50 protein-coding genes and 2 tRNA genes (1 of these 52 cut by a window edge) are annotated in these 56,320 nt (G+C 62.5%); 28 read left to right on the forward strand and 24 right to left on the reverse strand.

Features of this window, described 5'->3' with window-relative positions:
- The 3 genes from ACN0YJ_RS05930 to ACN0YJ_RS05940 all read right to left on the reverse strand — a co-directional run.
- Positions 1-400: serine hydrolase (locus ACN0YJ_RS05930; RefSeq protein ID WP_417495624.1), on the reverse strand; the 400-nt coding region annotated here is incomplete at its 3' end.
- Between the two features lie 80 nt (positions 401-480).
- On the reverse strand, positions 481-921 hold the full coding sequence (locus tag ACN0YJ_RS05935; RefSeq protein ID WP_417495625.1) for a helix-turn-helix domain-containing protein: 441 nt from the start codon (positions 919-921) through the stop codon (positions 481-483).
- Between the two features lie 863 nt (positions 922-1,784).
- Positions 1,785-3,521 (reverse strand): gamma-glutamyltransferase family protein, encoded by a 1,737-nt coding sequence (locus ACN0YJ_RS05940; RefSeq protein WP_417495626.1) that lies wholly within the window; start codon positions 3,519-3,521, stop codon positions 1,785-1,787.
- A 65-nt stretch (positions 3,522-3,586) separates the two neighbouring features.
- On the opposite strand from ACN0YJ_RS05940, the gene ACN0YJ_RS05945 reads away from it, so the two are divergent.
- Together ACN0YJ_RS05945 and ACN0YJ_RS05950 are read left to right on the forward strand one after the other, a co-directional pair.
- Positions 3,587-4,564, forward strand: coding sequence for a P1 family peptidase (locus ACN0YJ_RS05945; RefSeq protein WP_417495627.1), 978 nt, complete (start codon positions 3,587-3,589; stop codon positions 4,562-4,564).
- Positions 4,565-4,697: 133 nt separating this feature from the next.
- A tRNA-Arg gene (locus ACN0YJ_RS05950) sits at positions 4,698-4,774 on the forward strand.
- A gap of 32 nt (positions 4,775-4,806) precedes the next feature.
- Here ACN0YJ_RS05950 and ACN0YJ_RS05955 read toward each other — a convergent pair.
- Positions 4,807-5,259, reverse strand: coding sequence for an Lrp/AsnC family transcriptional regulator (locus ACN0YJ_RS05955; RefSeq protein WP_417478660.1), 453 nt, complete (start codon positions 5,257-5,259; stop codon positions 4,807-4,809).
- Positions 5,260-5,379: 120 nt separating this feature from the next.
- On the opposite strand from ACN0YJ_RS05955, the gene ACN0YJ_RS05960 reads away from it, so the two are divergent.
- Positions 5,380-7,059: an aminotransferase class V-fold PLP-dependent enzyme gene (locus ACN0YJ_RS05960; protein WP_417495628.1), complete on the forward strand. Its 1,680-nt coding sequence runs from the start codon at positions 5,380-5,382 to the stop codon at positions 7,057-7,059.
- Between the two features lie 12 nt (positions 7,060-7,071).
- Here ACN0YJ_RS05960 and ACN0YJ_RS05965 read toward each other — a convergent pair whose 3' ends face one another.
- From ACN0YJ_RS05965 to ACN0YJ_RS06005, 9 genes are all read right to left on the reverse strand, one after another.
- Positions 7,072-7,662 carry a gamma-glutamylcyclotransferase gene (locus ACN0YJ_RS05965; protein ID WP_417495629.1) on the reverse strand — a complete coding sequence of 197 codons (591 nt, stop codon included), beginning with the start codon at positions 7,660-7,662 and terminating at the stop codon, positions 7,072-7,074.
- Positions 7,663-7,745: 83 nt separating this feature from the next.
- On the reverse strand, positions 7,746-8,717 hold the full coding sequence (locus ACN0YJ_RS05970; protein ID WP_417478663.1) for a hypothetical protein: 972 nt from the start codon (positions 8,715-8,717) through the stop codon (positions 7,746-7,748).
- A 171-nt stretch (positions 8,718-8,888) separates the two neighbouring features.
- On the reverse strand, positions 8,889-10,145 hold the full coding sequence (locus ACN0YJ_RS05975; RefSeq protein WP_417478664.1) for a DUF819 domain-containing protein: 1,257 nt from the start codon (positions 10,143-10,145) through the stop codon (positions 8,889-8,891).
- 111 nt (positions 10,146-10,256) lie between these two features.
- Positions 10,257-12,332, reverse strand: coding sequence for a M13 family metallopeptidase (locus ACN0YJ_RS05980; RefSeq protein WP_417495630.1), 2,076 nt, complete (start codon positions 12,330-12,332; stop codon positions 10,257-10,259).
- A gap of 169 nt (positions 12,333-12,501) precedes the next feature.
- Positions 12,502-14,589 (reverse strand): M13 family metallopeptidase, encoded by a 2,088-nt coding sequence (locus tag ACN0YJ_RS05985; protein WP_417495631.1) that lies wholly within the window; start codon positions 14,587-14,589, stop codon positions 12,502-12,504.
- 160 nt (positions 14,590-14,749) lie between these two features.
- Positions 14,750-16,825, reverse strand: a complete 2,076-nt coding sequence (locus tag ACN0YJ_RS05990) for a M13 family metallopeptidase (protein ID WP_417495632.1) — start codon at positions 16,823-16,825, stop codon at positions 14,750-14,752.
- A gap of 69 nt (positions 16,826-16,894) precedes the next feature.
- Positions 16,895-20,110: an efflux RND transporter permease subunit gene (locus ACN0YJ_RS05995; RefSeq protein ID WP_417478668.1), complete on the reverse strand. Its 3,216-nt coding sequence runs from the start codon at positions 20,108-20,110 to the stop codon at positions 16,895-16,897.
- Between the two features lie 26 nt (positions 20,111-20,136).
- A complete protein-coding gene (locus ACN0YJ_RS06000; protein WP_417489964.1) occupies positions 20,137-21,411 on the reverse strand; it encodes an efflux RND transporter periplasmic adaptor subunit in 1,275 nt (424 codons plus the stop codon).
- A gap of 2 nt (positions 21,412-21,413) precedes the next feature.
- Positions 21,414-22,814: an efflux transporter outer membrane subunit gene (locus ACN0YJ_RS06005; protein ID WP_417495633.1), complete on the reverse strand. Its 1,401-nt coding sequence runs from the start codon at positions 22,812-22,814 to the stop codon at positions 21,414-21,416.
- A 275-nt stretch (positions 22,815-23,089) separates the two neighbouring features.
- Between ACN0YJ_RS06005 and ACN0YJ_RS06010 the strand changes: the two genes are divergently transcribed.
- The 6 genes from ACN0YJ_RS06010 (at position 23,090) to phoB (ending at position 30,309) form a co-directional block, all read left to right on the forward strand.
- Positions 23,090-24,478: an ATP-binding protein gene (locus ACN0YJ_RS06010; RefSeq protein WP_417478671.1), complete on the forward strand. Its 1,389-nt coding sequence runs from the start codon at positions 23,090-23,092 to the stop codon at positions 24,476-24,478.
- Positions 24,479-24,626: 148 nt separating this feature from the next.
- Entirely contained in the window at positions 24,627-26,327 is a 1,701-nt protein-coding gene (gene pstC / locus ACN0YJ_RS06015) for a phosphate ABC transporter permease subunit PstC (RefSeq protein ID WP_417478672.1), read from the forward strand.
- The gene (gene pstA, locus ACN0YJ_RS06020; RefSeq protein ID WP_417478673.1) at positions 26,320-28,062 is read left to right on the forward strand and encodes a phosphate ABC transporter permease PstA; all 1,743 of its coding nucleotides are present in this window, start codon (positions 26,320-26,322) and stop codon (positions 28,060-28,062) included. Before pstC ends, pstA begins: the two co-directional genes overlap by 8 nt.
- Before the next feature lie 4 nt (positions 28,063-28,066).
- Positions 28,067-28,879, forward strand: coding sequence for a phosphate ABC transporter ATP-binding protein PstB (pstB, locus tag ACN0YJ_RS06025; RefSeq protein WP_417495634.1), 813 nt, complete (start codon positions 28,067-28,069; stop codon positions 28,877-28,879).
- A 26-nt stretch (positions 28,880-28,905) separates the two neighbouring features.
- The gene (gene phoU, locus ACN0YJ_RS06030) at positions 28,906-29,595 is read left to right on the forward strand and encodes a phosphate signaling complex protein PhoU (protein ID WP_417478675.1); all 690 of its coding nucleotides are present in this window, start codon (positions 28,906-28,908) and stop codon (positions 29,593-29,595) included.
- Between the two features lie 21 nt (positions 29,596-29,616).
- On the forward strand, positions 29,617-30,309 hold the full coding sequence (gene phoB / locus ACN0YJ_RS06035) for a phosphate regulon transcriptional regulator PhoB (protein ID WP_417495635.1): 693 nt from the start codon (positions 29,617-29,619) through the stop codon (positions 30,307-30,309).
- A gap of 99 nt (positions 30,310-30,408) precedes the next feature.
- On the opposite strand, the gene ACN0YJ_RS06040 is transcribed toward phoB, so the two are convergent.
- Positions 30,409-30,933, reverse strand: a complete 525-nt coding sequence (locus ACN0YJ_RS06040) for a GcrA family cell cycle regulator (RefSeq protein WP_417478677.1) — start codon at positions 30,931-30,933, stop codon at positions 30,409-30,411.
- A 204-nt stretch (positions 30,934-31,137) separates the two neighbouring features.
- Between ACN0YJ_RS06040 and ACN0YJ_RS06045 the strand changes: the two genes are divergently transcribed.
- The 3 genes from ACN0YJ_RS06045 to ACN0YJ_RS06055 all read left to right on the forward strand — a co-directional run bounded on the left by ACN0YJ_RS06045 (position 31,138) and on the right by ACN0YJ_RS06055 (position 34,132).
- A complete protein-coding gene (locus tag ACN0YJ_RS06045; RefSeq protein WP_417478678.1) occupies positions 31,138-31,950 on the forward strand; it encodes an ABC transporter permease in 813 nt (270 codons plus the stop codon).
- A 64-nt stretch (positions 31,951-32,014) separates the two neighbouring features.
- Entirely contained in the window at positions 32,015-33,190 is a 1,176-nt protein-coding gene (locus tag ACN0YJ_RS06050; protein ID WP_417495636.1) for an aspartate aminotransferase family protein, read from the forward strand.
- Positions 33,191-33,199: 9 nt separating this feature from the next.
- Complete coding sequence (locus ACN0YJ_RS06055) at positions 33,200-34,132, forward strand: Hsp33 family molecular chaperone (protein ID WP_417478680.1); 933 nt, start codon at positions 33,200-33,202, stop codon at positions 34,130-34,132.
- Positions 34,133-34,142: 10 nt separating this feature from the next.
- Here ACN0YJ_RS06055 and ACN0YJ_RS06060 read toward each other — a convergent pair whose 3' ends face one another.
- A complete protein-coding gene (locus ACN0YJ_RS06060) occupies positions 34,143-35,591 on the reverse strand; it encodes a TrkH family potassium uptake protein (RefSeq protein ID WP_417478681.1) in 1,449 nt (482 codons plus the stop codon).
- Between the two features lie 57 nt (positions 35,592-35,648).
- The gene (gene apaG / locus ACN0YJ_RS06065) at positions 35,649-36,041 is read right to left on the reverse strand and encodes a Co2+/Mg2+ efflux protein ApaG (protein WP_417478682.1); all 393 of its coding nucleotides are present in this window, start codon (positions 36,039-36,041) and stop codon (positions 35,649-35,651) included.
- A gap of 169 nt (positions 36,042-36,210) precedes the next feature.
- On the opposite strand from apaG, the gene ACN0YJ_RS06070 reads away from it, so the two are divergent.
- The 3 genes from ACN0YJ_RS06070 (at position 36,211) to ACN0YJ_RS06080 (ending at position 39,530) form a co-directional block, all read left to right on the forward strand.
- Positions 36,211-37,227, forward strand: coding sequence for a 2'-deoxycytidine 5'-triphosphate deaminase (locus ACN0YJ_RS06070; RefSeq protein WP_417478683.1), 1,017 nt, complete (start codon positions 36,211-36,213; stop codon positions 37,225-37,227).
- 146 nt (positions 37,228-37,373) lie between these two features.
- A tRNA-Gly gene (locus tag ACN0YJ_RS06075) sits at positions 37,374-37,447 on the forward strand.
- 166 nt (positions 37,448-37,613) lie between these two features.
- Positions 37,614-39,530 (forward strand): alpha/beta hydrolase family protein, encoded by a 1,917-nt coding sequence (locus tag ACN0YJ_RS06080; protein WP_417495637.1) that lies wholly within the window; start codon positions 37,614-37,616, stop codon positions 39,528-39,530.
- Positions 39,531-39,629: 99 nt separating this feature from the next.
- Here the strand turns inward: ACN0YJ_RS06080 and ACN0YJ_RS06085 are convergent, their stop codons facing one another.
- Positions 39,630-41,234, reverse strand: coding sequence for a glycosyltransferase (locus tag ACN0YJ_RS06085; RefSeq protein ID WP_417495638.1), 1,605 nt, complete (start codon positions 41,232-41,234; stop codon positions 39,630-39,632).
- Between the two features lie 71 nt (positions 41,235-41,305).
- Positions 41,306-41,794 carry a SixA phosphatase family protein gene (locus ACN0YJ_RS06090; protein ID WP_417495639.1) on the reverse strand — a complete coding sequence of 163 codons (489 nt, stop codon included), beginning with the start codon at positions 41,792-41,794 and terminating at the stop codon, positions 41,306-41,308.
- Positions 41,795-42,006: 212 nt separating this feature from the next.
- Here ACN0YJ_RS06090 and ACN0YJ_RS06095 point away from each other — a divergent pair, with 212 nt between their 5' ends.
- From ACN0YJ_RS06095 to ACN0YJ_RS06115, 5 genes are all read left to right on the forward strand, one after another.
- Positions 42,007-42,465: a hypothetical protein gene (locus tag ACN0YJ_RS06095; RefSeq protein ID WP_417495640.1), complete on the forward strand. Its 459-nt coding sequence runs from the start codon at positions 42,007-42,009 to the stop codon at positions 42,463-42,465.
- 94 nt (positions 42,466-42,559) lie between these two features.
- Complete coding sequence (locus tag ACN0YJ_RS06100; protein WP_417495641.1) at positions 42,560-42,823, forward strand: hypothetical protein; 264 nt, start codon at positions 42,560-42,562, stop codon at positions 42,821-42,823.
- A 1-nt stretch (position 42,824) separates the two neighbouring features.
- Positions 42,825-43,073 (forward strand): hypothetical protein, encoded by a 249-nt coding sequence (locus tag ACN0YJ_RS06105; protein ID WP_417495642.1) that lies wholly within the window; start codon positions 42,825-42,827, stop codon positions 43,071-43,073.
- Positions 43,067-43,678 (forward strand): hypothetical protein, encoded by a 612-nt coding sequence (locus tag ACN0YJ_RS06110; RefSeq protein ID WP_417495643.1) that lies wholly within the window; start codon positions 43,067-43,069, stop codon positions 43,676-43,678. The genes ACN0YJ_RS06105 and ACN0YJ_RS06110 overlap by 7 nt, the downstream gene beginning before the upstream one ends.
- Positions 43,675-43,875 (forward strand): helix-turn-helix transcriptional regulator, encoded by a 201-nt coding sequence (locus ACN0YJ_RS06115; protein WP_417495644.1) that lies wholly within the window; start codon positions 43,675-43,677, stop codon positions 43,873-43,875. The genes ACN0YJ_RS06110 and ACN0YJ_RS06115 overlap by 4 nt, the downstream gene beginning before the upstream one ends.
- Here the strand turns inward: ACN0YJ_RS06115 and ACN0YJ_RS06120 are convergent.
- From ACN0YJ_RS06120 to ACN0YJ_RS06135, 4 genes are read right to left on the reverse strand one after another with little or no spacing between them, the layout of a single operon-like run.
- Positions 43,872-44,987 carry an ABC transporter permease gene (locus tag ACN0YJ_RS06120; RefSeq protein WP_417495645.1) on the reverse strand — a complete coding sequence of 372 codons (1,116 nt, stop codon included), beginning with the start codon at positions 44,985-44,987 and terminating at the stop codon, positions 43,872-43,874. The two genes, ACN0YJ_RS06115 and ACN0YJ_RS06120, sit on opposite strands and share 4 nt — an antisense overlap.
- Positions 44,984-45,910 (reverse strand): ABC transporter ATP-binding protein, encoded by a 927-nt coding sequence (locus tag ACN0YJ_RS06125; RefSeq protein WP_417495646.1) that lies wholly within the window; start codon positions 45,908-45,910, stop codon positions 44,984-44,986. Before ACN0YJ_RS06125 ends, ACN0YJ_RS06120 begins: the two co-directional genes overlap by 4 nt.
- 1 nt (position 45,911) lies before the next feature.
- The gene (locus ACN0YJ_RS06130) at positions 45,912-46,853 is read right to left on the reverse strand and encodes an HlyD family secretion protein (protein ID WP_417489920.1); all 942 of its coding nucleotides are present in this window, start codon (positions 46,851-46,853) and stop codon (positions 45,912-45,914) included.
- Positions 46,850-47,494, reverse strand: coding sequence for a TetR/AcrR family transcriptional regulator (locus tag ACN0YJ_RS06135; RefSeq protein WP_417495647.1), 645 nt, complete (start codon positions 47,492-47,494; stop codon positions 46,850-46,852). The genes ACN0YJ_RS06130 and ACN0YJ_RS06135 overlap by 4 nt, the downstream gene beginning before the upstream one ends.
- Positions 47,495-48,313: 819 nt before the next feature.
- Here ACN0YJ_RS06135 and ACN0YJ_RS06140 point away from each other — a divergent pair.
- The 5 genes from ACN0YJ_RS06140 to ACN0YJ_RS06160 all read left to right on the forward strand — a co-directional run bounded on the left by ACN0YJ_RS06140 (position 48,314) and on the right by ACN0YJ_RS06160 (position 51,891).
- On the forward strand, positions 48,314-48,760 hold the full coding sequence (locus ACN0YJ_RS06140; protein WP_417495648.1) for an ABA4-like family protein: 447 nt from the start codon (positions 48,314-48,316) through the stop codon (positions 48,758-48,760).
- Between the two features lie 81 nt (positions 48,761-48,841).
- Positions 48,842-50,431 (forward strand): lysine--tRNA ligase, encoded by a 1,590-nt coding sequence (locus ACN0YJ_RS06145; RefSeq protein ID WP_417495649.1) that lies wholly within the window; start codon positions 48,842-48,844, stop codon positions 50,429-50,431.
- A gap of 363 nt (positions 50,432-50,794) precedes the next feature.
- Positions 50,795-51,229 (forward strand): hypothetical protein, encoded by a 435-nt coding sequence (locus tag ACN0YJ_RS06150; protein WP_417477757.1) that lies wholly within the window; start codon positions 50,795-50,797, stop codon positions 51,227-51,229.
- Positions 51,229-51,663, forward strand: coding sequence for a hypothetical protein (locus tag ACN0YJ_RS06155; protein WP_417477756.1), 435 nt, complete (start codon positions 51,229-51,231; stop codon positions 51,661-51,663). Before ACN0YJ_RS06150 ends, ACN0YJ_RS06155 begins: the two co-directional genes overlap by 1 nt.
- Before the next feature lie 3 nt (positions 51,664-51,666).
- Entirely contained in the window at positions 51,667-51,891 is a 225-nt protein-coding gene (locus ACN0YJ_RS06160) for a helix-turn-helix transcriptional regulator (RefSeq protein WP_417477755.1), read from the forward strand.
- 100 nt (positions 51,892-51,991) lie between these two features.
- Here ACN0YJ_RS06160 and ACN0YJ_RS06165 read toward each other — a convergent pair whose 3' ends face one another.
- Positions 51,992-53,371, reverse strand: a complete 1,380-nt coding sequence (locus tag ACN0YJ_RS06165; protein WP_417495650.1) for a cytochrome P450 — start codon at positions 53,369-53,371, stop codon at positions 51,992-51,994.
- A 159-nt stretch (positions 53,372-53,530) separates the two neighbouring features.
- On the opposite strand from ACN0YJ_RS06165, the gene ACN0YJ_RS06170 reads away from it, so the two are divergent.
- Positions 53,531-54,295 carry a hypothetical protein gene (locus ACN0YJ_RS06170; RefSeq protein ID WP_417495651.1) on the forward strand — a complete coding sequence of 255 codons (765 nt, stop codon included), beginning with the start codon at positions 53,531-53,533 and terminating at the stop codon, positions 54,293-54,295.
- 15 nt (positions 54,296-54,310) lie between these two features.
- Here ACN0YJ_RS06170 and ACN0YJ_RS06175 read toward each other — a convergent pair whose 3' ends face one another.
- The gene (locus tag ACN0YJ_RS06175; protein ID WP_417489992.1) at positions 54,311-54,937 is read right to left on the reverse strand and encodes a S24 family peptidase; all 627 of its coding nucleotides are present in this window, start codon (positions 54,935-54,937) and stop codon (positions 54,311-54,313) included.
- Positions 54,938-55,033: 96 nt separating this feature from the next.
- Here ACN0YJ_RS06175 and ACN0YJ_RS06180 point away from each other — a divergent pair, with 96 nt between their 5' ends.
- Positions 55,034-55,393 (forward strand): DUF952 domain-containing protein, encoded by a 360-nt coding sequence (locus ACN0YJ_RS06180; RefSeq protein WP_417477751.1) that lies wholly within the window; start codon positions 55,034-55,036, stop codon positions 55,391-55,393.
- A protein-coding gene (locus tag ACN0YJ_RS06185) for a quinone-dependent dihydroorotate dehydrogenase (protein ID WP_417477750.1) crosses the window boundary here: on the forward strand, positions 55,387-56,320 show its 5' portion. 125 nt of this gene lie beyond the right edge of the window; 934 of the gene's 1,059 nt are visible here — the first part of the coding sequence; it begins with the start codon at positions 55,387-55,389; its stop codon lies beyond the right edge, outside the window. The genes ACN0YJ_RS06180 and ACN0YJ_RS06185 overlap by 7 nt, the downstream gene beginning before the upstream one ends.

Below are 56,320 nucleotides of genomic sequence, written 5' to 3' on the forward strand. Positions count from 1 at the left end.
CATTTGCTACCTTGCCCACCAGTTCGGGGAAGAAATCCGCAACGGTGGCGTCCAGGTCCAGCGCGCCATCGGCGACCAGCATGGCCGTGGCCGCCGCGATATAGAGTTTGGAGATGCTGGCGATCTTGAACAGGGCGTGCGGATCGGCGGGGATGCGGGCCTCGCGGTCATGCCAGCCGGCGGCATGAAATTCCGGCTCATGACCGGCGCGGTCGACATAGACGATGATCCCGTCCAGCCCGTAATCGAGGACCTGGTCGACCTCGCCCTGGACGCTTGCGGGCAGGGGACGCAGGTAGGAAACGGCTGCGCGCCAGGGGGCGAAGAAATACAGGCTGCCGACTGTGACGATGGCCGCGGCCAGCCGCAAGACCCAGATCGTTGCGCGTGCTTTTGTCATGTCTCAAACTTTCGATCAGTTCGGGTGGCCCGGTTGAGGGACGAGCCGTCCCTTGTCAAAACTGTAGAGCGACGCCGCCCTCACTCGTCCATATATCGGGTGATAAGCTCGATGGTCACGACAATCGCGGCATGGGCCGAAAGGCCGACCGTCCACCAGATCAAGGCCCATTTCATCACGAAACTGCCAGCGGCCAGGCAGATGGCGGTAAACAGGACAAGCCCGAGACCATAGGCGGCGAGGTGGATCCACAGGACCAGTCTCGCCCCGGCCCTGACCTTCACATTGCGTCGCTGGACAATGCCGGTCGCCTCGATTTCCGGGTCGATCACCAGCGCGATCGCCTCGACATTGAAGGCGGCGGCGAGGGCTGTCAGTGAGTCGCGCGAGGCCTGCTCGCCATTTTCGATCCGCTGGACGGTGCGAAGCCCGATCCCGGCCAGTTCGGCGAGGTGTTCCTGCGACCAGTGACGCTCTTCGCGCCAGCGTTTGATCTTGTCTGCGTCTGTCTTGTAGGCCATGATTTACTCCTGCTTGGCGTGGGGATGAGAGGGCTTTCCAAGACCACAAATACCGCTTGCCAATCCACGCCATCCTGGCGCCAGACCCACGTCAGTCACGCGCCACAACCCCGCCACGTACCCGCCATTGCGGCTCTTCTGCCCCGATTAGACGGTGCCCGGCGTGTGCGTTCAAACGAAAAATCGGCTTGCTCCGCTCCGCGCCATCAACAGCTCCGCCCCGGACTGATGTCCGGCGCGCCGCTCCCAACACGGAAGAAGAGGGTGTTTGATCTGACCGGCCTCGATTATCGCCCTCCTCTTCCTTGATGGAAGAGGTGGCCGCGAAGCGGTCGGAGCTGGTGAGGATGACGGGCGCGCCGGTGACCGGTTTGGCGACTTATCCCCCAACGCCCGACAACTATCCCACGTCATCCTGACGAAAGTCAGGACCTCGACGTGACAGGGTCGGAGTCTATGATATCGAGGTCCCGGCGTACGCCGGGATGACGAATTTTGAGTGATGTTATCCCCGCCCCCTCTCGCTGCGCGCATACTTCAGATGTTCCGGTCGCACGGGAGGCGTGAGCTCAGTCATTCGCGGCGGTCGGGAGCGTGGAGCTCGTCCGAGAGCTGGCGTGACACCCAGTAATCCGGCGTGGCCACCGGAGCGGAAGGCGGCATAAAGCTCGACCGCATGATCCATTCCGGTTTCGAGGCGGGGGCCGCAAGGCGTCCGAGTAAATCTCCACGTGTGGGACGTCCCGGATGCCCCCAAAACTTATAACAGCTCCGGCATTCGCCGGCGTCCCACACACCTCCCACTACGAGGTGACCTGCTCAAACCTCCAGCCGCTCGCGGCGTGGAGATTTTCGTGCGGGCGTCAGGGCTGTAGTGCCACACCCTCGCGGCGTGGATCGGCACCGCCGATCAAGCTCCCGTCTTCCAGCCGCCGCACGATATGGATGCCGGAAATCTCGCCGCGATTGGCGTCGAGCGTGAAGCCGAGGCCTTGCAGTCCGGCCAGGATCGCGGGGTCCATGCCGTCCTCGACACGCACGACATCGCCATTGGCGACGACATTGGGAAGATTGATCGCCTGCTGCGGGGTCAAACCCCAATCGAGCATGCCCACGAGGGTCTTGGCGGTATAGGCGATGATGGAGGAACCGCCGGGCGAGCCGGTCGCCAGCACAAAATTGCCCTCTGCATCGAACACGATGGTCGGTGACATCGAGGAGCGTGGCCGTTTGCCGGCTTCTGGCGCATTGGGGATGGCCGCGCCTTCGGCATCGAGCGGGATGCGTGAGAAATCGGTCAGCTGGTTATTGAGGAAGAATCCGCCAGCCATGCGGTGGCTGCCGAACACGCTCTCCACCGTTGTCGTCATGGAGACGACATCGCCATCATTGTCGACGATGACAAAATGGCTGGTGCCGGGCGAGTCGGGCGTCGCATCGAGGCCGGGCGCAGCAATGTCCGCGGGCGTGCCGGCTGTGACGTGCGGGGTTGCGAGATTGCCGCCGACCAGCGCCGAGCGGGCAGTGATGTAATCATCGGCCAGCAGGCCCGCGGCCGGCACGGTGACGAAATCGGGATCGGCGATATAGGCGTCGCGATCCGCATAGGCCAGGCGGGAGGCCTCGATGAAGCGGCGCCAGCCCTCGACGGTTTGCGGGCCGGTGGCGGCCATGTCCCAGGGCTCGATCAGGCCGAGGATCTCATTCACCGTCACGCCGCCCGAGGCTGGCGGCGGCATGCCGCACACCGTCCACTGGCGGTAGGGCCGGCAGATCGCTTCACGGCGCAGGGCCTGATAGCCGGCCAGATCGCTGGTGGTCAGCCCGCCGGGACGTGGCTCGGCCTGGACCGCCTCGACGATCGCTTCGGCCAGCGGGCCGGAATAGAGATTATGCCAGTCGGCAGCGATGGCGCGGGCGCTCATCGCATAGGCCGGGTTGCGCAATTGATAGCCGACGGGCAGGGGGCTGCCATCCTCGAGGTAGAAATAGGCCCGCGAGGCCGGCCATTCATCGATTGGCGAACGCGGCGCCATGCCGGCGATGAAGCCTTGCAGACGCGGCGAGACGGCGAAGCCGTCCTCGGCCAGTTCAATGGCGGCATCAAATCCGTCGGCCCAGTCCAGTTCGCCATGATCGCCATGCGCCAGGGCCAGCATCGCCACCGCGCCGGGCGCGCCGACCGAATGGCCCGAGAAGACCGCGTCATAAAAGCTCAAGGCTTGGCCATTTTCGTCGAGAAAGAGATCGGGCGAGGCGCTGGCCGGCGCGGTTTCGCGGCCATCATAGGCGGTCAGGCTGCCGGTCTGGGCATCGAAATACAGCATGAAGGCGCCGCCGCCGAGGCCGGAGCTTTGCGGCTCGACCAGGCCGAGTACGCTCTGAACCGCAATGGCTGCATCAACCGCATCGCCGCCGGCGCGCAAGGCGGCCAGCCCGGCTTCCACCGCCAGCGGATTGGCCGCGGCGACCATCGCCTGGCGGGTCTGGCTCTGATCAGGCGTGTCCGCCACCGGGGTTTCGACCACGCTCGGCTGGCCGCAGGCGGTGACAGTGAGTATCGATGCCAATGCACTGGCAGACAGCAGAAAACGGATCATTACACTTGCCCCTCGTCGCAGTGTGGGCACGATAGCGCGAAGCGGCACCAGATGAGAGGCCCTAAATGGCAGTTCCGGGCAAAACCAACACATTGACGGATGTCACCGGCCTCAGGGTCGGCCAGGCCGAGGACGTATCGGTGCAGACCGGCGTCACGGTCATCCTGCCGGATGCGCGCGCCGTCTGCGCCGTTGATGTGCGCGGTGGCGGGCCGGGAACGCGCGAGACTGATGCGCTCGCCGCCCACACACTGGTCGACGCCGTCGACGCCGTCGTGCTGTCGGGCGGGTCTTCCTACGGGCTTGCGGCGGCCGATGGTGTCGCGGCCATGCTCGGCGCACAGGGGCGCGGCTTTGCCCTGATGAAGACGCCCGGCGTGCCGGTCTCGCCGGTTATCCCGTCGGCCATTCTCTATGATCTGGCCAATGGCGGCGACAAGGCCTGGGGCGAGGAGCCGCCCTATCGCCAGCTCGGCAAGGCGGCGCTGGTGGCCGCCTCTCGCGAGGTGCGGCTGGGACGCAGCGGTGCCGGCTATGGTGCCCGCGCCGGATCGCGCATCGGCGGTACCGGCTCGGCCAGCCTGGTCACGCCCGACGGTATCACCATCGCGGCGCTGGTCTGCGTTAATAGTTTTGGCTCGGTCACCATGCCTGGCAGTGACGTCTACTGGGCCTGGCCCTGGGAGATTGATGGCGAGTTCGGCGGCGCCCGCCCGGCGCCCGGCTGGTCGGCAGAGCCGGAGGATTGGGGTGCGGCCAAGATCAATCCCGGCGCCCGTGAGAATACCACCATCGCCTGTATCGCCACCGATGTCGCGCTGACCCCGGCCCAGGCCCAACGCCTCGCCATCATGGCCCAGGACGGGCTGGCGCGGGCCATCCGTCCGGTGCACACGCCCTTTGATGGCGATGTCGTCTTTGCCCTGTCGACCGCTGCCCGACCCCTGCCGGAGCCACCCGAATTCAACCTCGCCCGGCTCGGCTCACTGGCCGCCGATTGCCTGGCCCGGGCGGTGGCACGCGGTGTTCACGCAGCCGCATAATCCACCTTGCCTGTCCCGCTTTGAGGGCCTGTGCGTTACGCCTGCTTTTGCCCGTTCGCAGTACTTGCTTTCGCCAGGGCTCGCGGTTAGGTTCCGCGCCTCTTCAGGGCACCAGACCCTGAAGGCATGGCCTGCACCGGTAGCTCAGTTGGATAGAGCACTAGACTACGAATCTAGGGGTCGGGAGTTCGAATCTCTCCCGGTGCACCATTTTTCTCCTGCCATATTTCAGCCTGCCGCCCTCACACCGGTAATTCGGTCGTGTTCTTGATCGCGTCCATGGCAAAGCTGGCGCTGACATCGGAGAGCGGTGCGATGGCGATCAGCTTCTTGTAGACTTCGTCATAGGCGCGGACATCGGGCAGGCAGAGCTTGAGCAGATAGTCGACATCGCCGCTGAGCCGGTAGAATTCGACCACTTCCGGCATTCGCTTTACGCCCTCGGCAAATCTGCCCAGCCATTCGGCATCGTGGCGGCTGGTGCGGATCGAGACGAAGAGCGTCGCGTGCAGGCCGAGTGCCTCCGCGTCGAGCAGGCTGACATTCTTGCGGATAACGCCCTGTTCGCCGAGGCGCCTCATCCGCCGCGCCGTCGGTGTCGCGCTGAGCCCGATCAGATCGGCAATCTCCTGTACGGTACGGTCGGCATCACTCTGTACCAGCTTCAAAATTCGGCGGTCATAGTCGTCGAGCACTGTGAAACCCTCTCATTGTGGCGAAGTTCGCTCCATAATGCATGATTTTGGGTAAAGATGAGTAATTTTAACTCCACCAGAAATGGTCTCATGCTCACTCATTCACGGAGGCCCCGATTTATGCGCGATGCCATTGATTCAACCTCTGCGCTTTCCCGCGTCCGCGCCGGCATGATTGGCCGCGACGCGATGCTGAATACTCCGTTCGGCGAGCGGTTGATGGTCTATGCCGATTACACCGCGAGTGGCCGCGCCTTGCGCCAGGTCGAACAGCAAATCGAGCGCCTGTCCGGGCTGTATGCCAATCCGCATACCGTCGACAGCGCAACCGGTCGCGCTTCATCGGCCTGGATGCATCAGGCCGAGAGCTTCATCCGGAAGGCCGTGAATGCCGGGCCTGAGGATTGCCTGCTCACCTGTGGATCTGGCGCGACCGGAACGATTCACAAATTGCAGGAAATTCTCGGTCTCGCGATCGCACCAGCCAGTCGCGACCGGATTCTCACGGCTGCGGCCGGGGCGCTCGGACCTGATGGACGTCGAAAGCTCGACGAGGCCGTTGCAGCTGATTGCCCGGTCATTTTTGTCGGCCCCTATGAACACCATTCCAACGAGCTCAGCTGGCGCGAGAGTCTGGGCGAGGTTGTGCCGATCCAGCTGGCGGCGGATGGTGGCATCGACATGGCGGATCTGGAGGCGCAATTGCGAGATCCGCGCTGGCTCGGCCGCCGCCGGATCGGCGCCTTTTCGGCAGCGTCCAACGTCACGGGTATCAAGAGTGATGTCATTGGCCTGGCCAGCTTGTTGCACGCTCACAATGCCATTCTGTGCCTCGACTGCGCCGCGAGTGCGCCCTATCTGCCGATCGACATGCATCCGGCCGCGCATCCCGATGCCTGGATCGATGCGGTCTATTTTTCGCCGCATAAATTTCTGGGCGGTCCGGGGGCTTGCGGCATTTTGCTGTTCAACCAGGCGCTCTACCGGCGCGATCTGCCGCCGACCCAGAGTGCCGGTGGAACGGTGCGCTATGTGACCAAGACCGGGCATGATTTCATCGAGGACATCGAACCGCGCGAACGCGCCGGAACGCCGGGTGTGCCGCAGATCGTGCGCGCAGCGCTGGCGCTGCAGGCGCAGGCGGAGATCGGCTATGAGCAGATCGCCCGGCTCGAGCATGTGGCGCTCGAACGCGCCCTGTCGCGCTGGGGGCAAAACCCTGCGATCGATATTCTCGGTGAGGCTGATCCGGATCGCCGGATCGGCATTGTCGCCTTCAATATTCTCGACCCTGAAGGCGATATCCTGCATCCGCGTCTGGTCACGACGCTGTTGAATGATCTGTTCGGCATCCAGTCCCGTGCCGGTTGTTCCTGTGCCGGGCCCTATGGTCATGAATTGCTCGGCATTGACGCGGCCCAATCGGAAGTCATTCGAGCTGCGGTTCTGGATGGCGAGGCCGGTCTGCGCCCGGGTTGGTGCCGGGTCAGCCTGCATTGGGTGATGGAGCCCGAAGAGGTCGCCTACCTGATCGACGCGGTCGAATTCCTGGCCACGCATGGCTGGCGCTTCGCCGAGCTGTATGTGTTTGATACAGTGCGCGGAGCCTGGAAATGGCGCGGCACGACATCGTCTGGGCCGGTCTGCTTCCCGAAGGTGCTGCTGGCGGACACGTTGGCTGAGCCCCTGGCCGAGTCGTGCGACCGCACAGCTTGTTTCGTTGCGGCTTTGGCGGCGGCCCAATCGCTGGCACAGGGGCTGGAGACGGCGGGTTCTGGCGAGGCCTTGCAGCCGGCCTGACCGCTGCTGTGATCACACGCCTGCCGCACGCAACAGGGCATCGATCTCGCTGCGTTGGGCCGGACTGGCCGGGGTGCCGCGCGGATAGAGCGGGGTTGGCCAGTCGCGATCATCGACACGGTGACCGTCCCACAATTCGGTGGATTCGATGAAATGGCGTGCCATCGGGGTGCCGCCGTTTTCCAGGCAGCCGATCATGCAGGTATCGATATAGGATTGTGCGATCGGGTGATCCTGATCGGCCCTTGACTGCTCACGATTGACGACGATCCAGAAGCGGGCCGTATCGAGATCGCTCGCCGCTGCATTCTCGTGCAGCAGGCGGACAGCAACGCCGTCGACCGGCGTGAAATCATAGCCCCGCTCGCGATGTCGCAATGCGTCGGTGATTTGTGTGGGCACCAGGGCTGCGCTCAATGAGGCGCCAGCGGCCTGGCGAACCCCCAGGTAGGTCGCTGCCTCATCGCCATACCGCGTCGACCAGCCACGCTGCCAGCCGGAAACCATGACCGGGATGACCGGCGTGTGCAGGTTGGAATAGGTCTGACGGCTATAGGCGCTCAACAGGCTGCCATAGCCGATAAGAAAATCGGTTCCGCTCATGGGGATCACCCTAAACGGAAACGACGCGGGATGTCCCGCGCCGTCCGTATTCATGTCCCGCCAATTGGCAGGCCGGTCGCCGTCTAGTTACGGCGGCGAGCCGAGTAGGAATTGCTGGAATAAGAGGCCTGGGCCACCGGCATTTCCTCGGAATAGGTCTGATCGCCAGCTGGCATATCAGTCCCGTAGAGGTAGGTGCTGCTGCCTGGAGCGGGTGGCTGATTGGCCGCCACTGCAGGGATATTCGTGCTCATCGGCGGGTTGTGGCCGGGGAGGTCGATATCGTCGCAATCCATCAGGCGCCATTCCCAACGCTCTTCCGAACGCAAGGTGTAGCGGGTCACTGTCTCGGTGCCAGCCGGAATGAGATGGCTGTCGACCGAAGCCGGTTGATCAACGACCTGGATCGAATAGCTGTCATAACGGGGATCGATCGGAATTTCCTCGACGCTCGCGGCCTGGACCAGAACATCGCGGGTGATCGTCGAGAACTCGGCCGGATGGTGGATCTCATCGATGCTGGCCGGCGTCACAATGACATTGCGCGTCACAGTGCGGTATTCGCCAGCTTCCTCGACCAGACACCAGATTTCACCGGTTTCTGAATCATAGCGGGTCATCGATGCGCCCGGCTCATAGCCGCGGCGCCAGACCTGACGCGGCTCACGCACCATGATGGTCTCGGTCACCGTGTTGTGCACGGCGGGCTGAACCACATATTCGGAGTATGCCGGACGGACCTGAACCGTTTCGGTGACGGTGTTATAAACCGGCTCGTGCACGATATAGCGCACACCGGCTTCACGTGACACGTATTCGCGGATCTCGTCACGCAGGCGCGGCGGAGCCACGTCATAGCGTTCGTAGGCATCCTGCGTCGTCACCTGTTCGGCGAAGGCGTCATATTGTGGATCAATCCGGACACGCGCATAGCACTCGCCCGAAGCGGCGCTGGACGGCGGATCCGGCGGGAACCATTCGGCATCGCCGGCGAAAGCTGCTGATGAGGCCAGAATCGCCAATGCGCTTCCGGTGATCAAGAATTTGCTGTGCATTATGCATCCCCCCTTCAGGACGTCGCCTCGCGACGACCGCAAGACACTCCAGTTCAGAAGAGGTTAACCCAAATTCATCGAAGAGTTAAGGCAATTTAAACTTTTATGTCGGGATTCACCGGTTAGGGGAAAAATTTCTGCCCAATTCGCCTGAGGGAGGTTTCTGGTTGCCTAGACGCCCGCCACGTTCCGCAGGATCTGACCGGTCAGCCACGCGCCCCAGGTTCCAGTGATATAGCCGACGACCGCCAGCAAGACCCCGACCGGGGCAAGCGAGGGGTGGAAGGCGGACGCGACGACCGGGGCGGAGGCCGCGCCGCCAATATTGGCCTGGCTGCCAACGGCGAGGAAGAAGACCGGCGCCTTGATGATGAATGCCATCGCTATGAGCAGGCAGGCATGGATCGCAATCCAGATGGCGCCGATCAGGAAGAATTCCGGATTACGCGCAATCGCGGTGATATCCATATTCATGCCGATCGTGGCGACGAGTATGTAGATGAAGACCGAGCCGGTCTTCATCGACCCGGCCCCGCTCAGCTTGCGGGCGGGCGAGAAGGACAGCGCGACGCCGATCGCGGTCGCGACAATGATCAGCCAGAAGAAACCGGAGTGCAGGCTGTAGCGTTCCAGCTCCGGATAGTGTTCGAAGAACCATGGCGCGAGGAAGTCGGAGGCCAGGTGCGCGATCGCGACGGCACCAAAACCGATCGCCGCGATAAACATCATGTCGCGCAGTTCGGGGATGCGCGCATGCTCCGATTCATAGGCTTCCGCCTTGAGGCGCAGATGATCGACAGCGCGAGCATCGGCGCCGAGCCGCTTGTCGATTGCCACCGCATGGCTCGCTGCAATCAGCAAGAGTGCCATCCAGACATTGGCGACAATGACGTCGACGGCAATCCAGGCCGAGAAGATCTGGTCGCCAACATCGAAGATCTCATACATCGCTGCCTGGTTGGCGCCGCCGCCGATCCAGCTGCCGGCAACAGTCGTCATCCCGCGCCAGACGGCTTCAGGTCCGTCGACACCAATCAGGTCGGGCAGGAAGGAGCTGGCGATCAGCAGGGCGATCGGCCCACCGATAATCACGCCGATCGTGCCGGTCAGGAACATGATGAGGGCTTTGGGACCAAGCCGCAGCGTTGCCGGCAGGTCTGCCGACATCGCCAGCAGAACCAGGGCTGCCGGCAAAAGATAGCGCGAGGCCACGAAGTAGAGCCGGGATTCTTCCGGGTCCACGATATTGAATGTGTTCAGGAGTGAAGGCAGGAAATAGCAAAGCAGGAGCGGGGGGAAAACCTGGTAGAAACGCTTGAAGGTCGGGCCGCCCGAGGTCGAGGTCCAGAATACCGCCCCCAGGATGACGGCTAGCAGACCCAGTACGACAGCATCATTGCTGATCAGCGGTGCAAGTTCGTTTTCCATGAATTCCCCCGGAAGCTGCCCTGATATGACCGTGCCCGGCGCTGCTTCGCAACCCCCCAATACAAAACGGCCCGGCCAGGGGCCGGGCCGTTTCATACAGGATCGAACAGGCTACCAGACGGAGACGCGTTCCTCAGGTGGCAGATAGAGCGCATCGTCCTCGGTGACACCGAAGGCCTCGTACCAGACATCCATATTCCGGACGACTCCATTGGTGCGGTATTGGGACGGGCTGTGCGGGTCTGTGGTGATGCGGGCGACGAGATTATCCTCGGTGTAGAGCCGGCGCCAGACCTGGGCCCACGCCATGAAGAAGCGTTGATCGCCGGTGAAGCCGTCAATCACTGGCGCTTCGCCGCCATGATCGGCGAGATACATGTGATAGGCGCGATAGGCCATCGAGAGCCCGCCGATATCGCCGATATTTTCACCCAGGGTGAGGCGTCCATTTACGAACATGCCCTCGACCGGAGAGAATTCCTCATACTGCGCGACGATCTGGTCGGTGCGTGCATCGAACTGCTCGCGCGAATAATCCGTCCACCAGTTGCGCAGCAGGCCATCGCCATCGGACTGACTGCCCTGATCGTCGAAACCATGGCCCATTTCATGACCGATCACGGCACCAATGCCGCCGAAATTCACCGCCGGGTCGGCATTGGCATCGAAGAAGGGGCCTTGAAGAATGGCCGCCGGGAAGACAATTTCATTGGCGGTCGAGGAATAATAGGCATTCACCGTCTGGGGTGACATGCCCCATTCCCACTCACGGATCGGGCCACGCAGGCGCGCGCGGCTCTCGGCACGGTACCAGGCCGAGATGCGTTCCGAATTGCCGAACAGGTCATCGGGGCGGATCTCGATCGACGAATAGTCCGGCCACTGGTCTGGATAGGCAATCTTCGGGGTGAATTTGGCGAGCTTGTCGAGCGCTTCGGCCCGGGTCTCGTCATCCATCCATTCCAGGGTTTCGATCCGATCACCGAGCGCCCGGCGCAGATAGCCGACCAGGTCTTCCATCTCGGCCTTGCTCTCGGCCGGGAAATGCCGCTCGACATAGATGCGGCCAATCGCCTGGCCGAGCGGCCCGTTGACATACTGTATCGCCCGGCGATCGCGGGCGCGGGGCTCTTCCGTGCCTGAAAGCGTCCGGCTCCAGAAATCGAAGCTGCGATCATAGAACGCCTCATCGAGTTCATTGCGGTTTGAATCCATATAATGGAGTGTCAGATAATCCTTCCAGGTCTCCAGCGGGATTTCCTGGAAGAAGGAGGCCAGCGACTGGACAGCGGTGTTCTGTGAGACCACGACATTGTCCTGGTCGGCAAAGTCCAGCGCCGTCATGAAGCGCGCCCAGTCAAAGCCCGGGGCGTAGGCCTGCAGTTCTTCGACCGTCATGGGATTATAGCTGGCGACGCGGTCGCGGCTTTCCGCGCGAGTCCAGTGCATCTGCGCGATCGCGGTTTCCAGGTCCAGCACGGCCTGGGCGCGCAAGGAACCATTGTTTTCGCCGAGCATGCCAAACACATCGCTCATGTATTCGACATAGGCGGCACGATAAGCGTCGAAGCGCTCATCATCACGCAGATAATAGTCGCGGTCCGGCATGCCCAGGCCCGATTGGCGGATATAGACGATGTAAGTGTCCGGATTGCCGGCATCGCGGCCAACGCCGGCGCCAAACAGCGAGGCAAATCCGCTCGCGCCAAACAGGTCAATCACGTCGCCATAACTCTGTGCCGCGGCGATCCGGTCAAGGCCGGGCTGGGCCGGGTTCAGGCCCAGTGCATTGAGACGCTCGCTATCCATGTAGCTGGCATAGAGGTCGCCGACCTGTTGCTCGACGGAGCCGGCCGGGTTTTCTGTCGCCGATACGTCCGCGATAATCGCGTCGATGCGCTCTTCCGCGCTCAGGGCAAGTTCTGAGAAGGATCCGAAATTCGAGAAACCGGCGGGGATTTCGGTCGTGTCGAGCCAGCCTTCATTCACATAGCGGAAGAAGTCGTCACCGGGCGCGACGGTCTCGCTTATATGCTGGGTTTCGATGCCCCAGGTGCCAAGCGACGGGGCCGCGGCCTGGGCAGCCGGTTCGCTGGCAGCGCTAGTGTCCGCTACGGGTGATTCAGCCGCCGGGCTACAAGCCGCCAGGAAGGCGAGGCACACGGTGCGGAGGAGGATTTTCTTCACGGGACATTTCTCCGTCTGGTTCAAATCTGATTGGGAGCGAGACTAGGGCGCGCTGGCCAGGACGCAAGCCTTCGGTGGCAATTCGTCACCGCGGGGCCTGAAACGAGCCCGGTACAAAAAAAAAGGCGGCCCGGCATGACCGGACCGCCTGATTTGTTATTGGGTCCGACTACCAGATCGAAACCCGCTCTTCCGGTGGCAGGTAGAGATCGCTGTCCTCGGTAATGCCGAAGGCTTCATACCAGGCATCGATATTGCGGACGACGCCATTGACCCGGTATTGTGCCGGGCTGTGCGGGTCCGAACGCAGGCGCGAGACCATGCTGTCTTCGGTCATTTTCGAGCGCCAGACCTGGGCCCATGACATGAAGAAGCGTTGGTCCCCGGTCAGGCCATCGAGCACCGGAGCGTCGCCGCCATGGTCAGCCAGATAGGCGTGATAGGCCTGGTAAGCGATGGAGAGGCCGCCGAGGTCACCGATATTCTCACCCAGGGTGAGCTGGCCGTTGACGTTTTCACCTTCAACCGGCGAGAAGGCGTCGTATTGGGCGACTAGGCTGCCGGTGCGCTCCCGGAAGTGCTCGCGGGAGAAGTCGGTCCACCAGTTGCGCAACACGCCCTGTCCGTCCTGTTCGGCACCCTGATCGTCGAAGCCATGGCCCATTTCATGGCCGATGACGCCGCCAATAGCCGCAAAATTGACCGCCGGGTCGGCGAAAGGATCGAAGAAGGGGGCTTGCAGGATGGCCGCCGGGAAGACGATCTCATTGCTGTCCGGGTTGTAGTAGGCATTGACCGTCTGCGGGCTCATATACCACATCCAGTCGCGCTTGGACTCGTTCAACTGGGCGCGTTGGTCGGCCCAGTTCCAGGCGCTGATCGCGCGGACATTGCCGATCAAATCGCCGGAATCAACGGCAATCGTGGAATAATCGCGCCAGACATCCGGGTAGCCGATCTTCGGCAGGAAGCTTTCCAGCTTGTCCTGGGCCTCGGCGCGGGTGGCGTCATCCATCCATTCCAGCGTCGCGATGCGGGCTGCGAAGGCCGCGCGCAGGTATTCGACCAGCTCTTCCATCTGCGCCTTGTACTCCGGCGGGAAGTAGCGCTCGACATAGACTTGGCCGATGTTTTCACCAAAGCGTCCATTGACGAACTGGATGGCACGCAGATCACGCGGACGCTGTTCCTCAACGCCGCGCAGGGTGCGCGAGTAGAAGTCAAAGCTCGCTTCGTCGAACCGGGCCGGAAGCTGACCGGTCTGGTTGTCGACGAAATGGAAGGCCAGATAGGATGCCAGCACATCAACGGGCGTTTCGGCGAACAGCTGCGCAGTGCCTTGAACGGCGGTGTCGGTATTGACGACGACTTCGGTGATATCGGCGATGCCGAGGGCTTCCAGGAAGGCGCCCCACTCAAAGCCCGGTGCATAGGTCTCAAGTTCGGCCAGGGTCATCAGGTGGTAATTCGGCACGGATTCGCGGGCCAGTTCGGCCGGCCAGTGAACCTGGGCCAGGGCTGTTTCCAGCGCCATGATGTCAGCGGCGCGCTCTCCGGCATTATCGATTCCGGACAGCGTCAGGATATTGGTGATATAGGCCACATAAGCTTCGCGATAAGCGACATAGCGCTCACCGTCATCGAGATAGTAATCACGGTTTGGCAGACCCAGGCCGCTTTGTGAGACATGGGTGAGGTAACGCTGTGGATTGCCGGAATCCTGGGCGACATAGAGCCCCATCATCGACTGGTGGACAGGAAGGCCGAACCAGCGAGCGATCTCTGTATGCGTCGTCGAAGCGAGCACGGCGTCGAGCTCTTCCTGGATCGGTGACAGGCCGAGCGCTTCGATCCGGTCGGTATCCATATAGCTGCGATACAGGTCGCCGATCTGCTGTTCCGGCGTGCCGGCAACAGCGTCCGTGGTCGCGGCGGCCTCGGCGATAATGGTGTTCACGCGCTCTTCCGAGGTCAGATAGAGGTCAAGGAACGCACCGGCCGAGCTGAAGCCGGTGGGGATTTCCGCGGTATCCAGCCAGCCTTGATTGACGTGCGTGAAAAAGTCGTCGCCGGGGCTGACGGTCTCGCTGACATAGGCGGTTTCGATACCCCAGCTGCCCAGGGCCGCCTCGCCGGTGAGGGCTGCAGTTTCAGCCGGGGTTTCGACGGCCGGGGTATCGGGTGCGGGGGCCTCGGCGGCCGGGTTGCAGGCGGCGAGCATCGCGACGCATACGCCGCTGAGCAGAAACTTTTTCATACTGGATTTTCCCAAGGGTTCTTTACGTTAACTTTCGATCATAAAGCCGGGCGGGCCGGAAGCAACTGACGGTTTTGTTAGGTTTCGCGGGCAGCGGGCAAAGACAAGGCGGCCCGGATTGCTCCGGGCCGCCTGCTTTGTTTGGTGCTGACAGAGCCTGCTACCAGATTGAAACCCGCTCTTCGGGCGGCAGGTAGAGGGCGTCACCTTCCTGGATGTCGAAGGCTGCATACCAGGCGTCGAGATTTCGCACGACACCATTGGTGCGGTATTGGGACGGGCTGTGCGGGTCGGTGGTCAGTCGCGCAACCAGATTGTCTTCACGATAGAGGCGGCGCCAGACCTGGGCCCAGGCGAGGAAGAAACGCTGGTCGCCGGTGAAGCCGTCAATAACCGGCGCCTCGCCACCACAGCAGGAGTCCAGATACTGGTGATAGGCGGTGTAGGCCATTTGCATCCCACCGAGATCACCGATGTTCTCACCCATGGTGAAACGGCCATTTACGTTCATGCCCTCGATGGGCGAATAGCTGTCGTATTGCGCACCCAGGCGGGCAGCGCGTTCCTCGAAGCCGGCATCGGTTTCCGCTGACCACCAGTCACGGATCGAACCATCATGATCGAAGCGGCGCCCCTGATCGTCGAAGCCATGGCCAATTTCGTGACCGATCACGGCGCCGATCGCACCGTAATTCATCGCGGCATCGGCATTGGGATCGAAGAAGGGAGGCTGGAGGATGCCGGCCGGGAAGGTGATCTGGTTCATCAACGGATTGTAGGAAGCGTTGATGGTTTGCGGCGGATAGGGCCACTGAGACCGGTCGACCGGACCGGCGAGGTCTTCGATCTGCTGGTTCCAGTTGAAGGCGTTGATCCGCATCATATTGCCGAACAGATCATCCGCTTCAATATCCAGAGCCGAGTAGTCCTGCCATTCATCGGGGTATCCGATGCGCGGCTCAAAGGTCGACAATTTGCGCAGCGCATTGGCGCGCGTTTCGTCATCCATCCATTCGAGATTGGTCAGCCGGCCTTCGAAAGCCGTCACCAGATTGGCAACCAGATCTTCCATGGCGGCCTTTGAGGATGGCGGGAAATGTTGGTCGACATAGATCTGGCCGACGGCCTCGCCGAGCTGTCCGCCGACGATATTGACGCCGCGCCGGTCGCGGGGGCGCTGTTCCTCGGTGCCGTTGAGGGTGCGGCCATAGAAGTCGAAATTGGCCTGGTCGAAGGCGAGAGGCAGGCTGCCGGCATTGTTCTGCAGGAAATGGAAGGTCAGATAATCCTGCCAGACCGAGACAGGGGTTTCCTCGAAGATCCGGGCGGTTTCCTCGATCGCGCTCGGCTGGGCGACCAGATAGGTGGCCACGCCGTCGAGACCGAGCTGTGTCAGGCCGGTCGCCAGGTCCAGCTGGGGGGCCAGCGCGGCCAGCTGATCGAGCGGCATGGGATTGTAGATTTCCGTGATATTGCGGGAGCGTTCCTGGGTCCAGTGAACTTCGGCGAGCTGCGTCTCCAGCTGCATGATCGCATCAGCCTTGGCCGCTCCGCCCTCAATGCCGGCCAGTTCAAACATCTGGCCAATGAAAGCGGTATAGGCTTCGCGATAGCGGGCGTAATTCTCGTTCTCAAGATCGACATAATAGTCGCGGTCGGGAAGGCCCAGTCCGCCCTGACCGACGAAGACGGTGTAGCGTGTGGTATCGGCGGGGTCGGGAATAATGCCGATATCGAGCGGTGCCTGGTGGCCGACGGTCGCAAACAGATTCAATACCGCGTCAGGCGTGTCAGCCGCGGTGATCTGGTCGAGATAAGGTTGAGCGGGCGCCAGGCCGAGAGTCTCGATGGTCTGGGTATCCATCCAGCTGCCATAGAGATCGCCGACTTTCTGTTCGATTGTACCTGCAGCGGGATGCCCGGAGGCCAGTTCCAGGATGATGTCCTGAACCTGTTCTTCTGCTTCCAGGGCCAGTACGGTAAACATGCCGAAATTGGACAGGTCGGACGGGATCTCCGTTGTTTCCAGCCATTGTCCGTTGGCATACCGATAGAAATCGTCGCCGGGCGTGTAGGCCAGATCCATACCGGCCTGGTCGAAGCCCCAATCACCGATCTCTGCCGACATCTCGGCGCCGGTATTTGCGGTCAGTTCAACAGCGCTGCCGGAAATGCCTGTCTGGTCACAAGCAGCGAGCAGCGCAAAAATCGCTGTGCTCAACAATAGCTTCTTCATCAAAATTCCCCGTGTACTTTGTCAGATGGGACGGCCCCGCGCGAAAATACCGCGTGGGGCCGTGTTTGGCTATTCCGCTGGTGAATGATCGAGATGCCCCGCCATCTCGCCGTGAGCAAAGTCGGTGTCGACATAGTCTGCGCCAAGCGCAGGCTGAGCCTGACCGGTCCAGAGCCCGCGGAAGAACCGCGAGATATCAACGCCGATCGCATACATGGACGGGATGAGCAGCAAGGTCAGGAACAAGGCAAATATGACCGCAAAACCGAGCGCCACGACCATGGGCTTGAGGAATTGTGCCTGGGTTGAACGGGCCGCGATCATGGGCAGGATGCCGAGGAATGTCGTCACCGAGGTCAGAAGGATCGGCCGGAAGCGTTGAACGCCGGAGTCGACCAGGGCCTGGAAGGCACCGACGCCATTGGCGCGCAACCGGTTTACAAAATCCATCAGCACGAGATTGTCATTGATCACCACCCCCGCTGCGGCGCCAACGCCGAAGTAGGAGAAGAGGGCGATCGGCATGTCGAACATCAAGTGACCGAAGATGGCCCCCGTCAGCGCGAACGGAATTGCGACCATGATCAGGATCGGCTGGGCATAACTGCGGAAGGCGACGGCCAGCAGGATATACATCGCCACGAGCGCTGCGCCGAACAAGCTCAGCAATTCCTGCATGAACTCACGCTCACCTTCAGACTGACCGATTTCGTCGCGGCTGATACCCGGGAAGCGATGCTCCCAGCCCTCCCAGAATTCGGCGGTGAGGCTCTGGGTGATGTCACCCCGAGCTGACGGGTCCGTTAATTCGGCATTGACCGTAACGGTCCGCATGCCGTTGCGGCGATTGATCCGGTTCAGGCCGGGCGCGAAGTTGACGTCGGCTACCGCGGAAAGCGGCACTTCGCGGCCTTCACTGGTACGGATACGCAAATCGCGCAGCGTATCGAGCGAGCGGCGTGCCCCTTGCTCCAGGCGGATCATAACCCGCACGTCCTGGCCGTCGCGAGGCAGGCGCTGCGCCTCCTCGCCGTAGAAGGCCTGACGCACCTGGCGTGTGACATCGGACAAGGTCAGGCCCAGTGCCCGGGCATCGGGACGCATGGTGAACTGAAGCTCCTCCGTCGAAGTCTGGAGGGAATCGACAATGTCATAAAGCGTGTCATAGCTTCGCAGCTGGGTTTTCAGGTCGTCCGCCGCGGCACGCAGGACGTCAAGGTCCTGGTGTGAGATCGCGAAGGTCACCGAACTGCCGCCATCATTCATCGTCGAGTCCAGCGTGACTTCTTCGGCATCCGGGATCGGTCCGAGGAATTCACGGATCTTCAGGGCAACCTCTGACGTCGGAAGCAGGCCCGGGCGGAATTCAGGATCGGCCAGCGTGATCCAGGCGCGAATCCGGCCGTCAGTCGCCAGGGTTGAGCGGCTTTCAATCATGTCGATATCGCCCGGGAATTGCTCGCGGTAATATTCCAGAGCCTGGTCCTGGGCCAGATCGAGCTGTTCGCGGACCCGCTCGGTCCGGCTCCAGGGCGCGCCCTCGGCCAGCTGGATATTGACCTGGATCGTCTCATTTTCGATCTGTGGCATGAAGACCGACCCGACCCGATTGGTCATCATCAGGACGATCGAGATAGCAAAGATGCCGATGAAGGTGATCAGCGTGGCATAGCGATTGCGGATCGCGAACTTGATGGCTGGCCGATAAACACTGCGGGCAAACCAGACCATGCTCTCGGCAATCGTGCGCTGAAACCTGATCAGGGGGCCGAAAAAGCCTGTCGTCTTCTGTGGCTTCATGTGGGCGAGGTGAGCTGGCAAGATCAGCATCGACTCGATCAGCGAAAAGGCCAGGGCCGCGATCACGACCAGGGAAATCTGCTTGGTGAACTGAACCATGGGGCCGGTCAGCAACATGAATGGCAGGAACATCATGATCGTGGTGATGACCGCGAATATGACCGGCTTGAGCACCATCTGGGTGCCGACAATCGACGCCGTCAGCCCGGTCTCGCCGCGTTCGACGCGGTCATGAATATTCTCGCCGACCACAATGGCATCGTCGACAACGATGCCGATCACCAGCAGGAAGGCGAACAGGGACAGCATGTTCAAGGTGACGCCGAGCATCGGCAGCAACATGAAGGCGCCGCCGAAAGCAACGAAAATGCCGACGGTCACCCAGAATGCGACCAGGGGACGCAGGAAGAGAAAGAGGACGATCAGTACGAGCATGCCACCGAAGAGGGCCGAATTCAGGATGGTGGCCATCCGGGCTTCGTACATTTCTGAATTGTCCCACCACAGCGACAGGGTCACGCCGTCGGGCAGTTCCAGTTGCTTGCGGTCAATATAGGCCCGCACGCTCGCCGAGACGTCGACAACATCGATATCAGGGGTTGTCAGAACGACGATTAGCGACATCGGCTCGCCATTGAAGGTCGCGGCCAGATTCGCATCGACAAAACCGTCCGAGACACTCGCGACATCGCTGACACGCAAAGTGCCACCGTCGGATGTCTGGCGGATAATGATGCTCTCGAATTCCTCGCGGGTATCGGCCAGCTGGCGCGACGTCAGGCTGAGTTCGCCCAACTCGGTGCGAACGCTGCCGGCCGAGGCGTTCAGCGAGCTGGCGCGGATCGCGCCGACGATCTCGTCGAAGCTCAGATTATAGCGTTGCAGATTGTCTTCAGAGACCTCGATCCCGACTTCCTCACCGAGAATTGCCCAGTTGTTGACGAGGCTGGAGCCCGGGAGCTGGGCGACTTCGTCGCGGATTTCGCGTGCGATTTGCTGCAGGTCGCGCCGGTCAATGAAGCCGTGCACTGCAAAACCGATAACCTGGTCCTCGCTGCGCCACGGGTTCACTACCGGACGATAGGCCGATTGTGGCAGGTTATTCACCGAGTCGACTTCGAGTTTGATATTGTCGATGAACTCGCCGACATCGACGGATGGGAGACCCTCGACATTGATGAAGCCATTGCCTTCGCGCGCGGTTGACGTGATCGTGTCAACGCCGTCGAGATCGGCCAAGGCCTCCTCGATGCGAACGATCAGCTGTTCTTCCACTTCCTGCGGAGATGCTCCGGGCCAGGCAACGGACACCGTTGCGCCGTTCACGGCGATTGTCGGGAAGACCTCACGGTTGAGCTGGAGATAGCCGAAGACACCGCCAAGCAAGGCAACGATCATCAGCAGGTTTGCGGCAACTGAATTGCGGGCGAACCAACCAACAATACCGCCGGGCGCTTCGTCATGAGTCTTGTTCGGGTCGGTCATGGCCGCCTCCTGATCGCAGTGTCGAACTAACCGGCGCTGGCGACGGCTTCGCCATCGCTGCTGTCGGTTTCGGTATCGGAAGTTTCATCGCTTTCGGCTTCGCTCTCGATGGTCGCCGAATAGTCGGGCAGAACGTTGCCATCGGCGTCGAGTGAGCGCAGACGCATGCCGGTGCTGGCACCGCGGATCGGAGAGATTACAATCATTTCTCCGCCGGAGACGCCGGACGAGACGACCAGCCGATCAACATTCGAGGTCACGACGGTGACAGTGCGAATGTCCAGCGTGCCGCCTGCATTGACCACGTAGACTGTGTTTTCGCCTCGCAGTGCGGCCCTTGGCAGCACAACCGCATCCTGCACGTCTCGACCGCGAATTTCCGCTTCGACAAACAGGCCAACGGCCAGGGGCGCGCCGGTCGCTGCCGCTGCACCATAGGGGTCTGCGACCTGGGCCGTGGCGTAGAGAACGCGCGTTTGCGGGTCGATCGCGCTTTCGGTTCGGGTGATGAAGCCCTGCCACTCACGGGGCGCACCGGCGAGAACTGCGGTCAAACGGACCGGAATTCCCTCACTGTCGGGGCCGGCATTGTAAGCAATAGGGATGCCGAGCAGGCCGAGATCATTGTCGGTGAGCGGCAGGCGAACCAGGATGGTATCGGTCGAGAAAACTTCACCCAGCGAGGTGCCTGCTGTCACGAACTGACCAAGATCGGCACCTTTGACCCGGACGCGGCCGTCGAACGGGGCGGAAACGCGGGTGCGATCAAGATCGAGACGGGCCGCCCGCAAGCTGGCCTGGGCCGATGCGAGCTGGGCGCGAGCGTCGGCGAGTTGCGGTTCGCGCAGGGTGAGCGCGGAGGCCTGACCTTCACCAAGGTCCGCCCATTCACTCAAGGCGAGCTCCGCCTCTGCCTGCTCGCGGATCAGGCCTTGCTGGGCCTGCGCGACCAGCGCAGCGGCGCGTGTGACGGCAAGGTGATAATCAGCATCATCGATCTGGACGAGCGTTTCGCCTGCCTCGAAGAAACCGCCTTCGATGAAGTTGGGATTGACGTAGGTAATCCTGCCGGTGACTTGCGGCACGAGGTTGATCTGGGTGCGTGGACGCGCCTGGCCCTGCGAGTGCACGGTCAGGGCCACAGTCTCCCGCCGGGCTTCCTCCACAAAGGCCGCGACCGGCTGCGGCGTTGCACTCGCGCGCTGCGGCTCTGGCTGGGTGGAGAACAAGGCGATGATGATCAGCAGCACAACGGCTCCGGCGACGCCGAAGATTGCGAAACGTCCGATAAGTTTTCCCATAACTATTCTCCTGTCTGCGCGGCCGGGTCTGCGGAAGGTGCCGCGGAGAAGTCGCCGGCGATGGCGAGGTAAAGATCAACCCGGTTCGTCGCGCGATCACGACGAGCCGAAATGTATTGGCTTTCGGCGCTGATGCGCCGGCTTTGGGCATTCAAAAGGTCGAAGATCGTCGCGACACCGCTGGAGTATTGGCGGGTCACGAGCGCTTCGGCCTCGGCGGCCTCATTGAAGGCCTGTTCGAGGCTGGTCACGCGCCGCGCCAGAATTCCGTCGGCATGGATTGCGTTCTCGGCTTCCTGCCAGGCGGTCAACACGGTCGAGACATAGGTCGCGACCTGCAAGCGGGCATTGGCTTCAGCCTGATCGCGTTGCGCCCGCAAGCGGCCGCCGGAAAAAATCGGTGCCGCAATCGATGCGGTGAGATTGGAAATCAGGGTGTCGACATCGAACAGGTCGGCGACATCTGTGCCGCCACTGCCCGTCCCGCCGCGAAGCGTCAGGCTTGGGAACAGGGCCTTGCCGGCCGCGTCGGCCCGCAGACCTGCGGCGACGAGGCGGCGTTCTGCGGCGCGGACATCCGGGCGGCGGATGAGCAAGTCGCCCGGCGCGCCGACACCGGCAAGGCTGGAGATATCCGGGAAGTCACCGTCGCGGGCAATCTGTCCAGACGGATAGCGGCCAAGCAGCGTTTCCAGGCTCCGCGCTGCAGCGGTCTCGACCCGTTGACGGGAGGCCAGGGCGGCTTCGGAGGATGCCAGTGCGCTGCGTGCTGTGCGAACATCTGAACTGCGTGCCAGGCCCCGCGCAAAACGGCGTTCCGTCAGGTTGAGAGAGCTTTGGCTGCGCTCGACGTCACGTTCGGCAAGTTCGCTTTGCTGCCGCGCCTCGATCAGGCCCAGCCAGCCCTTGGCTACCAGGCCGGCAATCGACAAGCGGGCGCCACCAAGGTCGTCGGCAGCTGCTTCGGCATCCAGCGTGCCGGCAGTGGAGCCATCGCGCACCCGGCCCCAGAGATCGACTTCCCAGGATGAGGTCCAACCCAGGGTAAAACTGTCCGTTCCGCTGCCTTGATGCGGCTCGGTCCGCGTGTAGTCGCTGGCGAGGTTCAGCGACGGCAGGTGGCTGGCACCGGCGATGCGGGCGCTGGCGCGGGCCACGTCATAGCGTGCGAGAGACTGGGCCAGGCCGGGATTGGTCGCCAGGGCCTCGTCGACCAGAGCAGCCAGGCGGGGCGCGCCCAGCGAATCGACCCAGTCTTGTGCGGCAATCTCGCCAGAGGCGTCAGCCGCCGATGACCAGCTTTCCGGGGAGGAGGGCAGGTGCGCGTTTGGCTGAAAGGTCGGGATGCTTGCGCAGGACGTTGCCGTCAGAGCCGTTGCGATGATGAGGATTCTTTTCTGCATGCGATGTTCCAGCGCGTGATGAAATCGACAGTTTCGCCAAACTAGGCGGCTCATAGCGAATGTCAACAGATTTTTATCGAAAAACACTAAAACATTAGCGAATGACATGAAAAGCCTCTCGATTTTCGAGATGTAAAAATTCGTCGGCAGGGACGGTTCGGTGATCCGCTTCTGCACAGACCTGGAATGTGCGATAGAGCTGTGTGTCGGTGCCGGACGCGGTCAGAATTGCGCCACGCTCTATGCCGAATTGATCGCCAGATGGCGAATGAAACTTGAGAAAGGTCGACGTGGACAATCAGCCCTCAATCCGGATCCGCCGCCGCGACACGGCGGCTGTCGCAACTATAGGCTCGCTGGTGCTTGTGGTGTTCTGGCTGTTTGGCGAACTCGGCTTTGTCGAGACCGTCGTCGCAATCGCGACCTTCGCCGGGCTGTCGACTTTCTACTATCTGACGGTCAGTACCACGCTGAACCCGGAGCCCGGCGCAATTCCGGCAGCCGCCGGAGCCGTGCCGCCGCCGGGCCCGGCGACCGCTGAGCTCATGCTGCGGCAACTGCCCATCCCGGTTGTGCTCGTGGGCCCCGACGGCCGGATAGAAATGGCCAATCCCGCCGCCCGCGAATTTCTTGGCCTTGGCGCGTTGACAGGGCATCTGTCGTCGGTGTTGCGCCAGCCGGGTGTGCTGGACGCGGTCAGTGCAGCGCTCCGGGGGCAGTCCGGCCCGCCGGTGGAGTATTCCACCATGGCGCCTGATGAGAGCCATGTCCGGGCATTCGTTGCACCTATGCGAGCTTCGGACGATATGCTGACCCCCTGGCGAGCCATGCTGGTGCTGTCGGACGAGACGTCAATCAAACGCGCTGACCGGATGCGCGCCGATTTCCTTGCCAATGCAAGCCATGAATTGCGCACGCCGCTCGCATCCCTGGCGGGCTTTATTGAAACCCTCCGCGGGCATGCCCGGGAGGATCCCGAGGCCCGCGACAAATTTCTCTCCATCATGTTCGATCAGACCGAGCGGATGAGTCGGCTGATCAATGATCTCCTGTCGCTCTCGCGGGTCGAGATGGACCAGCATGTCCCGCCTGACGGTGAGGTCGACCTTGTCATGCTCGCGGGCGAGGTGATTGAGTATCTCCGGCCCCAGACAGCGGACAAGGACATCCGCCTGATACTTGAGGCGCCGGATACCGCGCTGGCAATCGGGGATCGTGATCAACTGACCGAGGTGTTCCTGAATCTGATCGAAAACGCGGTCAAATATTCTGACCCGCAGTCCAGCGTGCTGGTACGGATCGAACCAGGCCAGCTACGCGACGAGGCCGAGCGTCCGGCATCGCTCCTCGGCGAGGGGGCGAGCCGGCGGACACTGGCGGCACCCAAATCAGGCTCCCGGGAACGTTATGTCACTGTCAGGGTACAGGACAGGGGCCGGGGAATCGACCGGCGCGACCTGCCCAGGCTCGCCGAACGCTTCTACCGTGTTGGCGGACAGAAGAGCGGCCCGAATGAGGGCACGGGGCTGGGGCTCGCCATCGTCAAACACATCGTCCACCGGCACCGTGGCGGATTCACGGTGGACAGCATGCCGGGAGCGGGTTCGGTCTTCTCGGCCTTCTTTCCTGAGGCCGCGGGAGGGTCCAACGACGGTAGTGACTAGCGATCCGGACGGACCGGAACTGTGCCGGCAGGACCGCTGTCACAAAACCGTTGCGTATCTGTCATAAAGGGGTGTCGGGTGGCCGATACCGGTTGGGTGTCTGCTGAATTGACGAGCCGCGGTGGCGTTTGGGTTGGGGCCGGATTGTATGTCGATTATAACCATCGTCGCACTCGCTTTGCTCGTGATGATCGCCGGCGGCTTCTATGTCGGGCGGTCGCGCGCAATTGCTGCCGTGGAAGGCGCGACGGCGGGCTTGCACTCGCTGCCCAACTATCATGGTTATTACGTAGCGATCTGGACGGGCGTCCCCGCTTTTTTCCTGCTCGGTCTGTACGCCATCTTTGGCGGCCAGCTGGTTGACCGCCTGGCGATCAGCGAATTGCGAGTGCAGGCCGTAGAAATCAACAGCCGGCTTGATGATACGCTCGCCGCTGACACCGATTTTATTGAACTCAATCATGCCGCGGATAATTTGCGTGGCCGTGTCGATGCCTTGAATGACGAGATTTCCGCCCTGCGTAGTGCGCGCGGTGACAACCGTGATCCGGACCGTCTCACCCGGCTGCGTGCGGAGCAGATTGAGGCGTTGAACCTGTCGACCGCCGCCGAGGATGCGGTGCGCGCCCGGCGGCAAGCCGTTGTCGCTGCTGTCGAGGCCGATGCGGTCGCCGACGGTGCCAGCGAACCGGCGCTGGCCGGTTATGAGCTGGCCCAGGCGCCGCATGAGCGCCGTCAGCTTTTCCTGTCCGACAGTCGGCGTATCGCGAGCGGCGAGCTGGCTAGTCGTGATTCAGTAGCCTTGCGCGCCGCAGCGCAGGCGATCGCCGGCTATGACAAAAGCGTCAAAATCGGTGCCGCCGCCCTGGCCCTGGCTCTGGGCGTTCTTGGATTTGGCCTGACCCGTGCACGGATCGCCAGCCAGTTCCGGGCGCGCAACAATGTCGAGCGTCTGGTAACGGCGGCGCTGTTGCTGTCATCGGTCATCGCCATCCTGACGACTGTCGGGATTGTGCTCTCGCTGCTGTTCGAGAGCCTTCGCTTCTTCGCATCCGTGCCCGTGCTCGACTTTCTGTTCGGGCTGCAATGGAGCCCGCAAATCGCCATTCGCGCGGACCAGGTTGGCCAGTCCGGTGCTTTTGGTGCGGTGCCGCTCTTCGCCGGCACGGCGATGATCACGGTGATCGCCATGGTAGTCGCGGTGCCGATCGGTTTGTTCTCCGCGATCTATCTGTCAGAATATGCCGGCCCGAAGTTCCGCCAAATTGCCAAACCGGTCCTGGAAATCCTCGCTGGTATTCCAACCGTTGTGTACGGGTTCTTCGCCCTGCTCGCGGTCGGACCGGCGATCCGCACGCTGTTCACGGCGCTCGGGTTTGAGAGCGTCGTAACTCAAAGCGCGCTTTCAGCCGGGCTTGTGATGGGGGTCATGATCATCCCCTTCATTTCGTCCTTGAGCGATGACGTGATCAATGCCGTTCCGCAATCGCTGCGCGATGGCTCCTTCGCCATGGGGGCGACCCGTTCGGAAACCATCACGAAGATCGTTATGCCCGCAGCGCTGCCCGGGATTGTGGGGGCTATCCTGCTGGCCGTCAGCCGCGCGGTTGGCGAGACGATGATCGTTGTCATGGCCGCCGGGCAGGGCGCCAATTTGACGGCCAACCCGCTTGAATCCGTGACCACGATTACGGTCCAGATCGTGATGTTGCTGACCGGCGATCAGGAGTTTGACAGTCCAAAAACCCTGTCCGCCTTCGCGCTGGGGCTGGTCCTGTTTGTCCTGACCCTGTTGATGAATGTCGTCGCCCTTCGCGTGGTCCAGAAATATCGGGAAAAATATGACTGATTCCCCCCGAACATTCCCTCTGCGTGAAGACGTCGAGCGCAGACTGGCCAAGCGCTATCGCGCGGAACTTCGGTTCCGTTCGGCCGGCTTGACCGCAATCGCTGTCGCCGTAGCGATCTTGTGCATCCTGGTCGGATCTATCGCCAGCGAGGGCGTGCCGGCCTTTACGGTCAAGGAGCTGGTGTTGCGCGTCGAACTCGATGCCGACCGAGTGGACCCGGAGGGTGATGGTTCGGTCGCATCCCTGCGCCGCGGGTCTTACAACCGGGTGCTCCAGGACGCCTTGCGTGAGGCCTTCCCAGGCGTCACGGCGCGCAATGACTTGCGGGCCCTGTTCAGCCTCTACACCCCGCTGAACGCAACACGCCTGATGGACGATGTGCTTAACGAGCCCGCCCTGGTCGGGACCAGCCATGTCTTCACGATGCCGCTGGCTGACGATCTCGATCTCTATCTGACGGGCCGTCTGGTGGAGGATCGCATCCTGCCAACGGCCGGGCACCTTACGGCAAGCGCTGATGGTGACATGGTTTCGCTACGCTCCACCACGGATGATTTCGCAGCACTGGCGCGCGAGATCGAACAATCAATGGCAGCCGAGGCGCGGACGCTGGAGCTGCGCGTCGAGCAGCTTCGCCTCGCTCTTGACCAGGTTCCGGCCGCCGATGCGCCGCGATTGCAGGCCGAAGCCGACAGGCATGCTGCGGCGGCGGTCAATCTGCGGCAGCTGGCCCTCGCGCCGGATGGCTTCTTGCCGCTGACCGGGGATGTGCCCAGCGTGATCGTTGAAAGCGGCGGGCAGGCTTTCCGTCTGACGCAGTTGGCGGTCGACGGTCAGAGTGCCCGCGGTGAAGCGGCGCTCGGGAATGGCGAGGTCGGCAGTGCGGAAGACTGGACCCTGTATGTTGTGGATACGCCGGAGTCGCGCCGTCGTGTCTCCGATCAATTGATCATCTGGACCCGCTCTCTGGTCGAGCGTGACATGATCCAGACCGGTTTCAATACCTATCTCTTCGCCAATGCCGACTCGCGAGAGCCGGAGCTGGCTGGCATCAAGGGCGCCTTGTACGGCTCCATTCTCACCATGATCATTACCATGTTTCTCTCGGTCCCGATCGGTGTCTTCACGGCGGTCTATCTGGAGGAATATGCACCGAAGAACCGGGTGACCGGCTTTATCGAGGTCAATATCAACAATCTGGCGGCGGTCCCGTCGATTGTCTTCGGGCTATTGGGCCTGGCGGTGTTCATCAATTTCTTCGGCCTGCCGCGCTCCGCGCCGCTCGTCGGCGGACTGGTCCTGTCACTGATGACCTTGCCGACGGTGATCATTGCAACCCGGGCTGCGCTCAAAGCTGTCCCGCCATCCATCCGGCAGGCTGCACTCGGGGTTGGCGCGTCCAAGACGCAAGCAGTGTTTCACCACGTCCTGCCTCTGGCTGCGCCCGGTATCCTGACCGGCTCGATCATCGGGTTGGCCCAGGCCTTGGGCGAGACGGCGCCTTTGCTGATGATCGGCATGGTCGCCTTCATCGCCGATGCGCCCAGCCTCGGCCTGGCCGGGTTTACCGAGCCGGCAACGGTGATGCCAGTGCAGATATTCCTCTGGTCGGACGGCGCTGAGCGGGCTTTCGAAGCGCGCACCGCCGCGGCTATTCTCATCCTCCTGGCGCTGATGATCGGCTTCAATGCCGTTGCAATCTATTTGCGCCGCCGCTTCGAACGAAGGTGGTAAGCCTATGCACGACGCCCAAACTCAACCGACGGTCTACCACAAGAATGCGCTCGGGGACTCGGAAATCAAGGTCGAGGTCCGCGATGTCAGCGTGTCTTATGGCGAGAAGCAGGCATTGTTCAATGTGTCGCTGGATATCCCCGACAAGAGCGTGACCGCTTTCATCGGCCCATCGGGTTGCGGCAAGTCGACCTTTCTGCGTTGCATGAACCGGATGAATGACACGATTGACGGTGCCCGTGTCACAGGCTCGTTGAAGATTGACGGGGCCGAGGTCAATGATCGTGCCGTCGACCCGGTCGTGCTGCGCGCCAGTGTGGGAATGGTGTTTCAGAAACCGAACCCGTTTCCCAAGTCGATCTATGACAATGTCGCCTACGGACCACGTATTCACGGACTGGCCTCCGGCCGCGACGAGCTCGACGCCATCGTGGAGCAAAGCCTGCGCAAGGCGGGATTGTGGGCCGAAGTCTCTGACCGACTGCAGGATCCGGGCACGGGTTTGTCGGGGGGGCAGCAGCAGCGTCTGGTCATAGCCCGGGCGATCGCGGTTAATCCGGAAGTCATCCTGATGGATGAACCGTGTTCGGCCCTAGACCCCATCGCCACAGCGAAGATCGAGGATCTGATCGACGAGCTGCGCGAGAATTATTGCATCATCATCGTGACCCATTCGATGCAGCAGGCGGCACGCGTGTCGCAGATGACGGCATTCTTCCATATGGGGTCATTGATTGAAGTGGGTCCGACCGAAGAGATTTTCACCAATCCTCTCGAGTCACGGACGCAGGATTACATTACCGGCCGCTTCGGCTGACGAGGCGATTGCCCGAGGAGGGTCAAATGGCGTTATCCAAGCATGCACATATCGTAACGGCCTATGGTGAGGAACTGGACAAGCTCGCTGACGAACTCGCGCGGATGGGCGGGTTGGTCGAGATGCAGTTGGTGGCCGCGGTTGACGCGGTCGTCCGGCGCGACGCGTCTCTGATCCCGGATGTTCGCAAGCGCGAAGTTCAGGTCAATGCGATGCAGGTTGATATCGAGCGCCGGGTGATCCGGCTATTCGCCCTGCGCCAGCCGATGGCGACGGATTTGCGGATGACGATTTCCGCCCTCAGGATCGCCAGCGATCTGGAACGGGTCGGTGATCTCGCCAAAAATATTGCCTATCGCTCCAAGGACCTCAACACATTCGCGCCGCTGGCTGTTCTGGACCGTGTCGAGCGGCTGGGCGAAATCGTCGCCAAGCAATTACACGAAGTGCTTGATGCGTTGTCATCCTTCGATGTTGAGCCTGCCATCCGGGTCTGGCGCAATGATGATGAAGTGGATGAGCACTACAACAGCCTGATCCGCGAGATGTTGCTCAGCATGGCGGACAATCCTGCGCTGGTCGGGCCGGGTGCACACATCCTCTTCGTTGCCAAGAATCTCGAGCGGGTTGGCGATCATGCCACTAATGTGGCCGAGGCGATCCATTATATGGTGACTGCCGAGGCTCTTGATCCTTCAGACCAGCCGCCGCGTTGATGCAGCGAAGAGGAGCCTGCGATGAAAGCTCGAATTCTGGTCGTTGAGGACGAGGACGCCCTCGCGACCCTGTTGCAGTATAATCTGGAAAAAGAGGGCTACCACGTCACGCTTGCCAGCGATGGCGAGGAGGCCCTGATGCTGACGGGCGAGGCTATTCCCGACCTTGTCCTGGTCGACTGGATGCTGCCCAAAGTATCTGGCATCGAGGTCTGCCGCCGTTTGCGCGGCCGGCACGAAACCAGCAATCTCCCCATAATCATGCTGACGGCGCGCGGCGAGGAGACGGACCGGATACGTGGGCTCGATACCGGGGCTGACGACTATATCGTCAAACCCTTCTCCATGACGGAGCTCTTCGCCCGTATCCGCGCTGTCTTGCGCAGGATCCGGCCGGGGCTGGCCGAGGACCTCAATACTGCCGGCGATATTGAAATCGATCGCGTGGCCCACCGTGTAAGTCGCGCCGGGCGCGACATCCGCCTCGGGCCTACGGAGTTTCGCCTGCTTGACTATTTAATGCAGCATCCCGGCCGGGTTTTTTCCCGCGAACAATTGCTCGATGCGGTGTGGGGTTCAGATGTCTATGTCGAGGCTCGAACCGTTGATGTGCACGTCGGACGGTTGCGCAAGGCGATCAATAATGGTCACGAAACCGATCCGATCCGGACCGTTCGTTCGGCGGGCTATTCCTTTGATCTCAGCGGTCGCTAATACCGGGCTGTCGTGGAATGCAAAACGACCGCCCCGAGGGGCGGTCGCTGCATGAAGAGTCCGGAAGGTTCGACCCGCATACGGGTCGGCCTCTGATGATCAGAAATTATACCGGCGTGTTGCGGTGATTGAATTCAGGGCCGCGGCGGCCTCGCCGGTGCGCCGGCGTTTCTGGCTTGGCTGGTAGGCCATGTTGGCGTGCGCATCACAATAGGCTGCGCTGGGATCAGCTTTGCGGCCACAAAAGCGGAAGCTCGATTGCGACGGATCGCCGATGGGCCATTTGCACATGCTGTCCTTGAGGGTCAGCACGGTTGCGAATTCGCCCGATGGCAGGACCGCTGGTTCCATGGGGGCGGTGAGTGGCGCCGCTGGTGCCGACGGTGCCGGACGCACGGCGCGCACCGGTTCGACCGACGCGGTGGTCGTGCGTGGCCGTGAAGGCTTTGCCGGGCGGCGAGCCGGACGCGACGGTGTCGCGCGACCTGACAGACCGAGCCTGTGCACCTTGCCAATGACGGCATTTCGGGTGACACCACCCAGCTGTTTGGCAATCTGACTCGCGCTCAGGCCTTCCGACCAAAGCTTCTTCAGTTCTTCGACACGTTCGTCAGTCCAGGCCATCGCAACTCTCTCCCGGTTGGGATGCGCTAAGCCACCTTGATGATGGTAAACAGCGCACGCCTCAATTCATGATTAATTACACTATATATTGTAGCCGATGGGACAAAAACCACAAGATCGGGCTGGCACCAATCCTGTGGAAAGCTCACTTGCCAGCCAAATGGTTAACGTTGATGGTTACTGAAACCTTAAGGGTAATCCGTTATGATTAATGCCACTTCCAGACCCGTCGCCAGTCCGCGCAGTTTCGGCGCGATCAACGGGCTCGGCTTGTGGACTCTCTACAAGAAGGAAGTCCGCCGATTCCTCAAGGTGATGACGCAAACCGTGCTGGCGCCGGTCGCGACGACCTTGCTCTACATGACTGTTTTTTCCGTCGCGCTGGGATCCGGGCGCGCTGCAGTCAATGGCGTTTCCTTCGTGGAATTCCTCGCTCCGGGCCTCATTCTCATGGGCTTGCTGAATAACGCCTTCGCCAACACATCCTCCTCCATTCTGGTGAGCAAGGTGCAGGGCAATGCCGTTGATTTCCTGATGCCGCCCTTGTCTGCACTCGAACTCGAGATCGCCTTCATCGGTGGCGCGGTGACGCGCGGTCTGCTGGTTGCTCTGGTGACTGCCGTCACGCTTGTCCCCTTTGTCGATGTCATCCCTGTGCACTATTGGGCCGTCGCCTATTTCGGGATCGGTGCGGCGGCGATGCTCGGCATGATCGGAATTCTCGGTGGGCTGTGGGCGGAGAAATTCGATCACATGGCCGCCGTGACAACGTTTGTGATCACGCCGCTGACCTTCCTCTCCGGCACCTTCTATTCGATCAGCCGTCTGCCCGAACCCATCCGTCTGGTCAGCCAGTTCAATCCGTTCTTCTACATGATTGACGGTTTCCGCTACGGCTTTACCGGCTTTGCCGATGGCTCCGTGATGATCGGTGTCATCCTGGTCGCGGTGATCAATATCGCCCTCGCGATTGCCTGCTATCTTCTGCTGCGTGCAGGCTGGCGCTTGAAGAGCTGAGCGGACGGGCCTAGACCGTAACCATGCCGATCAGCGGCCCGTTCACACAGTCCGGAGAGACCCGATGCCTGCGCCTATGATGGATACCTACGCCCCGCCCGAACTCATTTTCGATCACGGCAAGGGCGTCCGTCTGTTCACCGATTCTGGTGACAGCTATCTTGATTTCATCTCCGGGATTGCCGTGAACTGTCTCGGACACGCACACCCCAAAGCCGTTGCAGCGCTGACGGAACAAGCCGGCAAGCTGTGGCATTTGTCGAACATGTTCCGTGTTCCGGCGGGTATCGAACTGGCTGACAAGCTGACGGCCGCGACGTTCGCAGACCGGGTCTTCTTCACCAATTCCGGTGCCGAGGCGATGGAATGTGCATTGAAAACCGCCCGGCGCTACCAGTTTGTTTCCGGCAATCCGCAACGCTATCGTATCATCACCTTCACCGGCGCCTTTCATGGCCGCACCTATGGTGCGATCAATGCCGGTGGTAACCCGAAATACCTCGAAGGTTTCGGCCCGGCGATGGAAGGGTTCGACCATGTCGAATTCGGCGATCTTGATGCTGTCCGCGCGGTGCTTTCTGAAGAGACTGCGGCGATTTGTGTCGAGCCGGTTCAGGGCGAGGGTGGTGTGCGCGCCGGTGCTGATGCATTCCTGCGGGGCCTGCGTCAGATTTGCGACGAAAACGGCCTGATGCTGATCTATGATGAAGTCCAGTGCGGCGCCGGCCGCACCGGCAAGTTGTTTGCCCACCAGTGGGTCGATGGCGCCGAACCTGATATCATGGCGTCGGCCAAGGGTATTGGCGGGGGGTTCCCGATGGGGGCCTGCCTGGCGACCGAGGCGGCCGCCCAGGGCATGGTGGTGGGCACGCACGGCTCGACCTATGGCGGCGGCCCGCTGGCCATGGCCGTCGGCAATGTTGTGTTTGATGAGCTGACTTCGAACGGTTTCCTCGAGCATGTCGTGGAAATGGCGAACTTCATGCAACAACAATTGCACGGCCTCGCCGACCGTCATCCTGACAAGATCGAGGAAGTGCGGGGCAAGGGTCTGCTGCTCGGACTGAAGCTGAAACCCGGTTTCGATCCCAAACAGCTTGTGGCCAAGGCCCGCGATCGCCATCTGTTGATCGGCGCTGCCGGTGACAATGTCGCCCGGATGGCGCCGCCCCTGATCATCACGCGTGACGATGCCAGCGAGGCGATTGCGATCCTCGACGAGGCACTCGGCGCTCTTTAGGCGAGTTCCATGACCGATATTGCACCCGCACAGTCCGGCGAGCCGGGCGATTTCATTGCGGGTTTCCAGGTAGAAGACCGTGCGGTGCGGGGGCGTGTCCTCCGCTCCGCCGGCACGCTTGACCAGATACTGACAGCCCATGATTTCCCCGAGCCGGTCGCGCGCCTGCTGGGTGAGGCGGTTGTGCTGGCGGGGTTGGTCGGTCCGGCGTTGAAATTCGACGGCCGCTTGATCATCCAGGCCAATGGCACCGGGCCGGTCTCCTTCATCGTTGCAGAATATACCACGGGCGAGGGCGTACGCGGTTTCGCCAAGATGGATCGAGATGCCGTTCTCGCGGCGCTGGCCGCTGCCGACAAGGCGACTCCGCCGATCAAGACGCTGCTTGGCGAAGGCTATTTCGCCATGACGATCGATCAGGGTCCCGACATGGACCAGTATCAGGGCGTGGTCCCGCTGGAAGGCGATAGTCTGGCGATCATTGCCGAGCACTACTTCACCCAGTCCGAACAGACCCCGACCCGGCTGCGCATGGCGGTCGGCGAGGTCTGGACCCAGGAAGGTGGCAGGCAATGGCGTGGCGGCGGTGCCTTGTTACAGGCCGTGGCCGGCGATGAAAGCCGCGGCGACGCCAAGGATGACTGGGATCATGTCCGCGCCCTGTTCGAGACCATCAGCGATGATGAATTGCTCGACCCGCTCCTGTCCGCGGGCGGGCTGCTCTACCGGCTCTTCCACGAAGACGGTGTGAGGCTATTCGATCCGGAAGTCCTGCAGCGGCGCTGTTCGTGCGAACGCGAACGGCTCTTGCGGATCATCGCCAGCTTCCCGGCCGACGACCAGACGCACATGACCCGGGACGGCAATATCGTGATGACGTGTGAATACTGCAATCGCGACTGGAGCTTCCTGCCCGGCGAGCTCGATGCGATCGAGACCTGATCCGCGCGCTTCAGGATCTCCAGAAGCGCGGCATCAGCACGACAAGCACGGCGAGCACCTCCAGCCGGCCGATCAGCATATTGGCGGTGAGGATCCATTTCGCGGCATCGGGAAGGGGCTGGAATGTACCCGCGGGACCGATAATATCCCCGAGGCCGGGGCCGACATTGGCCAGCGATGTTGCGGCGCCTGAGAGGGCGGTCGTCAGGTCAAGGCCGATGGCGGAGAGCAGCGCCGCGCTGATCGCATACACGGCGAAGAAGACGAAAAAGAAGCCCAGCACCGAATGCAGCGCGCTGTCGGCAACTGGCCTGCCATTATAGCGCATCGGAAAAATCGCGTTCGGCCTCAGGAGATGCGCGAGGTAGCGCCGGATGGCGGTGCCGGCGATCTGATAGCGGAAAATCTTGATGCTGCAGCTGGTCGAGCCGGCACAGCCGCCGATGAACATGAAGACGAAAAACACCGACTCTGCGGCCGCGCCCCAGGCACCATAATCAGTGGTCGCATAGCCGGTGCCGGTTATGATCGAGACCGCATTGAAACTGGCCATGCGCCAGGCCGGGTCGTCACCATGAACGCCGGTGAAAACGAGTACGCTGGTCAGGAGCGCCGTCGCCAGCAGGATGACAAACAGAAAGCCGCGCGCCTGTGCATCCTTGAATATACCCTGAGGCTTGCCGCGCAGCGCCATCACGAGAAGTGTGAAGGGCAGGGCTGCGGCGATCATGAAGACCAGGGTGATCATGTCGGCCCCGGTGTGCATGAATTTACCCATCGACTGGTCGGAGGTCGAAAAACCGCCGGTCGACAGCGTGGACATGGCGTGCGCCGTGGCATCGAGCAGATTCATGCCGGACATCAGATAGGCGACCGCGCAGATCAGCGTCAGCATGGCGTAGACGGCGGAGATATTGGCTGCGATCTGGGTCGCCTTGGGCAGGACCTTGTCGGTCTTGTCGCCGGTCTCGAGCAAGAAGAGCTGCATGCCGCCCACGCCAAGCATCGGCCAGAACGCCATCGCGGTGACGATAATGCCAATGCCGCCAAGCCATTGCAGGATAGCGCGCCAGAGCAAAAACCCCGGCGGGCGGAAATCGAGCCCTGTCAGCACGGTCGCGCCGGTTGTCGTCAATCCGGACACGGCCTCGAACAGGGCATCGGTCCAGTTCATCCCCTGGTCGGCCAGGCGCATGGGCAGGGCCGCGGTGATCGACAGGGCGATCCAGGCGCCGACCATCAGCAGGAAGACGCCGCGCGGGGTGATGAAATCAACCGGTCCGCGATTGGCCAGCGAGATCGAACCACCGAAAAACAGGCCGAGGACAGCGGACAGGAAGAAAGCGCGCGCGCTCTCGGTCTCGTCGGCGATGAGATCGACGAGTGCCGGAACCAGCATGCCGGCCGAGAGGAAGGTCACCATGATGCCAATCATGAAGACCACAGGGCGCAGGGACATATTCAATGCAACAGGCTCCGCCAATGCGGGCGCCAGGCATGCGCCGCGCGGGGAGGCCTAATGCAGGCTGAGGCGGTCATAGGGCCGGTCCAGCGGAAAATCGGGAATGATGGCGGCAAAACTGTCGCCGCCTTCGCGGCGCATCTCATAGCTGCCGCTCATGAAGCCCGAGGGCGTGGAGAGCGGCGCGCCACTGGTATAGCGAAAGCGCTCGCCGGGCCTTATCACCGGCTGTTCGCCGACCACACCGGGGCCCTGGACATGTTCGCTACGCCCCATGGAATCGGTGATCACCCACTGGCGAGAGATCAGCTGCACTGGCTGGGTCGAGGTGTTTTCGATCTCGACCGTATAGGCCCAGACATAGCGATTCTCATCGGGCTCGGATTCGTCTTCGAGATAATCCGGGCTGACACAGATTTTCACGCCGTCGGTCTCGTGCTCGTACATGCTGTCTCATCCGCCCATTGCCGCCCGTCGGCCTTGCCAGCCGGGTACGTGTGTTCGCTATCATCCGCCTGCTCGCGGTCTCGCTCAACCCCCTACGGTCAGCATGGCTGGACAGGAGGCGGCGTATGTTGGACACCTTTGCACCGTCCGCAGCCGCCCAGATCCTGTCATGTCCGCTTCCGGTATTCTTCCAGACAATCACCTCAAGGCCTTGTTCGACCAGGGCGTCATCGCCGCGGACAACCCGCCCGATGGGGCCCAGATCCAGCCAGCCAGTATCGATTTGCGGCTGGGCAGCAAGGCGTTTCGCCTGCGCGCCAGCTTTCTGCCCGGCAAAAACATGACGGTCGCCGACCGGCTGGCCGATGATCTGGTCATGCATACGGTGGATCTCAGCGCGGGCGCGGTGCTGGAAACCGGTTGCGTCTATCTTGCACCGCTGCAGGAAAGCCTCAGGCTTCCCGCCGGTCTCAGCGCCGCGATGAATCCCAAAAGCTCGACCGGCCGGATTGATGTCTTCACGCGCGTTATCACCGATTACGGCATTGCCTTCGACCAGGCGCCGCTGGGGTATGAAGGCCCGCTCTATGCCGAGATTTGCCCGCGGACATTTTCCATTCTGGCGCGCGAAGGCGACCGGTTGAGCCAGATCCGCTTCCGCCGCGGCGCCCACCAGACTTTGCGCGACGTGACGGTCAGTGTTGACCTTGCCGGCTTTGAAAATGGCATTGTCGGGTATCGTGCGCGCCGTCATGCCGGGCTGGTCGATCTCGCCAGGCTGGGCGGTCATGCCAGCGCGCGTTTCTGGGAACCAATGACCGCGCCGGATCGCCGCCTGGTTCTGGATCCCGGTGAATTCTACATCCTGGCGTCACGCGAAGCCGTTTCGATCGGTCTCGACGAGGCCGCGGAAATGGCGCCGATCGCGCCGGAGATCGGTGAGTTCAGGGCGCATTATGCCGGGTTCTTCGATCCCGGCTTCGGGATTGCCGAGACCGGAGGGACGGGCAGTCGCGCGGTGCTGGAAGTGCGCGGTCATGATGTCCCCTTCATGCTTGATCACGGGCAGGCCATCGCCCGCTTGGTCTATGAGCCCATGCTTGCGCCGCCAACGGCCGCCTATGGCGCTGTTGCTTCCAATTATCAGGCGCAAGGCCTCAAGCTCTCCAAATTTTTCGCTGAGTGACGCGAACGCGTCGTGGAGAAAGGCTTGGCCAGCGCGAAACGGGCGGATGATGCGCGCACAAACCCGCTCTGCCCTGCGGACGGGACGCCGCCGCGTGCAAGAAGCCGTTTCCGTGGCCTGTCCGCCCCCGTATAGTGCCGGTCGATGCGGGTGTAGCTCAATGGTAGAGCAGAAGCTTCCCAAGCTTACGACGAGGGTTCGATTCCCTTCACCCGCTCCAGCGCTCTCTTTCAGGTCTGGCCGGATGGATCCGCCGCTGCGGGTGCCGCCGCAACTTGTGGCAATTGATGGCTGTATAGCGGATTGACACTCGTTCGGCATGCGCGTCAGATCGCGTGGTCTGGCCGATGATCGAGGGGGTCGTCGCCGATCGGTGGGGGATATCCATGCGCGTATTTCTGGGACTTTTCGTGATCATGCTCTTCTCTGGTCACGGGGTGGCGCAGGTGGAAACCTATGCCGCCATGCCGCGGATATGGGCGGCCGACCTTTCTCCCGACGGTACGCATCTGGCCACCGGCTGCAGTCCGCGCGGCGTGCGCGATATCTGCATTTACGACCTGGTCGGCGGTGCGGCGCCAATCGTGATTCCGGCGCCGGATGGCGGCGAGATGTCGACCTTTGATTGGCCGGGCAACGAGTATCTCATCTATTATGTCGATACGGTTCAGACCTTTCCGACGCAGGACGGCTTGCGGACGCGGACCTTGACCCAGCCTGTCGCCTATTCGATGGCGACCGGGCATTCGGAGATGCTGCTGGTCAATTCACGCCTGGTTTCACCGATGGTGGGGGCCGAGGGGCGCGTCGCCATGGAGATTACATTCGCGCTCGACACCCGTGCGGGATCCGGCTCGCGCATTGGCGGACGAGATGACAGCGGCACCGTGGTATATGAAATGAATCTGGAGAATGGCCGTCGTGTCCGTCGTATGGAAGTGTCGAACGGCTCGACCATCGGCTATCTTCTCGACCCCGAGGGCGAGGTGGTCGTGGATGTCCGGCGGTTTGACCAGACCGGGCAGTACTCCGTGCACAGACCTGACGCGGCGCAGAACTCCGCGATCTACTCGGGCATCTTTCCGGCAAACCAGCCACAGGTTTATGGCGTCATGGATCATGGCGAGGCCGTCGTGATCCGGATTCCCGGAACCGGTCTGCGGCGGCTGGACATCGAGACAGGCGCGCTCAGTGCGTTCGATGTCGGCGGGGAAGACGTGTCGCAGATGAGCGCTATCGTCGATTATTATGCCAGCGAAGTTGTCGGTTTCCGCTATACAGACGACCTGCCCCGCCAGATATTCATCGATCCGGAGCTCGCTTCCCTTCATGCGGAACTGAAACAGATTCTGACCGAGGATTCGGTTGTTATTTCCACCTGGACGCCTGACCGGACCAAGCTCGTCGTCGAAGGGCGCGATGCCGGCCAGCCGGCGAATTATTATCTGCTCGACCTCAATACCGGCGGGCTCGGCTTGCTGGATGTCGAGACCGTGCTGCCCGAGGGTCAGGCTCCTGGTTCGCGCGAGTATCTGGAATTTACCGCATCAGACGGTCTTGTGGTCCCGGCTTATCTGACCCTGCCGCCCGGATTCGCCGAGGGGGATGCTCCGCCCGCGCTGATCGTGATGCCACACGGCGGACCGCGTGCCCGTGATACGGCGGAGTATGACTGGTGGGCCGCTTTCTATGCCGCGAGAGGCTATGCGGTCTTTCAGCCCAATTTCCGGGGTTCGACCGGCTATGGCCATGCATTTGAACGCGCCGGCTATGGCGGCTTCGGGTCACGGATGATCGATGACATCATCGAAGGGGCCCACAATCTACAGGAAACCGGCCGTGTCCGGCCGGGGCAGTACTGTGTCGTCGGCGCCAGTTATGGCGGCTATGCGGCACTGATGACGGCGTTGCGCGACGCCGACAATGTCGCCTGTGCCGTCTCTTTCGCCGGTGTGACGGATCCCTTCGCCTTCCTCGGCAGCCGCACCCGCTGGCAAACCACCCTGCGATATTGGGAGCAATATATGGGTGATCGGTTCGGAGATCGTGACGAGCAGGCTACAATCACGCCGGTTGCTCGCGTGGACGAGCTCACCATGCCGCTGCTGATCCTGCATGGGGAGGACGACACGACCGTTCCCTATGGGCAGTTGCGCCTGTTGCGCAATGCAATGGAGGGCCGGGACAGCGTTCGGTTCGTCACCTTGCCGGATGCCGATCATTATCTGGGCACGCCCGAGGCGCGCACCACTTTGCTGCGCGAAAGCCAGGCCTTCCTCGACGCGCATTTTCCGGCCCATTGATCAACGCTCAGCGTCGCCGCAACTGGCTCAGATCCAGTCCGGCCAGCTCGGCCAGGTGGGCGATCATGATGACGCCGAACGCGGCGGCCAGGATCGCGATCAGGGTCCAGGGGATGAGGCGTGGACCGCGTTCGGGTCGGACCGGTTGTCCGGAGCGCCAGCGTGCGAGCAGGAAAACTGCGACGCAACCGCCGAAGATGGTGAGTGTGGCGGTGAGTGAGAGATACATGCCGTGTCCGTGAATGTGCTGAGGCCGTGTTCAGTCTTGTCCCAGAAATAGGGTCTGGTCGCGAGCTGGTACAGGGCGCGCACTGCAGCCCAGCTCTGTAGTGGCCAATAGATTGGCATCATGAGCAGGTCGGTACAGCGCACCGCCAGCCCCGCACGCCGCATGCCGATCGCTGCGGTCGCCGCGGACGCGCCATACCCGGCCGCAAGAAACCCGCCATAGAGAAGATGAGCACCGTTCACGTCCGGGCCGGTGCACAGGGCAAGCAGGCAGGTCGCGGCGAGCGGCGCGTGCGCCACGGCAGAGATCAGCGCAGCACCGAGCGTCAGGGTCAGGGCGATACGGTTTTGCTGCCGCGGCGGCAGGCCTGCCAGTCGAGCGTGTACGGCCAGTGTCTGGGCATAGCCCTTGAGCCAGCGCGTCCGTTGGCAAACCCATGGCCAGATGCGCGTCGGAGCCTCCTCCAGAGTGAGCGGCGCGATCACATCACAGCGATAGCCCAGCGCGTGCAGGCGAAAACCCAGATCGGCATCCTCGGTGACATTCCAGGCGTCCCAGCCGCCAGCCCGGCGCAGGGCGGCGGTGCGGAAATGATTGCTTGTCCCGCCCAGCGGCAAAGGCCAGCCCAGTCGCGCATAGAGGGGCAGCAAGGCGTGGAAATGCGCCGCATATTCCAGGGCAAACTGCCGTGTCAGCCAGCATTCGCCTCGATTGAACCAGTTGAGCGGGGCTTGCAGGCAGGCCAGTTCCGGACCTGCTGCGGCGAAGCTTTCGGCCGCAATGCGCAATTGCTGCGGGTGCGGCCGGTCCTCGGCGTCATGAATGGTGACAATCTCGCCGGAACAGAAGCGCAGGGCATAATTGAGGGCGCGTGGCTTGGTCCGCGGCCCGCCCTCGGGGACGAGCACGATGCGGTATTTGTGATCAAGGCTGAGCGCCTGAGCTGCGGCGATTGTCTCTTGGTCATCGGCCTCGAGCGCCAGCCGTATTTCCAACCGGTCGGCGGGATAGTCGATCGCCTCCAGGGCCGAGATCAAGACGGGCAGGATAGCGCGTTCGCGATAAAGCGCGATGATGACACTGACCCGGGGCAGGGCGCAGACGGGAAGCGCACGGCGTCGGGCCCAGGCGGGCGGCAACAGACAGGCCAGAAGCCGCAGGCCGATCAGGCAGGAGAACAGCAAACCCGCCAGTCCGGCCAGGAGATTGACCTGCCCGCTCGCCCAGCCGGCCACTGTCAGGAGCAGCAGGCCGAGCCCGATCATCAGTGCGCTGCGTCGGGAGATGGAAAGACCGGTGCGGGCGCTGAACCCGGGTGTGCGCCGGGCCAGACCCTCGGCCGCATCGTTCGCCCACAGGCGGGCAAGGATGTCGGGCGTTGCGGTTTGGTGCGGGTCGCCGTCTCCCGCCGCGTTTGATACCGCCGGGCGGAAGCCGGAGCGACCGGTCTGGCCCTCATCCATGACGTCACCCATAGAAGTTGCATTTTGGTCGTTGCCATACAAGACGCAACTTTTGCGGGAGTCAATCGCCCTCTTTCCGGGCGTTAGTCCGACGGGGTGAAAACCTCAATCAGGGTCGGGGCGTCGAGGCTGGCATCGGCGAGGGCGAAAACCGAGACTGTTGCAGTAGGATAGCCCATCGGCAGGGCCTCGCGGACACCGCAGCGCGCGGCCAGCTTGTGTGCCAATCCGCCAATCCCGGGATTATGCCCGACCATCACAATCTGTGACACGTCCTGGAAAGCGCCGAGCGCCGCACGTTCCAGCATTTCGGTACTGGCATGGTAAAGCGCCATCGGGTCGTCGATCTGCGGTTGGCCGAGCAAGGGGGCGAGATGGTCGAAGGTCTGACGCGTCCGCCAGGCTGGTGAAACCAGCGCCCGTTCGGCCTTCAGCCCCAGAGCTGCGAGCCCGGCACCGGCCTTGCGGCTGTCCTCATGCCCGCGCGGTGTCAGTCCGCGCTGGAAGTCGTCATCGGCCTCAAGCCGGTCGACGGCCTTGGCGTGACGCATCAATATCAAAATCCGGTCCATCAAGGCCTGCCCTGTCCAGGTTCAAAATGTTGTGTGCCCACGGCGGGACCCTGTCGTCGCTGCCCGCCAAGCGCACCCAGTCCTAGTGTGTTTCGTCCGGCATTTGAACCGGGCAGGCGAGCCGCGCTGTTGTTGTTGGGCGATGCCGGCGCGGTTTGCCACGGGCCGGGTTTGCCAGCACTCTTGGCCCACTTGATCGGAGGGCGTCGCCAATGTGGAAAAAGGGCAGGGGAAAGCTGGGCCTGTTTCAGCCTTTGCTGGGGCGCTGGGTGTCGAGCTCGGCCTCGGTCATGGGCCCAACCCGTTGCACGCGCAGCTTCGAGCGCGTGCTCGACGACAAGTTCGTCGAATTGCAGGCGCATTGGGTGATCGGCGACACCGAGACGGCCAAGACCTATTCCGAGCGCGCGCTGTTCGGGCCGGGCGATGATGGCCATATCGGCTTCTGGTCCTTCACCTCCGAGGGCAAACGTTCGACCGGAACGCTCGCCAGCGCTCCCGACATCCATCCGGCCGCGATCTGTTTTGAAGCCGAAATGCCGGCCGGTCGTGCCCGGCAAGTCTATTGGCCCCATCCCATTGCCGGCTTCAACTGGGCCGTTGAAAGCCAGACCCAAAAGGGTTGGAACCGCTTCGTGGAACATTGCTACCAGGCCAGTCAGGAGGGCTGAAGCCCCATCCCGCCCAGGTCGGGTTGCTCGACGCTTGACGACAAGCTTCCTTTACATGTATATGACAAGTACCCTTTACATGGAGGTGTTTGTCATGGGGCCTGTACTGCGAAAAATCACGATCGGGATCGCGCTTCTATTTTTTGTCGGAGCCTGGGCCGGTGTCGTGATCGCCAAACTCACAACGGATAGCCTGGCGATTTTTACCCTCGCGGTAACCGTTGCTGCGCTTGCGACCGAGGCCTTGGTCTGGGTCGGCGCCATTCTCGGCGGATGGACGATTTTCGCGAAACGCAGGGCGATCTGGGATCGTATGCGCGGGCGCAAGCCTGATTCACGCAAGGTGGAGGGCGCCTGATATGCGCGAGATCGAAATTCAAGAAGACCCCGCCACGCCTCACGGCTTGAGGGATGCCACGATCACGGCGCTGGTCCTGTCACTCTCCTTTGGCGGCATTGTGCTTGCAGACAATCTAGCCGAACCGGTTGCAGGTGTGGATAAACTGGTTCTGGCAATCTCGCTGATACTTGTCGTATGGGGGGGAATCGCGCTCCAGATCGTGCTGACGCGATTGTGGCACGAGCATTTCCGGCGGACAGATTGGTGACAGAGATGCCGGATAAAGCCGATCAAGGGCATCGCGCCCCGTCCACAAATCTTCAGACCGTCCTCCTGCTGATATGGGTCATCAGCCTGGTAGTGGCGGCCCAGCTCTTCGTGCGGTCGCAGAGCTTGGTCTGGCCGTTGCTTGCTACGCTCGTCTGCGCCGTATCGCTGGCAGTTTGGGTTGGGCGGTTATGGCGTGCCAACCGAGCCACGCGCAATGCGACCGAACGCGCATTTGGCCGCTTCATCCTGCGCCAGACCTTGGTGATCCTCGCCTATGTGCTGAGTCTGGTCCTGGCGTTGCACTGGCTGGATCACACCACGCACCCGGTTTTGCGCATAGCTCTGGTCGCTCTGCCGGCGCTCGCCCTGGCAGGCTGGGCCTGGATATTCGCCGCGATGATCCAGGCGTCGGACGAGATGATGCGGGCGTTGCGGATCCGCGCGATCGCCCTGGGAGCCGGAGCGGTGCTGGTGCTGGCGACGATCTGGGGCCTGTTCGCCCGGTTGCTCGGCCTGCCGGAGTTTCCGGGCTTTCTGCTCCTACCCGGTTTTGCCCTTGTCTATGGTGCGGCGCTGCAAGTCCTTGGCGGGCGTAAAGCATGAGGAATCGTCTGCGCGAGCTCAGGGCCGAGCTGGGCTGGAGCCAGCAGGCCCTGGCCGACCATCTCGATGTCTCGCGCCAGACTGTCAACGCGCTCGAAACCGGCAAGTATGATCCGTCCCTGCCGCTCGCTTTCAAGATTGGCCGCCTGTTCAAACTGAAGATTGAAGACATCTTCGATGATGAACACGCGCCCTAGTCCAGCGTGCGCCGGTAGCGCCGGATTGCGATCATCGCGATGACGATGCACATCACGATCAGCGGCCAGATGCTCGGCCAGACGTCGGGCAAGTCGGCACCCTTGAGCATGACCGCCCTGACCACCCGGATATAATGGGTCGTCGGGATGAGTTGACCGAGCGCCTGGGCCCAGTGCGGCATGGCGGCGAAGGGGAACATGAAGCCGGACAGCAAAAAGGACGGCATGAAGAGGAACATGGTCAGCTGCATCGCCTGCATCTGGCTGCGCGCCACCGTCGAGAACAGGAAACCCAGGGCTAGGTTGACGACGATGAAGAGCGCGCTGGCGATGACGAAGGCGAGCGGACTGCCCAGGAAGGGAACGCCGAACAGATAGCGCGCACCGGCCAGCATGATGGCGACCTGCAGGGATCCGACAAAGACATAGGGCGTGATCTTTCCGATCATCACCTCGAAAGCCTCGGTTGGCGTCGAGAGCAGGGCTTCCAGCGTGCCGCGTTCGGCCTCGCGGGTCAGCGAGATCGAGGTCATCATCGCCATGGTCAGGGTCAGGATGGTGCCCAGAAGGCCGGGGACAATGTTGAGCGCGGTGCGGCCAGCCGGGTTGTAGCGGCGATGGATGACGGTCTCGACGGGCGGCGTCATTTCGCCCAGATACGGCACCAGTGCCCGCTGGACAATGCTGGCGAAGGCGCCGCTGCCGGCACTGGCCGCGACCGGGTCGGCGCCGTCGGTGTCGAGCAGGATTTGCGGCCGTTCACCACGCGCCAGATCGCGTTCGAAATTCTGCGGGATCGTCACCACGAAGGAGGCGGTGCCATCGCGCAGGGCGATGTCGGCCTCCTCCGGTGAGGCGGCGAGGCCGGTGATGTCAAAGAATTCCGAGGTCTCCATCGCCTGCAGAATGGCGCGGCTGGCCGGACCGCTATCGCCCATTTCCACCAGGGTGGGCAAATGGCGCGCATCGGTATTGATGGCATAGCCGAACAGGAGAAGCTGCATCACCGGGATGCCGACCATCATGCCGAAGGTCAGCCGGTCGCGCGTCATCTGGATGAATTCCTTGCGCAGGATGGCGATGATGCGATTGAGCGAGGCGAACCGGTTCATTGGAAATTGTCCTGGGCACCGGTCATCAACCAAATGAAGGCTTCCTCAAGCCCCGTCTTGGCCTTTGAGACCTCGAATTCGCTGCGTTCACGCCAGGGCGCAATCGCCCGCTGCAAGGCCGCCTCATCGCGTCCCGATACATGCAGGGCCGAGCCGAAACGCGCGATCTGGTCGACGCCGGGGGCGTGTTCCAGGGCGTCATAGACGGGCTGGAGGCCCTTGCCCTCAATACGCCAGGTGATGAGGCCGGCAATACCGGCAATATCGGCAGACGGCGCATCGATCAGCTTCTTGCCATAGGCGATATAGGCGATGGAATCGCACTGCACGGCTTCGTCCATGTAATGGGTCGAGACCAATACCGTGACGCCCGATTGCGACAGCCGCCGGATCCGGTCCCAGAAATCGCGCCGCGCCTTGGGATCGACACCGGCGGTTGGCTCATCGAGCATTAACAGGCCGGGCTTGTGCATGGTCGTTGCCGCCAGCGCCAGGCGTTGTTTCCAGCCGCCGGAGAGATTGCCGGCCAATTGCCGGGCGCGCGGTTCGAGATCGTATTCTTCCATCGTCGCCTGGACGGTTTGTTTCTGGTTCGGCACGGCGTGCAGGCGGGCCATGAATTCCAGGTTTTCCTTCACGGTGAGATCGCCATAGAGGGAAAATTTCTGCGTCATATAGCCGACGCGCGATTTGATCTCGCGGCTCTGGGTGCGGATATCATAGCCCAGCGCCGTGCCGCCGCCGCCATCGGGTTTGAGCAGGCCGCACATCAGCCGGATCGTCGTCGTCTTGCCCGAGCCATTGGGGCCGAGAAAGCCGTAGATCGCGCCCCTGGGGACCTGGATCGAGAAATCATCGACCACGCGTGTGTCGCCGAAACTCTTGGTCAGCCCGTGGACATCGATGACGAGTTCGCCATCCATGTTAGCGGACCTCAAGACGCAAGGGCGTTCCCGGCGGCGGTGGGTTGGCGTCGAACCGGGCTTCGGCGCGATAGACCAGGCGCGAGCGCTCGCTGTCGGAATAGATAAAGGGCGCGGTGAATTGGGCCTCGTCATCGATCCGGGTGATGGTCGCCATCAGGCCGCTGCCGCAACTGTCGCAGGATATGGCGAGGCGGGTGCCGACGGGCGTGGCTGCCAGCTTGGCTTCCGGGATGAGCACCACGGCATGCACTGCGCCGTCGGGCAGGAGCGTGTAGACCGGCAGGGCCGGGCTGGCCTGCTCGCCCAAATAGCGGATCTGGCGTTCAACCCGGCCATCGGCCGGCACGGTGACGGCGCGCTGGGACAGCACAAACTCAGCGCGGTCGACCGCCGCTTGCGCCGCGGCGATGCCGGCCTGCAGGGCGCGCAACTGGTTTTCACGGGCCGGCAATTGCACCAGGTTGAGGCGCTGGCGCATCTCGCTGACCTGGGCGTTGGCAGCATCGGCTGTGGTCTGCGCCTGGTCGATCCGGGCCTGGCTGACATGGCCCTGGGCAAACAATTCGCGAGCCCGCACGAGGTCTTCATTGGCCAGCATCCGGGCGGCATTGGCCTGGGCGAGTTGGTCGCGCGCGGCACCGATCTCCGGGGCCCGCGCGCCGGCGGCGGCATCATCGAACTGGGCGGTTGCGACGGCGAGCTGGGCCTGGGCGGCCGCGAGCGCAGCGCGGGCATCGGTATCGTCGAGACGGAAAGCGAAGGCGCCGGCGCTGACCGGATCGCCCTCGCGCAGGCCGGTTTCGATGATCCGCCCGGTCATGTCCGGCGCGAGCGCGATGAAATCGCCTTCGGCATAGCCATGCAATCCGCTCTCGACCGGCGGTGAACAGGCTCCGAGCAGGACGGCGATAACCAGGGCGGGGGCGATGAAACGGGTCATGAGGGCTCACTCTCCAGGCGTGGCTTGAGGCCGTAAAGCAGGATGTCGGCGATGGCATCGGCGAGGTCGGCCGGATCGGTCAGCGTTTCGGGGTGCAGATCGAAGATATTGGTCAGGACCATATGGGCGATGCCCGCGCCGCCGACGACGCGCATGAAGGCATCGGCATCGACATCGCGCAACACGCCCCCGGCCTTGCCCGCCGCCAGCAGTGCCCGCATCGAACGGCGCACGATGTCGAGCACATGGCTGCGATAGAAGGCGGCCAGTTCCGGAAAGCGATGCGCTTCGGTGAGGACCAGGCGCGGCGCGGCGGAAATCGTCGGCGAGGAGACGGCCGTGAACAGGATGCGCAGCAGTCCGCGCAATGCTGCCTCGGGATCCTGCGCGGCGCTGCGGGCAACATGCTGCTCGACCGAGCGTGCCAAGGCTCCTGCCGATTGCTCGATGAGCGCATTGAGCATGGCTTCCTTGGACGGAAAATAGAGATAGAGCGTGCCCTTGGACAGGCCGGCGCGTCTGGCGATTTCCTCGACACGGGCTGCGGCGAAACCCTGTTCGCCGAACACGGTCAGCGCCGCTTCGAGGATTTGCTCCGGGCGGGCTTCGGGTTGACGTCGATGGCTGGGCGTACGGTTCATGCCGCATTATATAACTGACCGGTCAGTCAGTAACAAGCGTTGGTGGTTGCGGCAAAATCTCCACGCGGCGGGCCGCTGGAGGTTTGAGCAGGTCACCTCGTTGTGGGAGGTGTGTGGGACGCCGGCGAATGCCGTTAAGCGCTATGGTTAGTGAGTGTGACATCCGGGACGTCCCACACGTGGAGATTTACTCGGACGCCTTGCGGCCCCCGCCTCGAAACCGGAGTGGAGTAACGGTCGAGCTTTATGCCGCCTTCCGCTCCGGTGGCCACGCCGGGACTCGGGCTGTCACCCCTCTGTCCGGACGAGCTCCACGCTCCCGACCGCCGCAAATGACTGAGCTCACGCCTCCCGTGCGACCGGAACAGCTGAAGCATAAGCGCGGCCGGAGGGGGCGGGGATAAGTTTGATGATCTATCGTCATCCTGACGACCGTCAGGACCTCGATCGACCGGGCTCCGCACTTGTCACGTCGAGGTCCTGACGTTCGTCAGGATGACGTGGGATAGTTGTCGGGCGTGGGGGATAAGTCACCAATCGCTAACCGTCGCGCCCGTCATCCTCACCAGCTCCGACCGCTTCGCGGCCACCTCTTCCATCAAGGAAGAGGAGGGCGATAATCGAGGCCGGTCAGATCAAACACCCTCCTCTTCCTTGATGGAAGAGGTGCGCCGGGCGCAGCCCGGGGCGGAGCTGGTGATGGCCTCGCGCCGGCGTTTGCGGGTGCCGCCTCAACCACACCCTTGTGTCTGGCCACCAAACCACAAACCTTGACGCCGCCCCTCGCCACAGGCTCCATCGCGTCCAAGGAGATCCGCCATGTATGAAACCCTCTATCTCGCCCTGCACCTGGTCATTTTCCCGGCCTGGGCCCTGCTGCTGTTCGCACCGCGCTGGAGCTGGACGCAGCGGCTGGTGCACACAGCCTTTCTCCCGCTCCTGCTGGGTGCGACCTATCTCGGCTTTCTCTCGGCGGGGATATTCTTCGGCCAGGCCAGCGATGGCGCCGGCTTCTCGACCCTCGCCGGCGTGATGGCCCTGTTTTCCCACCCGGTTGGCGCCCTGACGGGCTGGACCCATTATCTTGTCTTCGACCTCTTCATCGGCGCCTGGATCAGCCGCGACGCGGCGCGCCGCGGTGTCGCCTACTGGCTGATGGCCCCGAGTCTGTTCTTCACGCTGATGTTCGGCCCAGTCGGTCTGGCGATCTACCTCACCGGCCGCAAGCTGACCGGCAAGGGCGGCTGGGGGCTGGCGGAGGATTAGCCCCCAAGCCCGCGCCGCTTGACGCCCAAACCCGCAGGGCCTACCTCGCAGGCTTTCAACACTCCACCGAAAGCAGCCCCCATGACCGCCCAACTCGCCCTCAACGCAAAAGCCTGGCCGTTTGAACAGGCGCGTCTTCTGCTCAAGCGGATCGAGCAGGCCGGGCTGGGCGACAAACCGGTGGTGTTCGAGACCGGTTACGGGCCGTCGGGGCTGCCGCATATGGGCACGTTTGGCGAAGTGGTGCGCACGACGATGGTGCGTCAGGCCTTTATTGCGCTGACCGAGGGCAAGCATGAGACGCGGATGATCTGCGTCTCCGATGATATGGACGGGATGCGCAAGATTCCGGACAATCTGCCCAATCAGGACATGCTGGCCAATTATCTGCAAATGCCGCTGACCGTGGTGCCCGATCCCTTTGGCACACATGACAGTTATGGCGCCCACATGAATGCGCGCCTGCGGGCTTTCCTCGACAGTTTCGGCTTCCACTACGAGTTTGAATCCGCGACGGCGCTCTACAAGTCCGGCGCCTATGACGCCATGCTGGTGCGGGCGCTGGAGCGCTATGAGGACATCATGAAAGTGATGCTCCCGACGCTGGGGGCCGAGCGCCAGGCGACCTATTCGCCGTTTTTGCCTATCTCGCCGAAAACCGGCCGTGTGCTCTATGTGCCGATGAAGTCGATCGACGCGAAGGCCGGCACGATCACCTTTGACGATGAGGACGGCACCGAGACGACACTCTCGGTCAAGGGCGGCGCGGTGAAGCTGCAATGGAAGCCCGATTTCGGCATGCGTTGGGCTGCGCTGGGCGTTGATTTCGAGATGTTCGGCAAGGATCACCAGACCAATGCGCCGGTCTATTCGCGCATCTGCCGCATCCTCGGCGCCGAGCCGCCGACGCAATTTGTCTATGAGTTGTTTCTCGACCAGGCCGGCGAGAAAATCTCCAAGTCGAAGGGCAATGGGCTCTCCGTCGAGGACTGGTTGAAATATGCGCCGCAGGAAAGCCTGACCTATTACAATTTCGTCAAGCCGAAGACGGCCAAGCGCCTGTTCTTTGACGTCATTCCCAAGGCGGTCGACGAATATATGCAGCATCTGGCGGCCTGGCCCGGCCAGACGCCGGCGCAGCGTCTGGAAAACCCGGTCTGGCATATCCATAACGGCAATCCGCCGGCCGATACCCTGCCGATCAGCTTTGCCCTGATGCTCAATCTGGCTTCCGCCGCGAGTGCGCATAATACCGATGTGATGTGGGGCTTTATCGGCCGCTATTGCGACGGCGCCTCACCGGAGACTCATCCCATGCTGGATCAGCTGGCCGGGTTTGCGGTGAAGTATTTCCAGGATTTCGTCGAGCCGACCAAGTCTTTCCGTGCCGCCGATGACCGCGAATGCGCAGCGATGCAGGATCTGATCGAACGGCTTGAAGCCCTCGGCGCTGATTGCCGCGATGGCGAGACGATCCAGAACGAGGTCTATGCCGCCGGCAAGGCTGCGGAATATGAAAATCTGCGAGATTGGTTCAAGTCATTGTACGAGATCCTGCTCGGCCAGTCGCAAGGGCCGCGCTTTGGATCGTTTGTGGCGATTTACGGCGTCACCGAAACCGTGGCCCTGATCGAGAAGGGCCTGGCCGGGGATTTGCTCGCGGCCGGTTGATCGGGCCGGATTGGCCACCGGTCAATGTCAGGTGCCGGAAATGGATGCAGGGCGCGCGCTCGGGGCGGGGCGCCGCCCTGCATCCTGTCCGGCATGGGACGTGAGAGACGGAACCCAAGACAGGGGGGACGGGGCCCGCTTCTCCCGGCTTCAACGCCCCCAGCCCGAAATCCGGTCGCGTCACGCCTGATTTTTCTGCACTCCGCAGTGTCCACAGGGTTTTACGAGATGACTGTCCATAATTTCGGACATCATGGCTGATCTCGTCACACCGTGGTTGTAAAAAAAATTTGACACTAAGTCCGCTTCGCCTTACATCTCCCAATGTCGAAAATATCAGACATAAAGAATGGAGAGTTTGACATGGGATTTCACGAGAAAAGCAATATCGCCATGCTGGTTCTGACCGGTGGCGTCTATGCCTGGTATTTCGCCAGCACCGCGAATGTGTTGATCGGCGGGGGCGTGTCCCCGGAGGAGGCGCTCGCGCTGACCAATGCCAAGATGCTGGTGACGGTGGGCGCCGTCATCATCGCTTCGATTATCGCCCATATCGCGCTCGCCATCGCTTCGCCTTCGGAGGCCGAAGAGGCCGCCGATGAGCGTGACAAGCTGGTCGAGATGCGCGGCGACCAGCGTGGCGGCCTGGTTCTGGCCCTGTTCGCGCTCGCGGCCATGGCCTCGGCGATGACCGCCCAGCCCTATTATCTGATCGCCAACCTGGTCCTGGCCGGCCTTGTCGCCAGCGAGCTGGTCAAAGGCGTTTCCAAGTTGATCGGCTATCGGAGGGGTGTGTGATGCCCGGCTTTCTGGAAAAACTGAACGGTTCGGCCGCGCTCGGCACGGTCCTGGCGCTGGTCTGGTATCTCATACGCGTCGTGCCACAGGTCACCAGCCAGCCGCTCGATGAGGTCTCCTGGAAAGGGGCGATGGTGATTGCGGTGCTGATCTTCGTGGTCACCCTGATTGCCGACAGCGTCCGGGGCGCCATCGCCAGCCGGGAAGAGCTGGAGGAGGCTGGCGTGGTGGATGATGAGCGCGACCGTGCGGCCGAGCGGCGCGGCGATGCCTGGGGCGGCCACGCCATGCATGCCGTGGCCTTCATCGCCCTGATGCTGCTGGTTCTCGAGTTCGACCCGTTCTGGGCCGCGAACACATTATTCGTCGGCGCTATGCTGGCCGGTCTGGTCAGTACGGTGGTCAAATTCCTGACCTATCGCGGAGGTGTGTGAGCCATGGCCAAACCGACACCTATCATCAACCAGATCCGCACGCTGCGCTTCCAGGCCGGGGAGATGACCCAGGCCGAGCTGGCAAAGCGGACGGGCGTCACCCGTCAGACCATTCTCGCCATCGAGCAGGGCAAGTATTCGCCCTCGCTCGAGGTTGCCTTCAAGATTGCCCACGCGTTCGGCACCGGCCTTGACGAGGTGTTCCAGTATCCCGACGGCGGAACCTAGAGCATTTTCAGCAAAAGTGGGTACCGGTTTTGCGGTTCGAAAATGCGACAAAACAAAAACTTAGAGCGTTTTCATTGACCGTGATTGAAATGAAAAGACTCTAGCGCCGCTTGACCCGCATCGGCACCTCCGTGTCCGGCTGCAGCGTGATGCGCATCACCGGCACGGGGTGGCGGTCGCCGGTAAATTCGAAGCGAAGCTTGCGCAGCAGGCAGGCGAGCACGATCACCATCTCCATCATCGCGAAGCGGGCGCCGATACAGACCCGCGGGCCGAGGCCGAAGGGCAGCCAGGCGTGGCGCGGGATGGTGTTGGCGGCGTCGCCGAAAAAGCGTTCGGGCACGAAAGCGTCGGGCTGCGGCCAGAAATCCCGCTGGCGGTGCAGCAGCCAGGTGGAGACCAGGACATCGGTATCAGGCGCCACCGCCAGCCCGGCGACCGTATCGGCGTCAATCGAGGTGCGCGACAGGATCGGGGCAGACGGGTAGAGGCGCAGGCTTTCCTTGATGATCGCCGTCGTCCACGGCGGGGCCTCCATCCAGTTGGCCGGGTCCGTGGTGTCGAGCGGCGCAGCGTCGATCTCGGCCTCGAGCCGTTCCAGCACATCGGGTGACTGGGAGAGGAGATAGAGCGTCCAGCTCAGCGAGCGGGCTGTGGTCTCGTGACCGGCGGCGAGAAAGGTGAGGAGATTGTCGACAATCGCGGTCTCGTCGAGCCCGGCGCCGAGCAGAAGGTCGAGGAAGTCAGGCGTGCGGCCCGCTGTCTCGGCATCGGGGCCGGCCCGGCGTGTCGCGGCGACATGGGCGACCTGGCGGCGCAGATCGGCGATCACGCGTCGCGCACCACCATGCCCGATCCGCGGTATCCAGCCTGGCACCCCCATCAGATCGAAGGGGTGGGGGATTCCGGTGATCTCGATCAGGCGGCAGATCGCGGCGCTGAAGCGGGTCTTGTCGAGCGCTTCATCGCCGGAGAACAGGGTCTCGATCAACACGTCCAGTGTCAGATCGACCATCGCATCGGACAGCGAGATCGTGCGCCCGTCGACGGCAAGGAAAGCCTCGGCCGCCTCATCGCAGACGGTGCGGATCTTGGGCGCGAAGGCATTGACGCGGCGCGGGGTGAAAACGGGGGCGACGGCATGGCGCGCCGTCTTCCACACTTCCCCCTCGGCCGTCAGCAGCCCGTCGCGCAGAAAGGGTTTCAACACCGCCTGACGCACCGGGTTCATGCGGTAATTGGCGGCATTGGTGACGAAGCAGTGATGGATCGCGCCCGGGTCATTGATCAACAGGCTGTTGCGGCCGAGAAAGCGGAAAGGGGCGACGAGAAACTCGAAATGATGCTCGCCCCAGATCTCGAGTGGATTGCGGCCCATTGCCCGGAAATAGGTCCAGTAGTCGGACACGGTCAGACGGCCGGTCTGGCTGTAATTGGCATAGGGTGGCTTGGGCGGCTGAAAGGCTTCGCTACTGCTCATGTCTTCGCTCCCGCCGACCATGCCCCACGCCGCAGACCCTGCCTGTTCTCGCTTCGATGGCCAAGGCGCAAATGGTCGCGGCATGGCGCTCCGCTCCGCACCAGCGCCGGCGCAAAACTCCCGCTTCATTCGGTAACGCAACTGATCTAACCTGGGCGGATGAGATTTTTCACCGCACTGATCCTCCTCCTTCTTTTGCTCACCCCGCTGGCCCGGGCCGATATGGACCAGGCACGCGAGGCCTATGCCGGCGGGCGCTGGGAGGAAGCGGCCACCCAGGCAGAAATGTCCGGTGGTGCCGAGGGCTATGCCTATGCCGCCCGCGCCCTCGTAGCGCAGCTGATGGTCGAGCCCGACACCGCCGACCGCCAGGGCGTGACACGCCAGGCCGTCAGTCTCGCCGAGGCCGCCTATCGCGAAGACAATGAGAGCGCCGAGGCGCGCCTGAGGCTGGCGATCTCGCTGGGCTATCAGGGGCGATATACCGGAACCATGCGCGCGCTCTTCCTGCGCGTCCCGCAACGCGGGCGGGCCTTGCTGGAATCCGTGGTGATGGAAGACCCGGGCAATGTCTGGGCGCTGGGCACGCTCGGGGCCTGGAATCTCGAAGTGGCCCGGCGCGGCGGTGCGCGGGGCATGGAGATGCTCGGCGCTTCGGTTGAAGCCGGCACCGGCTATTACAGCCAGGCGATTGCCCTCGACCCCTATAATCCGGCGCTGCGCTATTTCCTCGCGCTTGGCCTGATCGCACTGGATGATCGTGACCGTACCGCAATGGCCTGGGAACAGGTCGAGCTCGCGCTGGAGCTGCAACCGCGCGACGCCTTTGAAGCCGGCCTGCTGGACAATGCCGCACAATTGCACGCGCTCAGGGATGATCGCGAGGCGGCCACGGCCTGGGCGATTGAGCGCATGACGCAATAGGGCTGAGCGCCAGGCCTATTGGCTGGCCCAGACGATACGGGCGATCCAGGCGATCTCGACGAGCTTGACGATCCGTTCCGGCCCGGCCGGGTTGAGCGGTTTGAGCACCACATCCTGCACCGTACTGCGACCCAGCTCCCAGCCGCAAATTTCGCCATCCCGGGTCTTCACCATGACACGGTCGCCCCGGCGCGGCTTGTCGTCGGGTGCGATGATCAGCCGGTCACCGGGCCGGTAGAGCGGCAGCATCGCCTCGCCCTCGACGGTCAGCGCGAAGGCCTCGCTTGTTCCGAGATCGGGGAAGGGCACGCGGCGCCAGCTCGCGCCGGTCGGCAGGCCGACCGCATCAAAGGCGGCGGCGCGGTCACCATCGGCCAGATCGAGCGCCGGCAGGGATTGCGTCCGGCCCTCGCCGCTGACCAGGGCCGCGAAATCGGCGAAACCGAGATTGGCAGCGCTCAGCGCCTTGGTCAGGCTCTCCGTCGAGGGCCAGCGCAGTTTGCTGCCATCGGCTGAAACGCGTTTGGACGGGTTGAACGTGGTCGAATCCAGTCCGGCGCGCCGCGCCAACCCGGACGGGCTGGTCTGGGCATGGGCGGCGAGACGGTCAATCCCGCGCCAGATCTGGTCGTGCGTAAACATGGCGATGCGTCCTTGGAAGGCGGGAAAGCTATAGGAAAATATCCCCCGTCGCCAGACAGGCTTGCGCCGGTCAGCGGCGCGCGCTAACCCCAGCGCATGAGCGACAAGATTGCATACCGATTGGCGACGCCTGACAGCTGGGCTGCCGTGATGATGGCCGGTGTTTTTCACGGTGAGCCACACGATATGGCCGATGGTTTTATCCATCTGTCGGCGGCCGACCAGGTCGAGGGCACGCTGCTCAAACATTATAATGAACACCCGCGCCTGATCCTCGCCGAGATCGATCTCGAGGCGCTGGGTGACAGCGTCAAATGGGAAAAGTCGCGCGGCGGAGCGCTGTTCCCCCATGTCTATGGCGATATCCCCGCCAGCGCCGTGCGTGGTGTGCGCCATGTCCGCCGCAATGAAGAAGGCGACTGGGTCTTGCCGTCCGATCTGGGAGGTCAGTGGTGATTCACGATCTGATCGCACGGGCGCTGCACGTGTTCGAGCCGGAGACGGCGCATCGCTTCGGCGTATTGGGGCTGAAGGCTGGTCTCGGCCCGCGCCAGTTTTCGCGCGATCCGGCCATACTGGCGACCCGTGTCGCCGGTCTTGATCTAACCAATCCGCTCGGACTGGCGGCCGGGTTCGACAAGAATGCCGAGGCGCCTGATGCCTTGCTGGCGGCCGGTTTCGGATTTGTTGAACTGGGGGCCGTGACGCCGCGGGCGCAGGATGGCAAGCCCCGCCCGCGCATCTTCCGGCTCGCCCCCGACCGCGCCGTGATTAATCGTATGGGCTTTCCCAATCAGGGGCTGGACCCATTCGAGGCGCGGCTGCGCCGGCGTCAGGGTCGCGGCGGGATTGTCGGGGTCAATCTCGGCGCCAATCTCGACAGCGAGGACCGCGTCGCCGATTACGTCACCTGCCTTGAGCGGTTGAAGGATCTGGCGCAATTCTTCACCGTCAATATTTCCTCACCCAATACGCCGGGGCTGCGCAATCTCCAGGCCCATGGCGCGCTCGATGAATTGCTGGGAGCCGTGGCGCAGGTCGGTTGCCAGGCCCCGGTCTTTCTCAAGATCGCGCCGGATATTGCCGATGAGGATGTCGGGCCCATTATTGATGCGATCGCTCGCCACGGGCTCGACGGTATCATCGTGTCGAATACCACCATCCAGCGGCCTGACAGCCTGAGCAGCAAACATATGGGTGAGGGCGGCGGCCTGTCGGGGCCACCGATTTTTGCGCGCTCGACCGAGCTGGTGCGTCAGTTCCGCCGCGGTGCGGGCCCCGATCTGGCGATCATCGGTGTTGGCGGGATCGATAGCGCCGACACTGCCTATGCCAAGATCCGTGCCGGTGCCAATGCTATCCAGCTCTATACCGGGCTGGTCT

This window comes from Maricaulis sp., assembly GCF_048270095.1.
In the GTDB taxonomy this organism is placed as follows: domain Bacteria; phylum Pseudomonadota; class Alphaproteobacteria; order Caulobacterales; family Maricaulaceae; genus Maricaulis.

Coding starts and splice junctions, on each gene's coding strand:
- ACN0YJ_RS05990 (WP_417495632.1), bottom strand. CDS start 16,825: ATGAAGAAGCTATTGTTGAGCACAGCGATTTTTGCGCTGCTCGCTGCT.
- ACN0YJ_RS06070 (WP_417478683.1), top strand. CDS start 36,211: ATGTCCGCTTCCGGTATTCTTCCAGACAATCACCTCAAGGCCTTGTTC.
- ACN0YJ_RS06120 (WP_417495645.1), bottom strand. CDS start 44,987: ATGAACCGGTTCGCCTCGCTCAATCGCATCATCGCCATCCTGCGCAAG.
- ACN0YJ_RS06060 (WP_417478681.1), bottom strand. CDS start 35,591: ATGTCCCTGCGCCCTGTGGTCTTCATGATTGGCATCATGGTGACCTTC.
- ACN0YJ_RS06055 (WP_417478680.1), top strand. CDS start 33,200: ATGACCGATATTGCACCCGCACAGTCCGGCGAGCCGGGCGATTTCATT.
- phoB (WP_417495635.1), top strand. CDS start 29,617: ATGAAAGCTCGAATTCTGGTCGTTGAGGACGAGGACGCCCTCGCGACC.
- ACN0YJ_RS06000 (WP_417489964.1), bottom strand. CDS start 21,411: ATGGGAAAACTTATCGGACGTTTCGCAATCTTCGGCGTCGCCGGAGCC.
- ACN0YJ_RS05975 (WP_417478664.1), bottom strand. CDS start 10,145: ATGGAAAACGAACTTGCACCGCTGATCAGCAATGATGCTGTCGTACTG.
- ACN0YJ_RS06125 (WP_417495646.1), bottom strand. CDS start 45,910: ATGGATGGCGAACTCGTCATCGATGTCCACGGGCTGACCAAGAGTTTC.
- ACN0YJ_RS06095 (WP_417495640.1), top strand. CDS start 42,007: ATGTGGAAAAAGGGCAGGGGAAAGCTGGGCCTGTTTCAGCCTTTGCTG.
- ACN0YJ_RS06170 (WP_417495651.1), top strand. CDS start 53,531: ATGAGATTTTTCACCGCACTGATCCTCCTCCTTCTTTTGCTCACCCCG.
- ACN0YJ_RS06085 (WP_417495638.1), bottom strand. CDS start 41,234: ATGGGTGACGTCATGGATGAGGGCCAGACCGGTCGCTCCGGCTTCCGC.
- ACN0YJ_RS06090 (WP_417495639.1), bottom strand. CDS start 41,794: ATGGACCGGATTTTGATATTGATGCGTCACGCCAAGGCCGTCGACCGG.
- ACN0YJ_RS06165 (WP_417495650.1), bottom strand. CDS start 53,371: ATGAGCAGTAGCGAAGCCTTTCAGCCGCCCAAGCCACCCTATGCCAAT.
- ACN0YJ_RS05935 (WP_417495625.1), bottom strand. CDS start 921: ATGGCCTACAAGACAGACGCAGACAAGATCAAACGCTGGCGCGAAGAG.
- ACN0YJ_RS05995 (WP_417478668.1), bottom strand. CDS start 20,110: ATGACCGACCCGAACAAGACTCATGACGAAGCGCCCGGCGGTATTGTT.
- ACN0YJ_RS06145 (WP_417495649.1), top strand. CDS start 48,842: ATGACCGCCCAACTCGCCCTCAACGCAAAAGCCTGGCCGTTTGAACAG.
- ACN0YJ_RS05965 (WP_417495629.1), bottom strand. CDS start 7,662: ATGAGCGGAACCGATTTTCTTATCGGCTATGGCAGCCTGTTGAGCGCC.
- ACN0YJ_RS06100 (WP_417495641.1), top strand. CDS start 42,560: ATGGGGCCTGTACTGCGAAAAATCACGATCGGGATCGCGCTTCTATTT.
- ACN0YJ_RS06130 (WP_417489920.1), bottom strand. CDS start 46,853: ATGACCCGTTTCATCGCCCCCGCCCTGGTTATCGCCGTCCTGCTCGGA.
- pstB (WP_417495634.1), top strand. CDS start 28,067: ATGCACGACGCCCAAACTCAACCGACGGTCTACCACAAGAATGCGCTC.
- ACN0YJ_RS06150 (WP_417477757.1), top strand. CDS start 50,795: ATGGGATTTCACGAGAAAAGCAATATCGCCATGCTGGTTCTGACCGGT.
- ACN0YJ_RS05940 (WP_417495626.1), bottom strand. CDS start 3,521: ATGATCCGTTTTCTGCTGTCTGCCAGTGCATTGGCATCGATACTCACT.
- ACN0YJ_RS05960 (WP_417495628.1), top strand. CDS start 5,380: ATGCGCGATGCCATTGATTCAACCTCTGCGCTTTCCCGCGTCCGCGCC.
- ACN0YJ_RS06080 (WP_417495637.1), top strand. CDS start 37,614: ATGCGCGTATTTCTGGGACTTTTCGTGATCATGCTCTTCTCTGGTCAC.
- ACN0YJ_RS06050 (WP_417495636.1), top strand. CDS start 32,015: ATGCCTGCGCCTATGATGGATACCTACGCCCCGCCCGAACTCATTTTC.
- ACN0YJ_RS06105 (WP_417495642.1), top strand. CDS start 42,825: ATGCGCGAGATCGAAATTCAAGAAGACCCCGCCACGCCTCACGGCTTG.
- ACN0YJ_RS06155 (WP_417477756.1), top strand. CDS start 51,229: ATGCCCGGCTTTCTGGAAAAACTGAACGGTTCGGCCGCGCTCGGCACG.
- ACN0YJ_RS06175 (WP_417489992.1), bottom strand. CDS start 54,937: ATGTTTACGCACGACCAGATCTGGCGCGGGATTGACCGTCTCGCCGCC.
- pstC (WP_417478672.1), top strand. CDS start 24,627: ATGTCGATTATAACCATCGTCGCACTCGCTTTGCTCGTGATGATCGCC.
- ACN0YJ_RS06180 (WP_417477751.1), top strand. CDS start 55,034: ATGAGCGACAAGATTGCATACCGATTGGCGACGCCTGACAGCTGGGCT.
- ACN0YJ_RS05985 (WP_417495631.1), bottom strand. CDS start 14,589: ATGAAAAAGTTTCTGCTCAGCGGCGTATGCGTCGCGATGCTCGCCGCC.
- pstA (WP_417478673.1), top strand. CDS start 26,320: ATGACTGATTCCCCCCGAACATTCCCTCTGCGTGAAGACGTCGAGCGC.
- ACN0YJ_RS06040 (WP_417478677.1), bottom strand. CDS start 30,933: ATGGCCTGGACTGACGAACGTGTCGAAGAACTGAAGAAGCTTTGGTCG.
- ACN0YJ_RS06115 (WP_417495644.1), top strand. CDS start 43,675: ATGAGGAATCGTCTGCGCGAGCTCAGGGCCGAGCTGGGCTGGAGCCAG.
- ACN0YJ_RS06140 (WP_417495648.1), top strand. CDS start 48,314: ATGTATGAAACCCTCTATCTCGCCCTGCACCTGGTCATTTTCCCGGCC.
- phoU (WP_417478675.1), top strand. CDS start 28,906: ATGGCGTTATCCAAGCATGCACATATCGTAACGGCCTATGGTGAGGAA.
- ACN0YJ_RS05970 (WP_417478663.1), bottom strand. CDS start 8,717: ATGCACAGCAAATTCTTGATCACCGGAAGCGCATTGGCGATTCTGGCC.
- ACN0YJ_RS06045 (WP_417478678.1), top strand. CDS start 31,138: ATGATTAATGCCACTTCCAGACCCGTCGCCAGTCCGCGCAGTTTCGGC.
- apaG (WP_417478682.1), bottom strand. CDS start 36,041: ATGTACGAGCACGAGACCGACGGCGTGAAAATCTGTGTCAGCCCGGAT.
- ACN0YJ_RS05945 (WP_417495627.1), top strand. CDS start 3,587: ATGGCAGTTCCGGGCAAAACCAACACATTGACGGATGTCACCGGCCTC.
- ACN0YJ_RS06160 (WP_417477755.1), top strand. CDS start 51,667: ATGGCCAAACCGACACCTATCATCAACCAGATCCGCACGCTGCGCTTC.
- ACN0YJ_RS06135 (WP_417495647.1), bottom strand. CDS start 47,494: ATGAACCGTACGCCCAGCCATCGACGTCAACCCGAAGCCCGCCCGGAG.
- ACN0YJ_RS06005 (WP_417495633.1), bottom strand. CDS start 22,814: ATGCAGAAAAGAATCCTCATCATCGCAACGGCTCTGACGGCAACGTCC.